The sequence below is a fragment of the Curtobacterium sp. NPDC092190 genome (assembly GCF_044755625.1).
Lineage (GTDB): Bacteria > Actinomycetota > Actinomycetes > Actinomycetales > Microbacteriaceae > Curtobacterium.
Genome location: NZ_JBIVRJ010000006.1, coordinates 171,336 through 227,555 on the forward strand (window position 1 = coordinate 171,336; position 56,220 = coordinate 227,555).

Sequence of the window (56,220 nt, forward strand, 5' to 3'; positions counted from 1 at the left end):
GGCGGATCTTGTTCTCCTCCGCCAGGACGATCGGCGGACGGGCCGGCAGCACGACGGTCGGCAGGGGTGTGGTCTCGTCGGTCGGTACGCCGCCCTCGACGCCCATGGCCCGGTTGCGGCGGGCACGGAGGCGCGCGATCGTCTGCCGCGAGAACGCGATCGGGCCGGTCGAGTTCGCCGACGGCGGGGAGACGGGCGTCTCGCCGGTGTCGACGTGCCCGAACGCACCCGGGCGGACGGCCTGCGGCACGCTGACGCCCGTCACGGCGTCCTCGACGAGGACCTGGATCTCGCGGTCGGGGTTCGACGCCATGGTGTCGAGTGCCGAGTCGCGCGCGATGGCGACGAGGTCGACCGGGCCGAGCTCGAGCGGCTTCGACTCGTCGATGCGGGCGAGCTGGAGCAGGTCCTGCACGAGCAGGCCCATCCGCTGCGCTTCCTTCTCGATGCGGTCCATCGCCTGGGCGACGTCCTCCTCCTTGCGGAGCGCCCCCATCCGGTAGAGCTCGGCGTAGCCGCGGAGCGACACCAGCGGCGTGCGGAGCTCGTGGGAGGCGTCACCGACGAAGCGGCGCATCTGGTCGATCGTCCGCTCGCGGTCCTCGAACGCCGAGTCGATCCGCTCGAGCATCGCGTTGAGCGAGCGGTTGAGGCGACCGACCTCGGTGTTCGGGGTGTCGGCCTCGAGCCGCTGGTTGAAGTCACCGGCGGCGAACCGGGCCGCGGTGTCCTCAACGTCGCGCAGCGGGTCGAACGTGGCCGTCACGAGGAGCCGTGTCAGCATCGCGCCGAGCAGGATCACCGAGATGCCGAAGCCCAGGAAGATGATCGTGAAGCGGCCGATGGTCTTGTCGGTGTCGGCGCTCGACACGGCGACGAGCACGTACCCGGTCTCCGAGGTACCGCTCGACTGGTTCTGCAGCGACGCCGGGATGATCTGCGCGCGCCACTCGTGGTCGTGCTGGCTGTCGTACAGCGAGAACCGCTGCGAGCTCTGCGCCGCGGCGGAGAAGTCGAGCGAGCGGATGTCCGGTCGGCTCGAGGCGCGGGTCTGGCAGATCTTGTCGCCGCGGGAGTCGTAGGCCGCGACGTAGGCGCTCGGCGACAGGACGATCGACAGCGTGCAGTACTGCTGGCCGTCGCTGATGTTCTGGCCCTCGAGCTGCTCGGACGTCTGCTTGACCGTGTTGTCGAGCTGCTGCATGAGGTACGTCGAGAGCACCGTCATGGTGCCGAGCCCGGCGACGAGCAGCCCGAGCGCGACGAGCAGCACCGTGATGCCGGTGATCTTGGTGCGGAGGGAGATCCCGTCCCACCAGTGGCTCATTCGCGTGTGCATGCTGCCCCAACGATAAGCGGCGACCGCCCGGTGAAACCGGACGGTCGCCGTGTGCCCGGCGTCAGGACGCCTTGGACGCCTTCAGCATGTAGCCGAACCCGCGCTTCGTCTGGATGATCGGCTCGGTCGAGTACTGGTCGAGCTTGCGGCGGAGGTACGAGATGTACGACTCGACGATGCCCGCGTCGCCGTTGAAGTCGTACTCCCACACGTGGTCGAGGATCTGCGCCTTCGACAGCACGCGGTTCGGGTTGAGCATCAGGTAGCGCAGGAGCTTGAACTCGGTCGGGGACAGCTCGATCTGCGCGTCGCCGATCGTGACCTCGTGCGTGTCCTGGTCCATCGTGAGCTCGCCGGCGCGGATGATCGCGTCCTCTTCGTCGTTCATGGTGCGACGGAGGATCGCCTTGATGCGCGCGACGATCTCGTCGAGCGAGAACGGCTTGGTGACGTAGTCGTCGCCGCCGACGGTGAGCCCGGTGATCTTGTCCTCGGTGTCGTCCTTCGCGGTGAGGAAGAGGATCGGCGACGTGTACCCGGACGAGCGGAGGCGCTTGGTGACGCCGAAGCCGTTCATGTCCGGGAGCATCACGTCGAGGATGATCAGGTCGGGCTCCTCCTCGAGCACGGCGGAGATCGCCTGGGCCCCGTTGCCGACCGCACGGACGGCGAACCCGGCGAAGCGCAACGAGGTCGTGAGGAGGTCGCGGATGTTCGGCTCGTCGTCGACGATCAGGATCTTGGGGCCATCGGTCATGGACCCATCCTCTGACCGTTCCCTAGAGGTTTCCTGGGAGCGGGTCGTGTGGTGGCTACGCGGCCGCCAGCACCTGGTCGGCGTCGAGGATCGTGTACGCGTACCCCTGCTCGGCGAGGAAGCGCTGCCGGTTCTGCGCGAAGTCCTGGTCGACCGTGTCCCGCGTCACGAGCGTGTAGAACGACGCCGGCAGGCCGTCCTTGTTCGGGCGGAGCAACCGGCCGAGACGCTGCGCTTCCTCCTGTCGGGAGCCGAACGACCCGGACACCTGGATGGCCACGGTCGCGTCGGGGAGGTCCACCGAGAAGTTCGCGACCTTCGACACCACGAGCACGTCGATCGAGCCCTCGCGGAACGCCTGGAACAGCCGCTCTCGCTCGTCGACCGGTGTCGACCCGGTGATCTCGGCGGCGTCGAGTGACGCGGCGAGGTCGTCGAGCTGGTCGATGTACTGCCCGATCACCAGGATCTGCTCGCCGTGGTGCTTCTCGATGAGCTCGCGCACCACCGGGGTCTTCGCCGGCGAGGTCGCCGCCATGCGGTAGCGCTCGTCGTCACCCGACGCCGCGTACTCCAGGCGGTCCTGGTGGGGGAGGTCGATCCGCACCTCGTAGCAGGCCGCCGGGGAGATGTAGCCCTGCGCCTCGATCTCCTTCCACGGGGCGTCGTAGCGCTTCGGCCCGATGAGCGAGAACACGTCGCTCTCGCGGCCGTCTTCGCGCACCAGGGTGGCCGTGAGCCCGAGCCGCCGCCGTGCCTGCAGGTCGGCGGTGAGCTTGAACACCGGCGCGGGGAGCAGGTGGACCTCGTCGTAGACGATCAGGCCCCAGTCGAGGGCGTCGAGGAGCGACAGGTGCGTGTACTCGCCCTTCCGCCGAGCGGTCAGGATCTGGTACGTCGCGATCGTGACGGGACGGATCTCCTTCGTGGTGCCGGAGTACTCGCCGATGTCCTCGGGGGACAGGGTCGTCCGGCGCAGGAGCTCGTCACGCCACTGCCGGGCGGACACGGTGTTCGTCACGAGGATGAGCGTCGTCGCCTTGACGGTCGCCATCGCCCCGGCGCCGACGAGCGTCTTGCCGGCACCGCACGGCAGCACGACCACGCCGGAGCCCTGCGCGAAGAAGGTGTCGACGGCCTGCTCCTGGTACGGCCGCATGTGCCAGGACGCCGTGTCGAGGTCGATCGGGTGCGGCTGCCCCGGCGTGTAGCCCGCGAGGTCCTCCGCCGGCCACCCGAGCTTGACGAGCTCCTGCTTGACCTGCCCGCGTGCCCAGGGCTGCAGCTCGATCTCCGAGGGGGAGCGCTGGTCGCCGAGCAGGGGCTTGATGCGCTTCGACCGGGTGACCTCGGCCAGGACCGACGGGTCCTCGGCGGTGAGGAGCAGGAGCGGCTGGCGCTCGAGCTCCTCGCTCGGGGAGTTCGCGATCGCCGGGGCGTCCTCGCGCTCCTCGCGCCGGATGACGAGCCGCCCGTACCGCGAGACGGTGTCGCGGATGTCGACCGTGACGCTCTGCGGGACCGGGAACTTCGCGAACCGCTCGAGCGTGCCGATCATCGACTCGGCGTCGTGCCCGGCCGCGCGGGCGTTCCAGAGCCCGAGGCGCGTGATCCGGTAGGTGTGCACGTGCTCCGGGGCGCGTTCGAGCTCGGCGAAGGCCGCGAGCTCGTGCCGGGCGTCCTCGGCCTGGGGGTGGGCGACCTCGAGGAGCACGGTGCGGTCACTCTGCACGATCAGCGGTCCGTTCATGACGGATCAGCCTAGGCGGCGCGGCTGCGAGCCGCCGCCCCCGTTGCGCAACGGTGGAGAACCGGCTCGCGGGGCACGGCTGTGCAGGGACGCGCGGCTCAGGCCTCGCTCTCGACCGCGACGACGAGCGACAGCGGCAGCGTCCGCTCCACGTCGACCGCGGTGTCACGGCCGCGGACCCGTCCGGCGGCGACCGACGTCGGCACGATCGAGATCGGTCGCTCCGACCCGTCCGGCATGCGGACGGTCAGCCGGATCGGCGTCTTCCCGCGCACCGCCAGGTCGATCTGCCGCCCGAGCCACTCCTGCTCCGGCTCCGCGTCGCCGCGCTCCGTCGTCAGGCGCAGGCGTTCCACGAGCGCATGGGCGGCCTGTTCCGGCGTCCGACCGGCGCCACCACGCCGACGGCCGGGAGGCGCGTCCGAGGCCACGGGACGGGCGGCGGCCGTCAGCACGGCCGGGTACCGCTGCTCCTCGAGCGCCGCGTGGACCACGTGCGGCGGGTGCGGGGCGGTGAGCGTCGTCAGGTCGGCGCGTTCCCAGGTGAGCTGGCGCAGCTCGGCGTCGACCCCGACCAGGTCGAGCTGGTCCGGCGTCCCGTGCACGACCGCCCCGCGACCGTCCGGCGCGACGTCGACCACGAGGCCGCCGTCCCGCGACGCCACCTGGTCGACGAGGTAGGTGAGGGGCTGCGGCACGTCGGTCGCCGAGAGTCGGTCCAGCAGCGCGAGCAGGTCCTCACGCGTGCTGCCGGCCCGGACCGCCCGCCGCACGGAGTCCTCGGAGACGCGGTACCGGGCGGCCAACCCCGGTGCCTCGAGGTCGGCGACGCTCCGGAGTGCGTCGTCGTCGGCGGGAGTGAGCGGCCCCGGGGCGATGACCGTCAGGTCGTGCTGCAGGTAGACGCCGTCGACGGTCGGCGGCAGGTCGTCGGCTGCGGCGTCGGCATCGCCGTCGAGGACCGCTCGGCCCGTCGCCGTCACCGTGCCGTCGACCGCGAGCCCGAGGACCTCGGCGGTGCCGGCGACGTCGAGCAGGACGGCGTCGAGCCACCGGGCGCCCGCCGGGAAGGCCCAGTGTCCGACGGCGACCAGGTCGTGCAGGTCGTCGTCGGCCGCCCGGAGCACGTCGTGCACGGCCGGGTCGAGCGAGCGCCACCACCGCCCGGCCAGGTCCACCCAGCGGTCCGGCCAGGCCGCGACGAGCCAGGTGCACCCCTCGGACGACACGGCCCAGCGCCCCTCGCCGGGGTGCGCGAGGCCGGTGCGGTCCAGCAGCGTGAGCCGGTCCGGCACGACGTCCGGGTCGGTGCCGACGCGCTCGCCGAGGGTCCGGGCGAGCGGCGTGCCGATGCCGCCCTTGACGAGTTCGCGGACCTCGCCGCCGTCGACCGCGCGGAGCAGCTCGGCGAGCACCGTCATCGTCGTGAACGCACGCTCCGCGCCGGTCGCGCGGGCGCGCTCCTGGTCGGCCACCTGCTCGTCGGGCGCGGCGGGGCGGACCGGTGCCGTGCCTCCCGGTCGGAGGTCGGCGACCTCGGCGTGGGCGGCCAGTCGTCCGGCGACGGCGTCGTCCACCGCGCCCGCCTCGTCGGCGAGGCCCAGCGCGACCGCCGGGGCGAGCGCGTCGGCGTCGGCCGACCCGTCGCGGAGGGCGAGGAGGGTCGCCCGGGGCAGGTGCTCGAGCGCGGCGTCGACGGCGTCGTCGGTGCGCAGCGCCTCGGCGAGGTCGAAGAAGTCGGCCGCGTGCTGCGGGCCGGACTCGGCGAGGACGGCCGCGGGCAGACGGCGGGCGACCACGAGCCGTTCCAGCTCGTCGTCGGACATCCCCCGCAGCCGAGCGGCGAGGTCGGCGGTGGTCGTCATCGTCCGCCGCTCCGGTCCGCGCGGGTCCTCAGCGGTCCGACCGGTTCTCGCGGGCGCGCTTGGTCCAGGTCAGTCCGAGCAGGACGAGGACCAGCACCATGCCGATGGGCAGACCGATGAGCGGGACCGCCATGATCACCGGCCAGGGCATCGATCCGTTGGCGCTCGGGACGGTCAGCCACATCACGACCATCGCGATGATGCAGAGGAGACCGGCGATGAAGATGCCGCCGATCATGAACCCGAGGACGCGTTCGGTACGATTGAACGTCACCGGGGTGTCCGCGGGTTCGCGCGTGTTCCCGGTGGATCGGGTCGGCTTGGCCATCGGCCCAGGATATCCGACGCACCACGGCCGTTCCACGACCACGAGGAGTCCACGCATGCCCACCGGCAAGGTCAAGTTCTACGACGACCAGAAGGGGTTCGGGTTCATCACCGGCGACGACGGTGAGCCGGTCTTCCTGCACGCGTCCTCGCTGCCGGACGGCGTCACCTCGGTCAAGGCCGGCACCCGCCTCGAGTACGGCGTCGTGCAGGGCAAGAAGGGCTCGCAGGCGCTGTCCGTGCGGCTGCTCGAGCCGGCGCCCTCGCTCGCGAAGATGTCCCGCCGCTCTGCCGACGACATGGCGGTGATCGTCGAGGACCTGGTGAAGGAGCTCGACCGGGTCAGCGGCGACCTGCGCCACGGGCGCTACCCGAAGAACGGCGAACGCCTCGCCGCGATCCTGCGCCACGTCGCAGACCAGTTGGACGCCTGATGGTCGACCACACGGAGCTCGCGCGGAAGGCGCTGCTCGAGGTCACGCCGGAGTCGACGGTCGGCCAGCCGGTCGGCACCGTGGGCGAGGGCGACGGCGTCGTCTCGGTCCTGTTCTCGAACCGGATGCCCGGCTACCCCGGGTGGCGCTGGACGGTCTCGATCGCGCAGGTCGAGGGCGACGAGCCCACCGTGCTCGAGGTCGAGCTGATGCCGGGCGACGGCTCGCTGGTCGCTCCGGACTGGGTGCCGTGGGCGGACCGGATGGCGGAGTACCGCGCCGGCCAGGCGGACGAGGACGACGACGAGGCGGACGACGAGGACGACGAGGACGACGACGAGTCGGACGAGGACGACGACCTCGACGACGCCGAGGAGTCCGACTACGACGACCCGGACGACGACGAGGCAGACGACGACGCCTCGGACGACGACGACGACGAGTTCGAGGACGACGAGGACGACCTCGCGGAGTCGGACGACGACGAGCTCGACGGCGTCGACGTCGACGCGGCGGACGACGACTCCGATGACGACGCGGCGGACGACGTCGCCGAGGACCCCGCTCCGGTGCGCTCCCGTGGCTCGCGTCGTCGGGCGTCCCGCGTCCGGCCGACCGATCCCGACCAGGACCTCGAGCTCGACCGGCTCGACCCGTCCGAGACGGACCCGGAGCGCCACGGCGCCTGACGCGCCACGGACGGACGGGAGGCGCGGGGGCCGCGGGGCCCCCCCCCCCCCCGCGGGGGGGGGGGCGCCCCCCCCCCCCCCCGCGCCCCCCCCCCCGGCCCCCCCCCCCCCCCGCCGCGCCCCCCCGGCCGGGGGGGGGGCGGGGGGGGGGCGGGGCCGGGGGGGCGGGGGGGGGGGGGGCGCCCGGGGGGGGGCGGCCCCCCCCCCCCCCCCCCGGCGGGGCGGCGGGGGGCCCGCGGCCACCGCGCCTCCCGTCCGTCCGTGCTGGCGCCTCAGTCGCGCAGCTCGCCGATGACGAAGTCGATCGCCCGCACGAGCTTCGCCACGTCGTCCGGGTCGATCGCGGTGAACGTGGCGACACGGAGCTGGTTGCGGCCGAGCTTCCGGTACGGCTCGGTGTCGACGATGCCGTTCGCGCGGAGCGTCGCGGCGACGGCCTTCGCGTCGATCGACTCGTCGAGGTCGATCGTCGCCACGACCTGCGACCGGTGGGCGGGGTCGGTGACGAACGGGGTGGCGTGGTCGGATGCCTCGGCCCAGTCGTAGATCGTCGACGACGACGTCTTCGTGCGGGTGTCGGCCCACGCCAGACCACCGGACTGGTTGATCCAGTCGACCTGGTCGTCGAGCAGCAGCAGGGTCGCGAGCGCCGGTGTGTTCAGCGTCTGGTCGAGCCGCGAGTTGTCGACGGCGTTCTGCAGGGAGAGGAACTCCGGGATGTAGCGGTCCGAGGCGGCGATGCGCTCGACGCGCTCGATCGCGGCGGGGGAGAACAGGGCGAGCCACAGCCCTCCGTCCGAGGCGAAGTTCTTCTGGGGCGCGAAGTAGTAGACGTCGGTCGCGGCGACGTCGAACGCGGCACCACCGGCGGCGCTCGTGGCGTCGACGACGGTCAGCGCGCCGTCGTCACCCGCAGCGCGGACGACGGGCGCCATGACGCCGGTCGAGGTCTCGTTGTGCGGGTAGGCGTAGACGTCGACGCCCTCGACGGGCTCGAGCGCGGCGAGCGAGCCGCCGGGTGCCTCGACGACGTGCGGGGTCTCGAGCCACGGGGTGTCCGTGGCCTTGGCGAACTTCGAGCCGAACTCGCCGAAGGACAGGTTCTCGGCACGACGTTCGACCAGCCCGAAGGCGGCGGCGTCCCAGAACGCGGTCGAGCCGCCGTTGCCGAGGACGACCTCGTAGCCATCCGGGAGCTGGAAGAGGTCGGCGAGGCCGCGGCGGACGCTGCCGACGAGGTCCTTCACGGGCTTCTGGCGGTGGGACGTCCCGAGGATCGTCGCCCCGCGGGTCACGAGTGACTCGAGCTGCGCGCCGCGGATCTTGGACGGGCCGCAGCCGAAGCGTCCGTCGGTCGGGAGGAGTTCGGCGGGGATGACGATGTCTGCCATGCGCCGATCCTAGCGAGCGGTATCCCACCGTCACCGACCCTGGACCGGCCGGACGGGGCGGACCCGACCCGCGCCTCCAGGCCGTGGAGCGCGCTCGTCGGTGCGGTCTTGTCGCACTGCTCAAGTAGGGTGGATCGGGCTGGGCCCAGACATGAGAGGCGGACCGTGACCGATCTCGTCGACACCACGGAGATGTACCTGCGGACGATCCTCGACCTCGAGGAAGAGGGGATCGTGCCGCTGCGCGCGCGCATCTCCGAGCGTCTCGGACACTCCGGTCCCACCGTCTCCCAGACGATCGCGCGGATGGAGCGCGACGGTCTGGTCGTCGTCTCCGGTGACCGCCACCTCGAGCTCACGGGTGAGGGGCGCTCGCGGGCGACGCACGTGATGCGCAAGCACCGGCTGGCCGAGCGGCTCCTCGCCGACGTGATCGGACTCGACTGGGCCTTCGTGCACGACGAGGCCTGCCGCTGGGAGCACGTGATGAGCGAGCAGGTCGAGGTCCGACTCCTCGAGATGCTCGGCAACCCCACGGAGTCGCCCTACGGCAACCCGATCCCCGGGCTCGCCGAGATCGGTGGACCGACGGCGGGACAGTTCCTCGACGGTGTGCAGAACATCGTCGCGGCGACCGACGGCACGGACGCCGTCGCGGTCGGCGTCGTGCGTCGCCTGGGTGAACCGGTGCAGTTCGAGCCCGAGCTGCTGCACCAGCTGCGCACCGCCGGCGTCATGCCCGGCCGTGTCGCCCGGGTGCAGCGCGCCGGTGCGTACGTCGCGGTCCGGGTGGACGGCGAGGACGCCGGCATCGAGCTGCCGACCGAGGTCGCGCAGCACGTCTACATCGAGCGGGACTGACCGTCGGGGCGCCGTCCGAGCCTGAGAATCGGCACAAGGTCACGAGGGTCGATCGCCGCTGATCAGGGGTTCGTGATCGTTCCGTTACCGAACCGTCGTTTCATCTCGACAAGGTAACGGCCCCCACGTACACTCGTCGAGTCCCCGGGCCGCCCACGAGGCCCAGGACCCGTGGCAGGACGTCTCGAACCCGTCTCCTGCCTCGATCGGAAACGATGACGAACGGATGGGGTCCGCCCCTCCGCCCTGACCCAGGCGGAGACGGTGACGAGACGCCGGAGACACCACCCTTGACGCAGACCGGTTCCGCCGCGGACGACCAGACGCCCGCCAACCCGACGAACACCGCGAACGACGCCCCGCTCACCCGGCGGGCCGCGCGCCAGACCGAAGCCCCCGCCCGTCGCATCACCCCCGTCCGCGACGCCCCGCTCCCCGGCGGCCGTCGCGCTGCGCAGGCCGCCCGCGCCGCCGAGACCGCCAAGGCGAGCAGCTCGGCCCGCAAGCGCCGGTTCCTCGCCCCCGTCGTGCTGACGGTCGCCGCCGGCATGTTCGGCACCGTGGCCGTCGCCCCGGCCTTCGCCGCGACGCAGCAGACCGGTTCGACCGCCGCCGACGCGCAGCGCCAGGTCCGCACGACCCAGGCACAGCAGTTCTCGGTGTCCGACGCCGTGGCCCTCGCCGGGACGTCGCGTGACGGCTACGGCGCGACCGCGCAGTCCACCCTCGACGCCGAGGCCGCGCAGAAGGCCGCCGCCGAGCAGGCCGCGGCTGCGCAGGCCCAGGCCGCAGCGACCCAGGCGGCGCGCGCGCAGACCGCGAAGCAGTACTCGTCGTACAGCGGCCCGTCCGCGAACGAGATCGCCACCACGGCGGCCGCCGCGAACACTCCGTTCTCGCTGCCGGCCGTCGTCGCCACCGCGAAGCAGTACATCGGCACCCCGTACGTCTTCGGCGGCGCGGACCCGTCCGGCTTCGACTGCTCGGGCTACATCATGTACGTCTACGCGCAGTACGGCATCAGCCTGCCGCACTCGGTCCCGCTGCAGGACGCCGCGGGCACCACGATCCCCGAGTCCCAGGCGCAGCCGGGCGACGTCGTCATCTTCAACGACGGTTCGCACGACGGCTTCTACATGGGCAACGGCATGATCATGGACGCGCCGAAGCCCGGTGGCTCCGTCTCGATCCGCCCGATCTGGACGAGCAGCTACCACATCGTGCGCTTCGGCATCTGACTCGAGCACCCGCACGACGGTGACGACCCTGGTGTCGTTCCCGTGAACACTCCCGGAAACCGGTCCGCACACCCTCGTGTCGGGCCGGTTTCCGACGTACCCTGGTGCTGCACCGGTCCGATCCGGCCCGAACACGGGAGACCTCATGTCAGCGTTCCGCACGACCCGCACCACGGGTCGGCGCGCGCTCGTGGACATACGGTCGACCGCCCCCTGCGTGCACCATCACGCCCCTGTCTGACGAGAGCACTGCCCATCCGGGTGGTGCTCTTCGTGGTTCAGGGCGTGGTCACAGGTCGCGGTCCCCTGTCGACGTCGATCGACCCGACGCACCCGCAGCGCCTGGAAGCCGTCCAGGCACCGTCGGAAGGGAACCCATGCGCACTCTCGTCCTCAACGCCGGTTACGAGCCCCTCGCGGTGATCTCGGACCGACGGGCCCTCGTGCTGGTCATGAACCAGAAGGCCGCCGTCATCGCCGCCGACCTCGACCACCCGGTCTCGGGGTCCTCCGCGAGCTTCGATCGTCCGTCCGTCATCATCCTGACCCGCTACGTGCGGATCCCGCACGCGAGACTCGTGCCGGTCTCGCGCCGCGGGGTGCTGCGGCGTGACGCCAACCGCTGTGCCTACTGCGACCGGCACGCCACCACGATCGACCACGTGCAGCCCCGGTCGCGCGGCGGCCAGGACTCGTGGGAGAACCTCGTCGCCTGCTGCCTGGCCTGCAACAACACGAAGGGCGACCGCACCCCGCAGGAGATGGGGTGGCGGCTGCGCTTCCGGCCGAAGGCGCCGCACGGTGCGTCCTGGGTGGTGCGGGGGATCGAGCGCCCGCAGTCGGAGTGGGACGAGTACCTGGTGGCCGCGTAGCGCCGGCCCGGCGTCGCGACGGACGGGAGGCGCGTGGCGGGGCCGCCCCGTGCCTCCCGTCCGTCGCGTGGTCGCGCTGGCGTGCGCACGGTTGCTTGCATGGACCGTCCCACGCGTGGGAGACCGATCCGCTCGTGGGGTGACGTTCCTCCGAGCCTCCGATGCGCGGAACGTCCTCCCATCGCGCGAGTGATGGGAAGGAACGGGCAGGCGTAGCGTGCGAGCCATGAGCGAGACGCCCGTGATCGACGACGCCACGATCGAGGACCTCCGTGCCCGACTCCGCGCGACCCGCTGGCCGGACGCACCCGCCGGCACCGGGTGGTCGCTCGGCGTCGACGTGGACGAGCTCCGGCCGCTGGTCGAGTACTGGGCCGACGGGTTCGACTTCGACGGGCACCGGGAGCAGCTCGCCGCGCTGCCGTCCGAGTGGCACGTCGTCGACGGCGTCCGGGTGCACGTGCTCCACGCGCGATCCGGCCGTCCCGACGCCCTCCCGCTGCTGCTCGCCCACGGGTGGCCGGACTCCGGGTGGCGGTTCCGCAAGGTCCTGCCGATGCTCGTCGAGGCCGGGTTCGACGTCGTCGTGCCGGACATGCCCGGGTACGGGTTCTCGGACGCACCACCGCGCGTGCTCGACGCCCGCGAGGTGGCCGGCATGTGGGCGACGTTGATGACGGAGCTCGGGTACGACCGGTTCGCGGCGTCCGGCGGGGACATCGGGACGCACGTCGTCCGGTACCTCGCACTCGACCACCCCGACCGTGTTGTCGCCGTGCACCGGATCGACGGCGGGCTGGCGTGGCCCGGGATCGACACCACGGAGCTGTCCCCGGCGGAGCGGGCCTTCGTGCAGGAGACCGAGCGGTGGCGGACCGCCGAGGGCGCCTACGCGATGATGCACCGCACGAAGCCGCAGACCGCCGCCGTCGGGCTGACCGACTCACCCGCGGGTCTCGCTGCGTGGATCGTCGAGAAGCTCCGGTCGTGGAGTGACTGCGGCGGCGACCTGTGGTCGGTGTACACGCAGGACGAGGTCCTGGCGCTGCTGACCGAGTACTGGGCGACGGCGACGATCGGGTCCTCCATGCGGATGTACCACGCGAACGCGGCGATCCCCGCTGCGCAACTGCGCCGACGGGTGGAGGTGCCGTCGGGGTTCTCGGTGTTCCCGGGCGACATCGTGCGGGCTCCGCGGGAGTGGCTCGAGCGCACGACGAACCTCGTGCACCACCACGAACTCGACCGGGGCGGGCACTTCGCGCCGTTCGAGCAGCCGGAGCTGTTCGTGGACGAGGTCTGCGTGTTCCTGGAGCCGTACCGCCGCTAGAGTGGACGGGCCAGCCTCTGTAGCTCAATGGAAGAGCAGTTCCGTCCTAAGGAAACGGTTGGGGGTTCGAGTCCCTCCAGGGGCACCACGTCGTCCGGGGGCACCGCGTCGAGCGCGGGTTCGCGTCCCTGCGGTGCTCGTCCAGGGGCACCGATCGTTGCACCAGCCGTCGTCTGGGCCGGAACGGGTTCTCCACAACCGTCGCCCTGGACGGTAGCCCGGGCCCAGCGCCCCGTACGATTGACCCGTGTCCAAGGTCCTGAGCAGTCTCCCCGTCGGCGAACGAGTCGGCATCGCGTTCTCCGGAGGTCTCGACACCTCCTGCGCGGTCGCCTGGATGCGCGAGAAGGGAGCGGTGCCCTGCACGTACACGGCCGACATCGGCCAGTACGACGAGCCGGACATCGACGCCGTCCCGGGTCGCGCGAAGGAGTACGGCGCCGAGATCGCCCGCATAGTCGACGCGAAGAGCGCCCTGGTCGAAGAAGGCCTCGTCGCCCTGCAGACCGGTGCCTTCCACATCCGCTCCGGCGGCAAGACCTACTTCAACACGACGCCGCTCGGCCGCGCGGTGACGGGCACGATGCTCGTCCGCGCCATGAAGGAGGACGGCGTCGACATCTGGGGCGACGGCTCCACCTACAAGGGCAACGACATCGAGCGGTTCTACCGCTACGGCCTGATGGCCAACCCGCGGCTGCGCGTCTACAAGCCGTGGCTCGACACCGAGTTCGTCGAGGAGCTCGGCGGTCGCAAGGAGATGAGCGAGTGGCTCGTCGCCCGTGGCTTCCCGTACCGCGACTCCACCGAGAAGGCCTACTCGACCGACGCGAACATCTGGGGAGCGACGCACGAGGCGAAGAGCCTCGAGGAGCTCTCGAGCGGTCTGGACATCGTCGAGCCGATCATGGGCGTCGCCGCCTGGCGTGACGACGTCGAGGTCGCCACCGAAGAGGTCTCGGTCCGCTTCGAGGCCGGCCGCCCGGTCGCCATCAACGGCGTCGAGTACGCCGACGCCGTCGCACTCGTGTACGAGGCGAACGCCATCGGTGGTCGCCACGGCCTCGGCGCGAGCGACCAGATCGAGAACCGCATCATCGAGGCCAAGAGTCGCGGTATCTATGAGGCGCCGGGCATGGCCCTGCTGCACATCGCCTACGAGCGTCTGCTCAACGCGATCCACAACGAGGACACCGTCGCGGCGTACCACAACGAGGGTCGTCGTCTCGGACGTCTGATGTACGAGGGCCGGTGGCTCGACCCGCAGTCCCTCATGCTGCGCGAGTCGCTGCAGCGCTGGGTCGCCTCCGCCGTCACCGGTGAGGTCACGCTGCGCCTGCGGCGCGGTGACGACTACACGATCCTGGACACCACGGGTCCGGCGCTGTCGTACCACCCGGACAAGCTCTCGATGGAGCGTGTCGGCGACGCAGCGTTCGGTCCGGACGACCGCATCGGGCAGCTCACGATGCGCAACCTCGACATCGCGGACTCGCGCTCGCGCCTCGAGCAGTACGCAGCGGCCGGGCTGATCGGCGGCGCGACGGGCGAACTCGTCGGCGAGCTGCAGTCGGGCGAGGCCGAGGAGATCCTCGGCGGAGCCGTCGTGTCCAGCGAGGACGAGGCACTCGGCCGCGCGACGGACGCCGCGTCCGAGGGCGCCGCCTTCGACTCCGGTACCGACTGACACGCACCGCACCGACACGAACGGGAGCCCCTGCCACGCGCGGGGGCTCCCGTTCGTCGTCCGTGGCGTGCGTCGGGAGAGGGCGTGTGGCTCTTCCGAGCCGCGTGCACACGCGTGCTTCGACGTTGCGCGCGTCGAACGACGTGCGCGGTGTCGTCCTGTGCGCCTGCATCGGTCGCGGGTGCATCGGCCGACATCGCGCGGGTCGATCGACGGGTGCTTCGGCGCGGGACGTCCCGTGCATCGGGAGTAGGGGTGGGGTCATGCGACATCACCGTCGTCGTGCGACAGCGGCGGTGTCGTTTCGGCCGATCCGGCACGAGCGAAGTCGGTTCGTGCGACTTGTCCGTCGTCGTGCGACAGCGGCGGTGTCGTACGACAGCGCCACGCTGCCGCGACCAGCCGCGGTCGCACCCACACGACGGACGGGAGGCGCGGTACCGACCGGCACCGCGCCTCCCGTCCGTCCCGTGGGAGCCGCTACCGCCGCTCGGCGGTCTCCGGCCGCTTCTGGCGCCACGGCTCCGCCGGCCGGTCCGGACCGCCCCACACCTGCACGGCGCCCCAGGCCGCTGCGAGGAGCGGCACCGAGATGATCGCGCCGGTGATGCCCGCGAGCACGGTGCCCGCGGTCAGGCCGATCAGGATCACCAGGCCGTGCAGCTTGAGCGTCTTGCCCATCAGCACCGGCTGCAGCAGGTTGCCCTCGAGCTGGTTGACGAGCACCACGATGCCCACGACGATCAGCGCGGCCACGGGGCCGTTCGCCACGAGGGCGACGAGCGCGGCGAGGATGCCCGCGGCGGTGGCGCCGACGATCGGGATGAACGCGGTGATGAACACGACGACGGCGAGGGGGAGCGCGAGCGGCACCCCGACGATCGCCAGCCCGACGCCGATGCCGATCGCGTCGACCGCCGCGACGCTCGCCGTGCCGCGGACGTAGCCGCCGAGGGTCTGCACGACGCGGTCACCGACGCGGCGTGCACGCGCGTACCGGGCGCCGGTGAACGGACGGAGCAGGAACTCCCAGATCGCCGGCCCGTCCTTGAGGAAGAAGAACAGCACGACGATCATCAGCACCAGGCCGGTCAGGAAGTTCGCGGTGGCCGACGCCCCGGCCAGGGCACCCGACCCGAACTGCGAGCTGGTCAGGAAGTCCTGGACGCCGTTCACCACCTGGTCGACCTGCTGGTCGGAGATCGAGAACGGCAGGTGTGCGACGGTGTCCTGCAGCTGCTGGAAACCGCTGATCGCCGACTTCTGCAGGTCGGGCCACTGCGAGATGACCGCGACGACGATCAGCCAACCGACGAGGCCGAGCACGACGAGGACGCCGAGCAGGACCGCGAGGGTCGCGAGCACCGAGGGCACCTTGTGCCGTCGGAGCCAGGACACGACCGGGTGCATGGCGGACGCGATGATCAGGGCGAGGAGCACCGGGATCGTCACGACGCTCAGGGTCGCGGCGGCGTACACGATGCCGATCGCGATCACGAGCACGACGATCACCTGCAGGCATCGGGTCGCGAGACTGCCGAACCCGTCGGTCCACTTGCGGGCGAGTGGACCCGGTGTCGCGTCGGACGTGGTGGGGTGGTTGCCGAACAGGGGCATGAGGCTCCTCGGTGGTGGTGCGGAGCCTCCACGGTACCGACGCAGCCGACCCGCGGTCCCGACGCAGCCGACCCGCGGCCGCGGACGTCCGGGGACGCCGCTAAGCGCATCGACCTGGACGCGCTCCTGTCCCGCTTCTACGCTGGGGCCACCGGGTTCACTCACAGGGTCCCGTCGTCACGATGCCCTCGCGGTCCGCGGGGTCTGGCACAGCGGGACGGCCCGGTCGGACCCGAGGTGAGCAACACCTCGATGAAGGGCTGGTCCTCATGACCGCCACGTACTCGTGCTCCACGCACCTCGACTTCCCGGCGGGGCACACCCGCACCCCCGTCTCCACCTTCGCTGCCACGACCCTGCAGGTGCTCTCGTGACGCCCCGTCCCGTCGAGGACTGGCACCGTCACGGCATGCGCTCACCCGAGGAGGTCGCCGAGCTGATCGCCGACCGCGTCGGCGGCACCTCGGACGCCTCCGTGCCCGCCGGTCCCGAGCACGACGAACCCTCGTACGCGGACTTCCTCGGCGAGCAGGTCTGACGCGGCCCCCGGACGGGGGCTCGCGCCGTCCTGCCTGCGCGCGGAAGATCCTCGGCAGGGGCCGTGTGGCCCGTCCCGTCTCACCAACGGGACCCGGATCAGGGAGGACCCGACGTGCACGACCACGACACCCATCCGTTCGACCGTCACGTCGGTCCGCCGCACGTCGAACGCTTCCGGCTCACCCGGACCGACGAGATGCTCCGCGTGGTCTGCACGTGCGCGATCGGTGCCGACCACGACAACACCATCCGGCACCCCGCCGCCCCGACGGTCGCCTGAGTCGAACGGGTGAACACCAGCCGCGTGCCTCCGGTGAATCCGGTCGTGCGCGACGGTGCGGCGGGATACTGGTGGGGTGCGTGAACTCCAAGCCACCATCGCTGCGGACCTCGACGTCCAGCCGACCATCGACCCCGAGCAGGAGGTCGCCCGCCGTGTCGCGTTCCTGCGTGACTACCTGACAACGACCGGCGCGAAGGGGTTCGTCCTCGCCGTCAGCGGCGGTCAGGACTCCACGCTCGCGGGACGGCTCACCCAGCTGGCCGTCGAGTCCCTCCGCGCCGAGGGACGTGAGGCCGAGTTCGTCACCGTCCGTATGCCGTACCGGGTGCAGGCCGACGAGGACGACGCGCAGCTCGCGCTGCAGTTCATCGGCGCCGACCCCGGCATCGTGGTGAACATCGAGCACGGCGTCGACGGCGTGGTGCAGGACACCGCGGCGTCCGGCGTCGCGCTCAGCGACTTCGTGAAGGGCAACGTCAAGGCGCGCATGCGCATGGTCGCCCAGTACGCCGTGGCCGGGCAGCGCGGACTGCTGGTCGTCGGCACGGACCACGCGGCCGAGGCCGTGACGGGCTTCTTCACGAAGTACGGCGACGGCGGCGTCGACCTCACCCCGCTGACCGGGCTGACGAAGAGCCAGGGGCGGCAGCTCCTCGAGCACCTGGGGGCGCCGGCTCGCCTGTACGAGAAGGCGCCGACAGCGGACCTGCTCGACGACCTGCCCGGGCAGACCGACGAGGCCAACCTCGGCCTGACCTACGTCGAGATCGACGCGTACCTGCAGGGGCACGACGTCCCCGACGAGGTCGCCGAGGCGATCGAGTCGCGCTACCGAGCGACAGAGCACAAGCGTCGCGTGCCCGCGACGCCCTTCGACAGCTGGTGGCAGCAGGGCGCGTAGCGCCACAGCGCTGGGCCGGACGGGAGGCGCGGTGCAGGTCCCGACCTGCACCGCGCCTCCCGTCGTGCGTGCGACCGTGTCGCGTGGCCGGTCGGTCCTGGTGGCCGTCCGGTCCTCCACAGCTCCGGTCGTCGTCCTGCCGCTGCGGTCCCCGCGCTCCTAGGATGGGCGCAACGGAACAACAGATGCGGAATCCCGGTCACGACCGACCGTGCCGGAGCCGCTGGGGGGAATCATGGAAGTCCTGCTCGCACTCGGCGCCGTCCCGCTCGTCATCGTGGGGATCATCGTCCTCGCCGTGATCGCGCTCGTGTACGCCAAGCTCGTCTACCGCAACGCCGGTGCGGACGAGGCGATCATCATCACCGGGAAGCGGTCGCGGAAGGTCAAGAACCCCGACGGCACCGAGACCGTCGAGTCCGGCATCAAGGTCGTCCTCGGTGCGGGTGTGCTCGTCCGACCGTTCTTCGAGCGGGTGGCGAAGATCTCGCTGTCCTCGCGTGCGATCGACATCAACGTGAACGCGCAGGACTCCCGCGGCGTCACGATCGACGTCGAGGCCGTGGCGCTCGTCAAGGTGGGCGAGGCCGATGCGTCGATCCGTGCTGCTGCGCAGCGCTTCCTCGGCCAGGAGAAGAAGATCGACGACTTCGCGCGCGAGGTCCTGTCCGGTTCGCTCCGCGCGTCGATCGGCGCGACCGACGTGTCGACGATCATCCGCAACCGCGACCAGCTCACGGTGGCGGTCCTCGACGTCGCCAAGGACGCCCTGCACAGCCAGGGTCTCGACGTCGACTCGTTCGAGATCAAGGGCATCTCGGACCGCAACGACTACATCAGCGACCTCGGTCGTGCCGAGCGCGCCCGCGTCCGGCTCGAGGCGGAGAACGCCGAGGCCCAGGCCGACCGCGAGGCACGCGAAGCCCGGGCCACCGCCGACCAGGCGATCGCCGAGGCCGAGAACACCCTCGCCATCCGTCGTGCGGCGCTGCAGCTCGACGCCGACCGGGCGTCGGCCGAGGCTGCAGCGGCCGGTCCGCTCGCGCAGGCTCGCGCGTCGCAGGGCGTCGTCGAACAGGAGCAGATCACGGCGCAGAAGCGCGCCGAGCTCCGTCGTGCCGAGCTCGAGTCCGAGGTGAGCGCGGTCGCCGAGGCGAACGCGCGCAAGACCCGGGTGGAGGCCGAGGCTGCTGCGGCTGCCCAGGTCGAGACGGCCCGTGCGCAGGCCGAGGCCCGACGCATCTCGGCCGAGGCGGTCGCCGCCGAGGCCCAGGCCGAGGCTGCCGCCCGCAAGCTCGCCGCCGACGCCTCACGTGCGGAGGGTGAGGCCGCGGCCGACGCCATCCGTGCGAAGGGTCAGGCCGAGGCCGACGCGACGAAGGCCCAGGCCGACGCGCTCGCACAGCACTCCGAGGCCGTGCTCCGGGTGAAGGCGCTCGAGACGCTGCCGAGCATCGCCCGCGAGCTCGCGGCGCCGATGGGCAACATCGACAAGCTGACGGTCGTGTCCTCGGACGGCGCAGGCGCCCTGTCGAAGAGCGTCGTGAGCCAGTTCAGCGAGGTCGACGCGCTGCTCGGTACCACGGCCGGCTTCACGCTGAGCGACATCGTGAAGAGCACGACGACCGGCCAGGCCGCTGCCCGGGCGGTCGCGCGTGAACAGGACGCCGCGCCGGTCGACTGACGGGCTCGGTCATGCGCACGGGCGCGGTCGGGTCAGCCCCGGTCGCGCCCGTCGTCGTCCCGGTGTCGCTGCTGGCCGCCGGCGTCCTCGCGCTGGTCCTCAACCGGGTCGCTGTCGGTGGCCGGGTCGCCGTCGGTGACCGGGTCACCGTCGGTCGACTCCTGCGGCCGTCCCTGCAGCGCATCCCGCTCGGCGGCCAGACGCTGCTGCCAGACGACGCTGCGGGCGGCGCCCTCGAGCACGTCCTCGACCTGCCCGCCGGTCTTCGCTGCGAGTGCGCCGCTCAGGCCCGCGGTGAGGGTGCCGCCAGCGGCAGCGAGGCGTTCCATGACCTCCTCCTGCCGGGGCGTGAGGGGTTCGTCGACCATGCTGTCCACGGTCTCGCGGATGTTCGCCTCGCTGGCGTCGAGCGAGGCGTCGTCCCCGGCGTGCAGTGCGGCGGCCTCGCCGACGACGACGAGTCCGAGCCGTGCGGCGTCGTCCTCGGGACGGGGGCGTTCGTTCTCGTCGGTCATGGCGGGGACGCTACGCCCCGGCCGATGTACGGCCGTCAGCACCCTGTCCCCCCTGCTCGGGGTCGACCGGTCGCACGGGACGACGAAGGACCCCGGACCGTCACGGTCCGGGGTCCTTCGTGGTGCCGCTCCGACACCCCCACGTCGGTCAGTGGCGCCTGCCGGTGGTCAGCGGCGCGCGCCGCGACCCGCGAAGCGCGTGTAGAGGAACAGCACGATGACGGCACCGATGATCGAGCCGATGATGCCGGCCGGCTGGAAGAAGCCGTCCATCGGGTCGTGCTGGAAGATGAGGAACCCGAGGAAGCCGCCGACGAACGAGCCGATGATGCCGAGCACGATCGTCATGAGGATCGACATGTGCTGCTTGCCGGGGATGATCAGCCGGGCGAGGGCGCCGGCGATGAGGCCGATGATGATGAGGCTGATGATGAGACCGAGCACGGTGTCCTCCTTGGGTCAGACCTGTCGCGGTCCGGGGGTGTCCGCGATCTGGGTCGGCCCCGATTGAACACCGCTCTTCCCCAGCGTGTTCACAGCCTGCATGGAGGCGCAGGTGGAGCGCCGGCGCTACCGGGGGTCACACCGCCCCGGACGACTCCAGCTCCGCCTGCAGCTCGGTGTCCGAGGGCTCCACGAAGTGCTTGCCGTTCGGCAGCACCACGACGGGGATGTTCTTGCGGCCGCTGATGGCCTCGGCCCGGTCGGCGGCGGACAGGTCCGCCTCGACGTCCACGTAGTCGTAGTCGACCCCGAGGCGGTCGAGGAGCGCCTTCGAGCGTCGGCAGTCGCGGCACCAGTCCGCGCCGAACATCGTCACCTTGTCGAACGTCGCATCAGTCATGTCCTCACAGTACGTCCGACGGCCGCGGGACATTCCCGCGTCGCCGCCCACGCCCCGACCACGCGTGACCGCATGACCGTCAGCCCGCGCGACTCCGCGCCGACCCGCACGCCCTACGATGGCCCCATGCCGCAACGACCCGACCCCGAGCGGGCCGCATGGGCCGCGGCAGCCGTCCGACGCTTCGCCGCGGCGACCAACCTCCTCGTCGCCGGCCGCACCGTCCGTGTGCTCGGTGGCGACCTGCGTGACGCCGCGGCGCTCGTCGCACTGCTCACCGGGCTCGGTGCACGCACCGCGGTGGGCCCCGCCCCTGCGGACCACGAGCTGGTCGACGACGAGCCGATCGACCAGCTCTGGTGCCTCGGTGACCCGGACGAGTCGACCGCTGCCGTCGAGCGCGAGACCGACCGGCCCCGCGGTGCGACCCTCGTGGTGGTGGACGCCGGCCGGTACGCCCCCGCGGTCGACGAGGACGCCTTCGGCCCGGTCGCCCCCGCCCGCCCCGGGGTGCTCGCCGTCCCGACGCTCTCCGACGACGTGTTCCTCGTCTCCACCGGTCGGGAGCCCGAGGACGACCCCGCCGCCGAGGACCGCATCCGCTGGGCGCGCAGGTCGATGCCGGTCGCCCGTGCGGTCGCCGCGGAGCTCCGTGACGGCGGGCTGCTCCGCGGTACCCGGGTCGGCGTCGCGATGGTGCTCGAGCCGAAGACCGCCGTGCTCAGCCTGCTCCTGCGCGACGCGGGCGCCGAGGTCGTCGTGTACGCGCACGCCGACGAGACGGACGACGCGGTCGCGGACGTGCTCCGCCGCGCCGAGATGCCGGTCCACGCGGACAGCACTGCCTCGCTCGCCGAGCAGCACCGTCTCGCCCTGGCGATGCTCGACACGCGTCCGCACGTGCTCCTCGACGACGGCTCGCACCTGATCCGCCTCGCGCACCAGGAGCGGCCCGAACTGCTGCCGACCATGCTCGGCGCCGCGGAGGAGACGACGAGCGGCCTCCGGCCCCTCCGCGTCATGGCCGAGCGCGGCGAGCTCGGCATCCCCGTGATCGCGGTGAACGACGCCCGCGCCAAGACCTGCTTCGACAACCGCTTCGGCACCGGCCAGTCCACGGTGTTCGCGACGCTCGACCTGGTGGACCCGCTCCCGTCTGCCGTGCACCGGGTCCGGCCGGGAGGCACGGCGGTCGTCGCCGGCTTCGGTCCCGTCGGCGAGGGGGTCGCCCAGGTCCTCGTCGCGCTCGGCTTCCGGGTCACGGTCGCCGAGGTCGACCCGGTCCGCGCCCTGCAGGCGCGCTTCGCCGGGCACGCGGTCGCACCGTTCGTCGACGCGGTGCGCGACGCCGACCTCGTGGTGAGTGCCTCCGGGGTGGCGGACACCGTGGACCACACGGTCCTGCGCGCGTGCGCGGTCGGTGCGGTCGTGTCCGTCGCGGGGGGCGTCGACGACGAGGTCGCCCTGTCCGCGGCGGCCGCCGCCGGTGCGGTCCGGACGGCCGTGGCGCAGCACGTGGAGCGCCTGACCTGGCCGGACGGCCACCAGGTGCTCGTCCTCGCCGGGGGCAACGGGGTGAACACGAGCGCCGCCGAGGGCAACCCCGTCGAGATCATGGACCTGTCCTTCGCGGTGCAGCTCGGCGCCCTGCGGATGCTGCTCGAGCGCGGCGACGAACTCCCGCGCGCCGTCGTGCCGGTCGACCCCGCGGTGGACGAGGCGACCGCCCGCGTCGCGCTCGCCGCGTGGGGGAGCCGGGTCGCTCCTCCCGTCCGGATCGCCGAGCAGCCCGCCGACCGCGAGCCGGACGTGCGGACGCACCGGTTCGGGACACCCCGGTGACCGCGTCGCCGGTCGTGGTGCACTCGGCGCGCGTCGTCGTGCCGATGACGGCACCGCCGATCGCCGACGGGGCGGTCGCGGTGCAGGACGGACGGATCCTGCACGTCGGCGACCGGTCGTGGGTGGTCGACCAGCTCGACGCCGCCGGGCGCACGTGCACGGAGCGGCGCTGGCGGGGCGCGCTCCTGCCGGGTCTCGTCAACGCGCACACGCACCTGCAGTACACCGGCATGTCCGGTGTCGGTCAACGGCAGTACGCGGGTTTCGAGGACTGGGCGGCTGCGTTCAACCTTGACTACGCGCTCCCGCACGACTGGCGGGCGGAGGCGTCCGCGGGCGCCGTCGCATCGATCGCGGCGGGCGTCACGAGCATCGCGGACGTGGTGACCGACATCGAGGCGGCGGACGTCCTGGAGCAGCACGGCCTCGGCGGGATCGCCTACTGGGAGGTCATGGACTGGGAGAACGCGGCGTGGGAGTCCCACGGGCGCGACCAGGTGCTCGACGAGCTCGCACGGATCCCGACCACGCCCGGGGCGGGGCTGTCGCCGCACGCGCCGTACTCCCTCGACGTGGCACCGCTGCTCGAACTGCCGGACATCGTGCGCCAGCGGGGGCTCCGGCTGCACCTGCACCTGGGCGAGGCGGCGTTCGAGGGGGAGCGGGTCTCGCTCGGGCCGGTCCCGGGGCTCGAGGGCGTCGACGGCGTCGGGCACACCGCGGACTGGCACCTGGCGAACGTGCCGTCCTTCCGGGCCATGCGGGCGCTCGGCTTCGGCGCCAGTGCCACCGCGTTCGTCGACCGGCTGGGCGTGCTGGGCCCCGACTGCCACATCGCGCACGGCGTGTACGTGACCGCGTCCGACCGAGCCCTCCTGCGGGCACGCGGGACCACGGTCGCGCTCTGCCCCCGGTCGAACGCCGTCATCGGCCTCGACCCGCCGCCCGTCGCGGACTACCTGCGCGAGGGCAGCCCGATCGCGATCGGCACCGACTCCCTGTCGTCGTCGCCGTCCCTCGACCCGATGGCCGACGTCACCGCACTGCACCGCATCGCCCGCGCCCAGGGGTACGCGCACCGCGATCTGCACGAGCGGCTGCTGGCGGCGGCGACGCTCGGTGGCGCGCACGCGATGGGGACGGCGGTCGGGCCGGACCGCGTCGGACACCTCGCCGTCGGGGCACGAGCCGACCTCGCCGTGTTCGACGTCGACGCCCGGACCGTGCCCGACGCGCTCGCCGAACTCGTCGAGGACGGTGCCGGCCGCGCCGTCGCGACGATCGTCCGCGGCGTCGTGCGGGCCACCGACGGCACCGTGCACCCGCTCGACCCCGAGACAGCCCCCACCCGGGGCCCCGTCCCCCACCACGTCCGTCCCCAGGAGGAACGATGACCGACACCGCACCCCGCCCCGGCATGGTCGCCCGCCGCACCGTCGGCGGCGAGCTGATCGAGTGGCTCGACGTCCCGCAGCGCGCGGCCGCCCTCGGCATGGAGCCGCACCCGGAGGGCGGTTGGTACGTGCGCACGTGGACCTCGCCCTCGACCGTCGAGACCCCGGCCGGCGAGCGTCCCGCCGCGACCCTCATCCACTTTCTGCTGCCCCCGGGCGAGGCCTCCGCCTGGCACCGTGTCACGAGCGACGAGATCTGGATGTGGCACGGGCCGGACACCGTCGTGCTCGAGCTCGGCGGCTCCGGCGACCGGCCCGAGCCCGGGGACCGGATCACCCTCGGCCCGGACGCCGGCCGGCACCGGCTGCACGACGCCCAGGCCTTCGTGCGCGGTGGGGTCTGGCAGCGCACCCTGCCCGGCGACGGCGAGGTGCTCCTCAGCTGCATGGTGTCGCCCGGGTTCTCGTTCGACGACTTCACGATGGCGGGCGACACCGACGGCGACGCCGCGACCGCGTAGTCGACGGTCATCCGCGTCGCGGTGGTATCCCACGCGCCGGTACACTGCCTCCTGCCCGCTCCACCCCGCTCTGTCCCGCTGACGAAGGCCCTCCCGTGACCCGCACCCGCCGTCTGTCCCTCGCCGTCGCCACCGCCACGGTCGCCGCCCTCGCGCTCGCCGCCTGCTCCGCCGGTGGGAGCAGCGCCGGGAGCGACGGCACCGTCACGGACGGCAAGCTCACGATCGCGACCGGCCAGCCGGCCTACTCGCCCTGGGTGGAGGACGACGACCCGCAGTCCGGCAAGGGCTTCGAGTCCGCCGTGGCCTACGCGGTCGCGAAGGAGATGGGCTACGCGAAGGGCGACGTCGTCTGGAAGCGCAGCACCTTCGACAGCGCCATCGCCCCCGGCCCGAAGGACTGGGACCTCAACGTCCAGCAGTTCTCGATCGACGCGAAGCGCAAGAAGGCCGTCGACATGTCCACGCCGTACTACACGACCACGCAGGCCGTCGTGACGACGTCGGGGTCGAAGGCTGCGAAGGACACCACCGTCGCCGCACTGAAGGGCGACACGATCGGTGTCGCCTCGGGCTCCACGAGCATCAGCTCCGTGAAGGACGTGCTCGGCGTCACCCCGCAGGTGTTCAACTCGAACGACGACGCCGTGCTGGCGCTGAAGTCGGGGCAGATCGACGCGATCGTGACCGACCTGCCGACGGCGTTCTACATGGCCGCCGCACAGCTCGACGACGGCACGGTCTCGGCGCAGTTCCCCGAGGACGGCTCCGGCGACCAGTTCGGCTTCGTGCTGCCGAAGGGCTCCGCGCTGACGAGCAAGGTCGACAAGGCTCTCGAGGCCCTGGAGAGCGACGGCACGCTCGCCGACCTGCAGACGAAGTGGCTCTCCTCGGAGACGAACACCCCCGTCCTGAAGTAGTCCGGTGACCGCCCCAGCAGGTGCCGGCACCCCGGTGACCGCTCCAGCGCCGAGCCAGGTCGAGCTCGAACGACGGCTCTACCGTCGGCAGCGCGGCCGCCGCTCGGTCGTCGTCTCGGTCGTCTCGACGCTCGTCGTGATCGCGGTCGTCTGGCTCGGCGTCGTGAACACGCCCGGCTGGGCCGCGGTGCAGCAGTCGTTCTTCGACCCGCAGACGGCGATCGACACCTTCCCGGCCGTCCTGCTCGGGCTGTGGCTGAACATCCGGATCCTGTTCTTCAGCGCGATCGGCGTCGCCGTGCTCGGCACCCTGCTCGCCGTCGTGCGGGGGCTGCGGAACCCGGTGTTCTTCCCACTGCGGATGCTCGCCACCGCGTACACCGACCTGTTCCGGGGTCTGCCGCTCATCATCGTGCTCTACCTGGTCGGCTTCGGCATCCCGGGGCTCGGCATCTTCCCGCGGCAACCCCCGGAGGTCTGGGGCACCATCGCGATCGTGCTCACGTACTCGTCCTACGTCGCCGAGGTGCTCCGCGCCGGCATGGAGGCCGTGCACCCGTCCCAGCGCCTCGCAGCCCGGTCGCTCGGCCTGTCCCACGCCGGGACGCTGCGGCTGGTCGTGCTGCCCCAGGCGATCCGCAAGGTCACCCCGGCGCTCATGAACGACTTCGTCTCGATGCAGAAGGACGTCGGCCTGGTGTCGATCCTCGGCGCCGTCGACGCGGTGCGGAGCGCCCAGATCGCACAGGCCGAGACCTACAACTTCACGCCGTACCTCGTCGCGGGGCTGCTGTTCGTCGTGATCAGCCTCCCGCTCATCCGGGTGACGGATGCCATCGCTCGACGGCAGCAGCGTCGCGAGCAGATCGGGGGGACGGTGTGAGCGAGTCGGTGGTCCTGGAACTGCGCGGACTGCGCAAGACGTTCGGCGAGCACGAGGTCCTGCGGGGGATCGACCTGACCGTGCACCGCCACGAGGTCATCTGCGTCATCGGGGCGTCCGGCTCCGGCAAGTCGACACTGCTGAAGACGGTGAACCTGCTCGAGGGCATCGACGACGGCGAGATCCTGCTCCAGGGGACGGACATCGCCGACCCCCGCACCGACGTCGACGCCACCCGCGCCCGGATCGGCGTGGTCTTCCAGCAGTTCAACCTGTTCCCGCACATGCGGGTGCTCGACAACGTCACGCTCGCGTCCCGTCGGGTGCACGGCATCGCCCGGGCCGAGGCGGAGGCGACCGCCCGCCGACTGCTCGACCGGATCGGCCTGGGCGACTTCGCCGGGGCGTACCCGGACCGGCTCTCGGGCGGGCAGCAGCAGCGTGTCGCCGTGGTGCGGGCGATCGCGACGTCGCCGGAGCTGCTCCTGCTCGACGAGGTGACGAGTGCCCTCGACCCGCAGCTCGTCGGCGAGGTGCTCGACCTCGTCCGCGAGCTCAAGGAGCAGGGCGCTACGATCCTGATGACCACGCACGAGATGTCGTTCGCCCGGAACGTCGCCGACCGCATCGTGTTCCTGCACCAGGGCGAGGTGGTCGAGCAGGGCGCACCGGCGGACGTGCTCGACCGACCGCAGCACCCGGCGCTCGTCGAGTTCCTGTCCCGCGTCCACGCCTGACCCCGCGTCCACGCCTGACCCGGGTCACACGGCGAGCAGCACCTTGCCGATGACCTCGCCGTCGCGGACCCGGCGGTGTGCCTCCGCTGCCTCGGCGAGCGGGACCACCGAGTCGACGATCGGTCGGAGGCTGCCGTCGGCGACGAGCGGCCAGACGTGCTCGCGGACGGCGGCCACGATCGCGGCCTTCTCGTCGAGCGGCCGGGCTCGGAGCGTCGTCGCGCTGATGGTCGCGCGCTTCCGCATCATCGCGCCGAAGTCGAGTTCGCCCTTCTGCCCGCTGCCGGCGGCGATCACGGCGATGTGCCCGTTCGGGGCGAGCACCTCGAGGTGCTTCGCGAGGTAGTCCGCCCCGACGACGTCCAGCACGACGTCGACCCCGCGGCCGTCGGTGAAGTCGAGGGCGCGCTCGACGAAGTCCTCGGTGCGGTGGTCCACCACGAGATCGGCGCCGAGCTCCCTCGAAGCACGCACCTTCCGCTCCCCGCCGCTCGTCGCGATCACCCGGGCACCGAGCGCCTTCGCCCAGACGACCGCGTGCGATCCCATGCCGCCCGTGCCGCCGTGCACCAGCAGGGTCTGCCCGGGCCGGAGCCCCGCGAGCATCCCCACGTTCGAGTACACCGTGCACGCGGCCTCGGGCAGTCCCGCGGCCTCGACCAGGTCCACGCCGTCGGGCACCGGCAGCACCTGGGCCGCGGGCACGGCCACGAGGGTCGCGTAGCCGCCACCCGACAGCAGCGCGCACACCCGGTCACCCACCGCGAACCCGTCCACGCCGTCGCCGAGCGCGCGGACCGTCCCGGAGACCTCGAGGCCCAGCACATCGGACGCGCCGGGCGGCGGCGGGTAGTTGCCCGCCACCTGCTGCAGGTCGGCGTTGTTCACCCCGGCCGCTGCCACCTCGACGAGGACCTCGCCCGGCCCGGCGACCGGGTCCGGGTGCTCGTCGAGTCGGAGTCCGCCGTCGTGTGCCGTGATCGCCTGCATGCCCTCGACCGTACGCCCCGCGGCAGGGCAGACCGGCACGGCTCGTGGCACGGCAGGCCCGACGGACGCCGTGTACCGTCGGTGCCGATCCGCGCCGCTCCGTCGCGCGGGCACGACCAGGGGGGACGTCCATGTCCAGGAAGACCATCGCCGTCGCGACCGCGGCACTCGCCGTCGCACTGCTCGCCGGCTGCTCGAACGGGGGCTCCGGGAACGGCGGCGCCGAGGGCTCCGGTTCGTCGGCCTCCTCGGCCCCGAGCTCTGCGGCGCCGCAGGCCGCGTCCCAGAGCAAGGCCGAGGCGTGCAACGCGTTCCAGTCGAAGGTCGAGGACGCCGCGAAGGGCCTGCAGTCGCAGGTCACCGAGCTGCAGTCGGACCCGCAGGCAGCCGTCGCGAAGCTCGAGGAGTTCGACCAGTCGCTGTCCGACGGCGTCGACGCGGTGCAGAACGCCGACGTCAAGCCGAAGGCCGAGGCGTTCCGGTCGGCGTACACCGACATGCTGACGCAGATCAAGGCGATCACGGCGGACCCGCAGTCGGCGGACCTGTCGGCGTTCTCGGACACCACGCAGAAGGTCCAGGACGCGGGGACCGAGTTCCAGCAGGCCTGCACGTCCTGACCGCCGCAGCACGACGACGCCCCGTCCACCGATCGGTGGACGGGGCGTCGTCGTGCGGGTGCTCCGGCCCGTCAGGCCGCCGGTCGAGCAGCGTCGAGCCGGGCGACGTCCTCGTCGCGGAGCTTCACCGTCGCCGCGACGACCGAGTCCAGGATCGACTGCGGCCGCGACGCACCCGGGATCGGGATCACCACGTCGCTCTTCTGCAGCTCCCACGCCAGCGCCACGACCTGCGGCGACACGTCGCGCTCGCGGGCGATGACGGCGAAGTCCTCGTACGCGGTCCCCAGGTCGGCGGCCTTCGCGATGCCACCGAGGGGGCTCCACGGCAGGAACGCGATGCCGAGCTCGTCGCACAGCTCGAGCTCCGGCTCGCTCGACCGGAACGCCGGTGAGAACTGGTTCTGCACCGAGACGAGGCGGCCGCCCAGGACCTCGTTCGCCTCACGGATCTGGTCGGGGTCGGCGTTCGAGATGCCCGCCATGCGGATGACGCCCTCGTCGAGGAGCTCCGCGAGTGCCCCGATCGAGTCCGCGTAGGGCACCGACGGGTCCGGCCGGTGGAACTGGTACAGGCCGACGGCGTCGACACCGAGGCGCTTCGCCGAGGCCTTCGCGGCCTCCTTGAGGTACTCCGGTCGGCCGTCCTGCGCCCACGCGCCCGGTTCCGGCCGCAGGTGGCCGCCCTTCGTCGCGACGAGCACCGCGTCGGTGTCGCCGTGGAACTCGCGGATCGCCTTCGCGATGAGCTCCTCGTTGTGCCCGACCTCGTCCTTGGCCGCCTGGTGGTAGGCGTCCGCGGTGTCGATGAGGGTGACGCCCGCCTCGAGGGCGGCGTGGATGGTCGCGATCGCCTGTCGCTCGTCGGGCCGCCCCTCGATCGACATGGGCATCCCGCCCAGTCCGATCGCGCTGACCGACACGTCTCCGATGACTCGTTGCTTCATGCGCCCAGCTTGCGCCGGTCGACCGGGGCGACGCCCAGCGTGCGCGGACGGGACAGGCCGACGGGACCGCCGGACGGGAGGCCCGTGGCGGCCCCGCCACGCGCCTCCCGTCCGGCGGACGCCGCGCTAGGGGAGCTGCAGTGCGGTCACCTGGCCGGCCCCCGTCGCCGGGTCGGTCGCCTGCGCGAACACGACCCCGCCCCCGGTGACGACCACGATCGCCAGGACGAACCCGAGCGCGGCGATCCACCACGACGAACGACGACGCACCCAGGCGCCGACCGCGAGCACGACCGTCGCGACCCCGATGACGAAGGACCCGCCGACCGCGATCGCGGCGCCGCCGAGGAAGCGGCCCGGCGAGCACCCCGTGGCCGCGTCGCAGCCCGCGGTGGCCGAGACGACCGCGATGATCCCGACCACCAGGGTGAGGAGCGTCAGGAGGGCACCGGCTGCGAGCAGGAGGACGGTCGACACCCGGTCGGCGACCCGGCCCGCGGGGAACAGCGTCGTGCCGCCACGCGCCCACGCGGCGCGTTCGGTGCTGCCCGGGCCGGACTGGGACGGACCCGAGGGTGAGGACTGCGGCGGACCGCCGGACGGGTGCGACCAGGTCATGCGACCGGTCTACCGTGCCTCGACGCCGAACGCCCGGGCGAGCCGCTGGATCTTCTGCGCGCGGCCGAGTCGCGGGAGGTCGGAGCCGTCGCGGATGACCTGCCCGCGGGCGTCGAAGTCGTCGAGGAAGTCCTGCGCCCAGGCGACGTCGGTCGGCGTGGGGGAGATGACCTCGTTGATGACCGGCAGCTGCTCGGTGTCCAGGCAGAGCTTGCCGGTCAGGCCGAGCGACACCGCCACCTGGGACTGCTCGCGGAGGATCGCGTGCGCCGAGCCGACCGTCGGGCCGTCGATCGGACCCGGCAGGTCGCCCACGCGCGAGGCGACGACGAGCCGGGAGCGCGGGTAGGCCATGGCGAGCGTGTCGGCCGAGGTGCCGGTGTCGCGGCGGTAGTCACCCGAGCCGAAGGCCAGACGGAAGGCGCCCTGTGCCTTCGCGATCGACGTCGCCTCCTCGATGCCGAGCGCCGACTCGACCAGGGCGATCACCGGGGTGTGGCCGCCGAGCCGGTGCCACGTGTCGGTGACCTGCGCGGGCGACTCGGTCTTCGCGAGCATCACGCCCTGCAGGCCCGGGAGGCCACGGAGCTCCTCGACGTCGTCCGCCCAGAAGTCCGTCGTGACGTCGTTGATCCGGACCCAGGCCTCACCGCCGCCCGCGAGCCACGAGGCCACGGTCGTGCGGGCACCCGGCTTCGCGGCGGGGTCGACGGCGTCCTCGACGTCGAGGATGATCTGGTCGGCGCGCGACCGCTGTGCCCGCTCGAACCGGTCGGCGGCGGTGCCGGGCACGAGGAGCCACGACCGGGAGATCTCGGCGGGGACCGACCGACGCCGGTCCGGCCGGGCCGACGAGGGTGCGGGGGCGGACGGGGCGGTGCGGTCGTCGATGGCCATGCCACGTTGCTACCACACCGGCCCGTCGGACCCCGTACCGGGCCCGCACGGAAAGCCGGAAACGTCGGGTCATTGCCAGGGAGGCCGCCCGCTTCCGCCTACAGTGTCGGATGTGTGGCGAGACAGGGTGACCGACGGCGCGGACGACGCGGATGACGACGTCCCCGTCCAGGGTGCCGACGCGCCCGAGGACGGGCGCGAGCAGCGGGAGGGCGACCGGAGCGACGAGCCGGACCGCACCCTGCGGCCGGAACTGCAGCTCACGAGCCCGCAGGCGATCAGCCTGGGCGACCCGCGCCTCCAGGCCGGCAACGCCGCCGAGCCCACGTGGGACGCCTGGCGGACGCAGCTGACCGGTGTCGGCGGGACGAGCCCCCTCACGCACTTCAGCGACCACCCGCGTGCCCGGATCGAGCTGTCCACCACGCACCCCGGCGGACTCGCGCAGTTCATCACCGGCAAGACGACGCTGCTCTCGAGCCTGATCCGCGACGAGGTTGCGCTGCGCGCCGCGCGTGTCGCGGCCGCCCAGGTCGAGGCGAAGGGAACCGAGCTCGCGACCGTGCGCGGGATCGACGCCGTGAAGCTCGGCATCGGCATGGCCGACTGGCAGCACGGCGACGAGCACTTCCGCGGCCCGGTGCTGCTCCGCCCGCTCGCGATCCGTCGGCACGGCCGTGACTTCGAGGTGCGCCTGCTCGGCGAGCCGGTGCTCAACCCCGGGCTGGCCGACGCGCTGCACGAGCAGTACGGCGTCATCCTCGACGCCCAGTCCTTCGTCGCGCTCGCGCAGCAGGACGGTTCGTTCACCCCGAACCCCGTCATCGACCGGCTCCGCGGGCTGACCGCGCACATCCCCGGCTTCTCGGTGCACGCGCGCCTGGTCGTCTCGACCTTCGCCGAGGTCGCCAGCGGCATGGTCGAGGACACCGGCGACCTGTCCCACCCGGTGCTCGACGCGCTCGCCGGCAACCCGAGCGCGAAGTGGCAGGTCGAGCAGTCCTACCACCCGGTCGAGCAGACCCCGTCGGACGAGCGCAGCCCGGAGACCGACACGCTGCTGCTCGACGCCGACGACGAGCAGGAGAACGTGATCGCGCAGATCACGGCGGGCAACTCGATCGTCGTGAAGACCCTGCCGGGCACCGGCGGGACGCAGACGATCGTCAACGCGCTCGGCGGCCTCGTCGCGGCGAACAAGCGCGTCCTCGTCGTGAGCCCGCGGCGGGCGACCCTGCGGGGCATCGCCGCACGCTTCGCCGAGGTCCAGCTGCCGGGCGTCGCCGTCACGCCGGGCACCCTGCGCCGTGACGTCGTCCGGGGCATCGCGCGCAACGAGAAGGCCGCGCGTCCGAACCTCCGCGAGGTCGACGACGCCCTGGTCCGGCTCCGCAAGGTCCTCACCGACTACCGCGGCTCGCTGACCCGCGTCGACCCGGACTTCGGCGTCTCGGTGCTCGACTGCCTGGTCGAGCTGTCCCGGCTGTCGCTCCTGCCGGTGCCGCCGTCGACGACCGCCCGACTGTCGAAGCGGTCCGTGACGAGCATGGTCGAGGGCCGTTCGCGCGTCGCCGAGACCATGGTCAGCGCGGCCAACCTCGGCGAGTTCCGCTACGGCCCGGACGACTCGCCCTGGTACGGCGCCAAGTTCGGTTCGAGCGACGGCGCGCAGCGGGCGCACAAGACCGCGAAGGACCTCGACGCCGACGGCCTGCCGACGCTGCTGCGCCGTGCGCACGACCTCGTGGCGTCGACCCACATGCGGCAGTTCACGACGATCAACGAGCTCGGCATCTACCTCCGCCTGCTCACCGAGATCCGGGACACCCTCGACCGCTTCCTGCCCGTCGTCTTCGACCGGTCGGTCTCGGAGCTCGTCGCCGCGACGGCCCCTCGTGGCGAGGGCGCCCCGATGTCGTCGACGAACCGTCGTCGGCTGAAGAAGCTCGCGCGTGAGTACGTCCGACCGGGCGTGCACGTGTCCGACCTGCACGAGGCGCTGACCCGCGTGCAGCAGCAGCGCGTGCTCTGGCAGCGCTACGTCGCGGCCGGCGTGAACCCCGAGGTGCCCACGGGCATCGGGGACGTGCAGGTGCTCTTCTCGAACGTCGTGCAGGACCTCGCCCGACTCGACGAGCCCCTCGGCCGGACCGAGCGGGACCGCCAGCTCGCGAACCTGCCGATCGACGAGCTCGTCCCGACGGTCGCCCGCCTGGCCGAGGAGTCCGACGTCCTGCACAACCTGCAGGAGCGCACCGAGCTCATGCAGACCCTGCGCGACCTGCAGCTCGAGCCGCTCATCACCGACCTGGCACACCGCCACGTGCCGGACACCCAGGTGCCGGCCGAGCTCGAGCTCGCCTGGTGGCAGTCCGCGCTCGAGACGATGCTCGAGTCCGACCGGGCGCTGCTCGGCGGCAACACCGACATGCTCGACCGGGTCGAGGCCGACTTCCGGCTCGTCGACGACGCCCACGCGGCCGGGGTCTCCCAGGGCCTGGCGTGGCAGCTCGCCGAGAACTGGAAGGTCGGACTGGTCGACTGGCCGGACGAGGCGACGTCGCTGAAGACGCAGCTCAAGGAGGGCGCTATCACCTCGCGCCTGCTGCAGGACTCCGCGCCGCACCTGTCACGGTCGATCGCGCCGGTCTGGCTCGCCTCGCCGTACGAGGTCCCCGAGATCGCCGACACGATGCCGTTCGACACGGTGATCCTCGTCGACGCCGGTGCCGTCACCATCGCCGAGACCGTCGGCGCCGTCCGTCGCGCCCGCCAGACCGTCGTGTTCGGCGACCCGGTGACGCAGACCCCGTCGCCGTTCCGGATCGCGGTCGACCCCGACCACCGGGCGCTGCAGGTGGACGAGGGCACGCTCGACGCCCTGCACGCCGACTCCGCGCTCGCGAAGCTGTCGACGCTCCTGCCGACCCTGTCGCTCACGCGGTCGTACCGTGCCGGCGGCGAGGACCTCGCCGAGCTCGTCAACCGCCGCTTCTACGGCGGCCGCATCGAGTCGCTGCCGTGGGCCGGTTCGTTCCTCGGCCACGGCTCCATCGCGATCGACTACGTCAGCGACGGCAAGGCCGTGCCGGACCCCGAGTCCGGGGCGGTCGAGAGCGTCGACGCCGAGGTGGACCGCGTGGTCCGGCTCGTCACCGAGCACGCCCGCACCCGCCCGACCGAGTCGCTCATGGTGATCACGGCGTCGGCGAAGCACGCGGTGCGCGTCGAGCAGGCCGTCCTGACCGCGGCGCAGGGCCACAAGGACCTCACCGAGTTCGTCATCGGCGACCGCGCCGAGCCGTTCATCGTCGCGACGCTCGAGCAGTCCGTGGCACAGAGCCGCGACCGCGTCGTGTTCTCGATCGGGTACGGCCGGACCCCGCACGGCCGCGTGCTGCGCGACTTCGGTCCGCTCGGCAAGCCCGGTGGGGAGCGTCTGCTCGCCGTCGCGATGACCCGCGCGCGCCGGTCGATGGTCATCGTCACGTGCTTCCAGCCGTCGGACATCGAGGCCGAGCGGATGGGCCACGGCACCGTCGCGCTGGCCGAGATCCTCGCCGAGGTCCGCGCGCGCACCGCCGCCGAGTACGTGCCCGACGACTCCGACCCGCTGCTCGTCGACCTCGCCCGACGACTCGAGATGCGCGGCATCCCCGTCGCGCTCGGCCACCGGGGCAAGCTCGGCCTGGTGGCGGCGCACGGCGGCGTCTGCGTCACGATCGAGACCGACGCGTCGCTCGTCCGGGGTTCGCTCCGCGAGTCGCTGCGGCTCCGTCCCGAGGTGCTCCGCCGACTCGGGTGGCACTACGTGCGGGTGCACGCGTTCCAGCTGTTCTCCGACCCGGACCGCGTCGCGGACACCGTGGCGTCGGTGCTCGGCGTCGACCGCGGAGCGACCCAGGAGATCTCGATCCCTCCGATCCCCGCACGCCGATGACCCGGTCGGAGACGCATCCCCGCGTGCCCGCTCCGGGCACCGCTCGCCGGTGAGCGGGTCCCGGCGCGCGTCCCGCGCGGCCGGTCCGGTGACGGCGGGGACGGACCAGCTGGTGGGCTCGTGGACGCGGGCCGACGACGTGCCGGAGGTCGAGCCTCCCGTTCGTTCCGCAGATGACGGTGGCGGAACCGGCACCGACACGACCGACCGGCCGGGAGGCACGCCCCGCCGCACCAGGCGCGTCACCACCGCGCCGGTGCCGGGCTACGACCCGGCCGCGCCGCCGGAACCGGCCCGCCACCGCGACGGGGAGAACGACGCCCAGCTGCTGCGCGACGTGCCCCCACACTGGTGACGGGTAGCCTGGGGTCGATGACTGACACCGCGCGACGGCGACCCGACTGGCAGACGTGGCCGAACCTGATCACGCTGGTGCGCTTCCTGCTCATCCCGGTGTTCATCGGCTTCGTCGTGGCCGGACACCCCGGCTGGGCGCTCGTCACGCTCGTCGTCCTCGGTGTCAGCGACTGGGCGGACGGCTTCATCGCGCGTCGGTTCGACCAGGGCTCGAAGCTCGGGAAGGCGCTCGACCCGATCGCCGACCGCCTGGCGATCATCGCCATCGTGCTGTCGCTCGTGCTCGTCGGCCTGCTGCCGTGGCCGAGCGTCGCGATCATCGTCCTCGTGGACGCGGTGCTCGCGCTGCTGTCCGGCCTGTGGTTCCGCGGCGACCCGGACCTCGACGTCACGTGGACCGGCAAGGTCCGATCCGCGCTGCTCTTCGTCGGTCTGCCACTGCTGCTGTTCTCGTCGACGTCGTGGGCATCGCAGCACGACTGGATCCGGGTGCTCGCGCTCGTCTTCGTCTGGGCGGGCACGATCGGCCACGTCGTCGCCGGTGTGCAGTACGCCCGGGCCCTCGCCGCGAAGCACCGCGCGACGGCCCGCACCGCCTGACGCGGACGCGCGCGGCGCGGGCGTCCGGCCCGCGCCGTCCGGCCCGCGCCGTCCTGCCCCGTCGAACCAGGAAACCGACGTCGAACCGACCCCGGAGGCTGGTTCGACGTCGGTTCCGTGGTTCGGGACGCCCGCGGCTAGAGCTTCGTCGAGCCGCTGATCCCCGGTCCCTCGGGAGCGGTCGACGGGGCGACGTGCGCACCGCCGCCCGACGCCACCGCGTCGCCGTTCTGCGTGCGGAGCAGGTCGCGGATCTCGAGCAGCACCTCGACGTCGGTCGGCGGGACGTCCTGCGGCGTCTGCTGCTCGTCGTTCTTCACCCGCTCGAAGGCGAGCTTCTTGAGCCGGTTGACCGGGACGACCAGGGCGAAGTACACCACCGCCGCGACGATGACGAAGTTCAGGACCGCGCCGATGATCGCGCCGAACAGGATGTCCGCCGAGTCCCCGGAGACGGTGGGGATCGACACGACGAGTGCCTTGTCCAGGCTCGACGCGTTGAAGACCGCGCCGATCAGGGGGTTGATGAGCGAGTTCACGATCGCGGTGACGATCGCGGTGAACGCCGCACCGATGACGACCGCGACGGCCAGGTCGATGACGTTCCCGCGGAGCAGGAACTCCTTGAAGCCCTTCACGTGAGCCTCCTTCCGTGTCGAGGAGACCCCACCGTACCGACGGAGACGAGCCCTCGTCAGGAGGCGCTGGGCGCGGCCGGCTTCGACTCGGTCTTCTTCGGCTCCGCCTTCGCCGGCGTGCTCGACGACGGCGAGGACGACGAGGACGACCCCGACGACCCCTCGGCCTTCGGCGTCGACCGCGAGTCGGTGCGGTAGAAGCCGCCGCCGTTGAAGGTGACGCCGACCGGCGAGAACACCTTGCGCAGCGCACCGCCGCAGACGGGGCACTCGGTCAGGGTGGCGTCGGAGAACGACTGCTTGACGTCGAAGGCGTTGTCGCACTCGGTGCAGCGGTACGAGTAGGTGGGCACCCTAGCTCCGGAAGGTGATGATGCGCGACGGCGTGATGATGCCGTCGACGGGTTCGTCGTGGGCCTCGCGCGGGACCTCGTCGAGGTACTCCGCGTCGAAGATCACAGCATAGACGGGCGGCCGGTTCGCCATCGACCCGAGGGTCTTGTCGTAGTAGCCGCGGCCCCAGCCCATCCGGCATCCGTCGTGCCCGACCGCCGCCGCCGGGGTGAGGATCGCGTCGACGTCCCCGAGCGCGAGCGGGGAGAGCACCTCGCCGACGACCTCGGGCATGCCGTGCAGGCCCTCGTGTTCGGAGACCCCGTCGTCGACTGCCCAGTCCAGCAGGCCGTCCTCGCGGGTGATCGGGAGCAGCACCCGGACGCCGTGCTCCTGCGCCCAGCGCAGGAAGGGTCGGACGTCCGGCTCGTCGGGCGCCGACAGGTAGAGCGCGAGCGAGCGCAGCTGCCGTTCCTCCACGAAGCGCTGCAGCGTCGACGTCAGGGCGGTCGTGTCGGTGTCGCGCTCCGTCGTGGTCCGGGTGCGCCGCCGCTGCCGGAGCTCGGCTCGCAGGGCGCGCTTCTCGTTCCCGAGGTCGGCGGTCATGGCGGGGAGTCTACCGAGCGCGGGTTTGCGGCTTCCCGCCGTGGGGCGCGGGATGCCGTGTCCTCCGAAGTGCCCATGCCGGGACCCAGTGGGCGTCCGGTACGTTCGCTGACATGGGCTTCCAGATTTCGAAGGCGGTGATCCCGGCCGCAGGCCTGGGCACGCGCTTCCTCCCCGCGACCAAGGCGATGCCGAAGGAGATGCTCCCGGTCGTCGACAAGCCGGCGATCCAGTACGTGGTCGAGGAGGCCGTGGGCGCCGGGCTGACCGACGTGCTCATGATCACCGGGCGCAACAAGAACGCGCTCGAGAACCACTTCGACCACGTGGCCGAGCTCGAGGAGACCCTCAAGAAGAAGGGCGACCACGAGAAGCTGCAGAAGGTCAACCAGTCGACCGACCTCGCCGACATGCACTACGTCCGTCAGGGCGACCCGCTCGGCCTCGGCCACGCCGTGCTCCGCGCGAAGATGCACGTCGGCCGCGAGCCGTTCGCCGTGCTGCTCGGCGACGACATCATCGACGCCCGCGACCCGCTGCTCAAGCGCATGATCGAGGTCCAGGGCGAGAAGAACGCCACGGTCGTCGCCCTGCTCGAGGTCCCCGAGTCGCAGACCCACATGTACGGCATCGCCACGGTCGAGGAGACCGACACCGACGACGTCGTGAAGATCACCGGCCTGGTCGAGAAGCCCCCGCAGGGCGAAGCCCCCTCGAACCTGGCCATCATCGGTCGCTACGTCATCCGCCCCGAGGTCTTCGACGTCCTCGAGAAGCAGGAGCCGGGCAAGGGTGGCGAGATCCAGCTCACCGACGCGCTCATGAAGATGGCGGGCGCCGAGGAGTGGACCGGCGGCGTGTACGGCGTCGTGTTCCGTGGACGCCGGTACGACACCGGTGACAAGCTGGACTACATCAAGGCGATCGTGCAGCTCGCCTCGGACCGCGACGACCTCGGCCCCGACCTCAAGGCCTGGCTGAAGGACTTCAACGCGGGAGAGTAGCCACCCCGTCACGAACGGGTCCGGGGTCCGCCCCGGGCCCGTTCGTGCGTCCACCCGGTCGAGCGCCGGGCACCGGAGGAACCACAGCGATGACGACGATCCCGACCCTGTCCCACGGGCGGGTCACGATCCGGCCCCTCCGGCTCCGCGACACCCGTGACCTCGACGTCGCCCTCGCCACGAATCGCTCGTGGCTGCGGACGTGGGAGGCCACCAACCCCTCCGGACACGTCTCCACCGACGTCCGCGGCAGCATCCGGGCACTGCAGGCCAACGCCCGCGCCGGGCTCGGTCTGCCGTTCGCGATGGAGCTCGACGGTCGCTTCGTCGGCCAGCTCAACGTGTCCGGCATCACCTACGGCTCGCTCGCCAGTGCGTCCATCGGCTACTGGGTCGTCGAGGGGGCGGCCGGGCACAACGTCACGCCGATCGCGGTCGCGATGGCGGTCGACCACTGCTTCCGGGTCGTCGGCATCCACCGCATCGAGATCTGCATCCGTCCGGAGAACGCGCCGAGCCTGCGGGTCGTCGAGAAGCTCGGCTTCCGGTTCGAGGGCCTGCGCCGCCGGTACATCCACATCAACGGCGACTGGCGCGACCACTTCTGCTTCGCCCTCGTCGCGGAGGAGGTGCGCGAGGGCGTCCTCGACCGCTGGGTCGCCGGTCGCGTCCCGCACGGGGCGGGCAGCGTCCCGGCCTCCGCCCGTGAGGAGGCGGCGACCCCGCTCGACACCCGACCGCGCATCTGACGGTCGTCCCGTCGTCCTGTCACGTCGGCCTGGAGGCGCGACCCGCGTCCCACGGATTCGGTCGCGACTCGCGCAACACGCGTCCGGCAATGGGCGGTCCGGGGAACGCGCACCCCTACCGTGTCCCCATGGCAGGTATCGGCTCCTGGGGCGGCGGCATCGTCCTGCTCATCGCGGCCGTGCTCTGGGTCGTCTACCTCATGCCGTCGTGGGCGGCTCGTCGGCAGTACCTCGCCACCGAGCGGAACGCGATCCGGCTGCAGCAGACGCTGCGCATCCTCGCGCAGACCGCCGAGCTCCCCGACGAGGTCCGGGTCGAGATGAACGCGAAGTCCCTGGCCGAGGCGCAGCGCGTCGCCCGGTCGGAGGAGGCGAAGCGGGCCGCGATCGTCCGAGCGCACGAGGCCGCGCGGCAGCGTGAGATCACCCGGCGCCTCGCGGAGCAGCAGCCCCAGCTCGAGCGGGTGTCGTCCGTCCCCGCACTCACGGCCATGCGGATGCGTCGCTCCCGGCTCGGTGCGACCCTCTTCGGCACGCTCGGCGTCCTCGTCGCGGCGGTCGTCTTCGTCGCGGCCCCGGGCGCCTGGCTCGTCGGTGTCGCCGGGCTCGTCGCCGCCGGTGGGTCCGCGGCGGTCCTGGCGCAGCTGCACCAGGTCGCCCAGGCGCGGAAGGCGCGTGCCGCGGCGGGCGCTGCGGCGGTGACCCGTGCCTCCCGGCCGTCGACCGCGTGGACGGACCCGGCACCGCCGCTGTCCACCGAGCAGCCCGCCGAGCCGACGCGCGACCGGAGCTGGACGCCGGCCAGCGTGCCGAAGCCCCTGTACGTCGAGCGCCCCGCGGCGCCCGCGCCGTCGCCGGAGTCGTCCGCCGAGCTCGCTGCCCGGCTGCGCGAGCGCGTGGCCGAGGCGAAGGCCGAGGCCGAGGCCGAGGCAGCTGCCATCCGGGCGGGGGAGACCGACCCGACGCTCGCGCGGGTGTCCCGGATGCGGTCCGACGTCGAGGAGGCCGCCGCGTCGCTCTCCGCCCACGACCAGGGCCGTCTGGCGGAGCGACTCGGGCTCCGTGCCCCGGCCGGGGAGGCGGCGCCGTCCCGCCCCGCCGGATCGCCTGCCGCCGGATCGCCTACCGCCGAGCCCGTCGCCGCCGAGCCCGAGCAGCCGGCGACGCCGAGCCGCTGGGCCGGCATGGGGGTCATCGACGACGAGGCGTACCGGCAGACCGACCTCGACGCCGTCATGCGTCGGCGCCGCGCGGTCTGACACCGTCCGCGCGCGGCGCGCCCGGACGTTGCGGGCCGATTTCGGTTCGCGCTCCCGGTGGTGCTAGTGTGGTCGAGCACTTGGGGCTATGGCGCAGTTGGTAGCGCGTCTCGTTCGCAATGAGAAGGTCAGGGGTTCGAATCCCCTTAGCTCCACCAAGCAGCAGCGAAGGGCCACCCGATCGGGTGGCCCTTCGTCGTTCTCCCGTCCTGCGGCCCGGACACTGTGTCGCACGGTCCACAGCCGGGTCCCGGGGCTGTTGCCGCGCGGCCGCGCCACCTAGACTGCCGACCGTCCGCACCGGGCGCGGGACCAGCGCCGGGTCTCACCAGGGGGAGTCATCATCCGTACCAGCCGCTTGTTCACGGCCGTCGCGACCGTCGTCGTCGCCGCCGCAGCGCTCGCGTTCGCGGGTCCGACCTCGACCGCCTCCGCAGCGGTGAGCCCGACCGGAGTGGACGTCTCCTGGCCGCAGTGCGGCAGCCGGGTGCCGACCGGACAGGCGTTCGCGATCGTCGGGGTCAACGGGTCGCTCGGGAACACCACGAACCCGTGCCTCGACGAGCAGCTCGCCTGGGCAGCATCGTCGGTCGGGGGTTCCACGCAGCCGAAGACGCAGCTCTACGTGCTGTTCGCCAACCCCGGGCTGCAGGCGTCCGTGTGGCCGAAGTCGAACTCGTACCAGGGCACGACGCCCACCAACCGCTTCGGGAACTGTGGCACGAAGGGCGGCAAGCCGCAGCTCACCCTCGCGTGCTCGTTCATGTACGGGTACGCGCGCGGCTACGACGACGTCACGATCCGGGGCATCGATCGCCCGGCGGCGTACCGGTGGTGGATCGACGTCGAGGAAGGCCTGTCGCACCAGTCCGCGACCTCGCAGAACCGGGCAGCGCTCGAGGGCATGATCGCCGGGCTGAAGGCGGGCGGCGTCCGGACGATCGGGATCTACTCCACGCCGTCCCAGTGGAAGACGATCGCCGGGTCGGTCGGCAAGGACAGCATCCTGTACGGCCGGTCGAACTGGATCGCGCTCGGCAGGAGCACCATCACGAAGGCCCGCCAGGCGTGCTCGAGCATGCCGCTGTCCGGCGGGAAGATCGCGATGGTGCAGATCGAGGCGGCCTACGGCTCGGGGACGATCGACCGCGACGTCTCCTGCACCTGACGCTCAGCTCGGCACGCTGTCCGTCAGGACGCCGGCCTGCGCGAGCGACGTGTGGATCGCGTTCGCGGCCTGCTCGAACGCCCGGTTGCCGCGGGCCACGCCGAGCGCGCCGCCCTTGACCGCGGACCGGCCCGAGCCGCGGAGCAGTCGTGCGACGGTCCGGCCGTCGGGCGCGACCATCAGCTGCACGTCGAGCCGGGTGTGGAACGTCCGGTCGTTCAGGAGCCCGCCGACGAGCAGGGTGAGGCCCAGGCTGCCGCGGGTGCCCAGCAGCGCGCCCTGGTCGCCGTCGGTGATCGTGTAGCCCTCGCGGACGAGGGCGTCACGGACGATCGTGCGGGTGGACTCGGGGTCGGCGGCGACGAAGAAGTCGTGGCTCTCGGGCATGTGCGGGTCGATCCTTCCGGTGGATGGTGTGCTGCCAGCGATCCTGCCGTACCGTCGCCTACCCTGGTCGGGTCATGACTGCCTCGTTCACGCGCCGTTCCCTGCTGTCGCTCGCCGGCGTCGCCGGCATCGGGGTCGCCGTCGCGGCCTGCTCCCGCGCCGACGATGCGTCGTCGGGCGCGACCACCCGCGCCGGCGACGGGCCGAGCGGCGCGTCGCCCGGGTCGTCGTCCTCCGGCTCGTCGAGCGCCCGCCCCGCGGCGACCGCGGTCGAGCCGGCGCAGGTGCCGCTCGCCGGTGGTGTCACGGTGACGGTCACGGGGACCGGCCTCGCCGCGGTGCAGGGGGTCACGGTCGGCGGGGTCGCGGCGCGGGACGTGCAGGCCTCGGCGACGACCGTGACCTTCACGGCGCCGCACCAGGCGATGTACACGGCGGGGTCGGCGGACGTCGCGCTCTTCAACTCGGCGATCGAGCCGAGCCCGTCGGCGAACCGGTCGTCGGACGGCAACGGCAGTGCCGCCAACGACGGGCAGGCCGGCGCCACCCAGGACCAGACCACCGCGACGCCGACCCCGACGGCCGCGCCGGTCCCGGACGCCTCGACCGCGGTCGCGACGACCTCGGTGGCCTACGCGGCACTGACGGACGTCGACCGGCAGCTCGAGTACGCGATGCGGTACTGGGCGGACTACAACCTCGCCGAGTACGGCACGATGAACCCGATCGGCGGGGACTGCGCGAACTACGTCAGCCAGACGCTGATCGCCCGTGGGTGGGAACAGCGCGACGATTGGTACAGCCGGTCCGGCGGCGCGCAGCACAGCGCCACGTGGACGTACTGCCCGGCGATGGACCCGTGGATGACGGCGAACGCGGCGACCTTCGGGTTGACGCGACGCTCCCTCGACGAGCGCAGCAAGGTCAAGGTCGGCGACATCGTGTTCTACGACTGGAACGACAACCGATCGCCCGACCACGTGACGATCGTGTCCGAGGTGTTCACGGAGCCCGACGGCACGATCCGCATCAAGTCGGCGAGCCACAACCAGGACGGGCCCTACCGCGACCTGGACGAGATGATCACCGTGCAGCACCCCGGCGGCACGGCCTGGTTCCACACGTTCGACGCGTAGCGGCGTCACGGCGCGGTCACCCGCCCTGCCGCCCCGTCGGTGCCTGCCGGCGCCGGTCCCGCGGGCCGATCGCGTTGCGCCGGCGCCGGTCCCACGGGCCGATCGCATTGCGCCGGCGCCGGTTGTGCGCACAACCGGGAGCACCTCGCGCCACGTGATCACGTGGCGCGAGGTGCTCGCCGTTGTGCGGCGGCACCCGACACCGCGTCCCGACGGGCCGCCGCGACGCGACGCCGCGCCCCGGCCGCCGCGCCCCGCCGCGCCCCGCCGCGCCGACGCTCAGGGGTACCCGAGGAACCAGAGCAGCACGATCGCGACGGGCTGCAGGCACACGCCGACGACCAGCCACACGGTCGTCCGTCGCCGCGTTCCCGTGCACACGTCGGCCCCGAGCAGCGGTGCCGTCGGCATCAGCAGCCGCGGCAGGCTCTGCTGCGGCAGGAACACGGCCACCAGGTACAGCGCGTACGCCGCGGTGAACGACACGACGTCGACGCCGAGCGCCCGCACGCCCGGTCGGGTCCAGGACCACACCGCCCCGGCGAGGACCACGACCACGAGCACGACGCCGAGCGGGCCGAGCCACGTGGAGGCCATCGTGAACCACGGCGTGAGCGGCGCGAAGTGCTGCCGGCCGACGAACCCGACCCACCACGACAGCTCGGTCGCGAGGTACGCGTCCGGCCGTCCGGTCGCCGCCGTCGCCACGACGGGCCACGCCAGCCCCGCCGCCGCGACCCCGAGCCCCGCGAGGACGATCGCCACGGCATCCCGCACCGGCAGCGCCCGGCGCTCCCGGACGACCCGCACGACCAGGTGCACCGCGAGGGCCACCGCGAGCGCGAGCACCCCCGGCTTCGTGAACGCCGCGACGAGCCCGAGCGGCAGCACGAGCCAGTACCGCCGGCGCACCAGGGCGAGCAGTGCGCCGAAGAGCAGCAGCAGGAACGTGCTCTCGGCGTACGCCACCTGCAGCAGGAACCCGGTCGGTGCGAACGCGAAGAGCACCGTCGCCCGGGTCGCCCGCCGGTCGTCGGTCACCGCGCGCACGAGACGCCAGAGCACGATGCACGTGCCGGCGCCCGCGAGCGTGGCGACGAGCACGCCTGCGGCCCAGAAGGACCCGCCGACGAGCGGCTGGACGAACCGTGCGAGCGCCGGGAACACCGGCAGGAAGGCCCACGGGTTCGGCAGCACGTGACCCGCCGCGTCGGTGGGCAGCGTCGTCGGGTAGCCGTGCTCGGCGATGGTCCGGTAGAACGACGCGTCCCACGACCCGAGGAACGCCGTGAACGTCCCCTCGCGTCGGACCGACGCGAACCGCCACCCGTGCGCGGTGGCGAGCAGCCAGACCGTGAGCAGCAGGACGGTGCTGACCACGCGGGAAGCCAGCCACACGACGAGCGGAGCGGTCCACCCGCCGTGCCGTCCCTCCAGGCCGACCGTGAGCAGACGACGGACGCGGGACGGCAGCCCCGGCCGGGAGGCACGGGTCGTCTCCGCCAGGTCGGTCACCGCCCGAGTCTCCCATCTCCGCAGCCGCCGCCTGCTGTCCGGTCACCGCACCTCCAGGATCCGTCCGGGCGACGGGCGTTGTATCGGGCACGTTCCCTGGAAACCACCAACAGGAGGAAGCATGCCCTTCGTCACCGTCGGCGCCGAGAACGGCCACGACATCGAGCTCCACTACGACGACCTCGGCTCGGGCGACCCGGTCGTCCTGATCCACGGCTGGCCGCTGTCCGGCCGCTCGTGGGAGGGCCAGGTCCCGGCACTCGTCGAGGCCGGTCACCGGGTCATCGCCTACGACCGCCGCGGGTTCGGGCAGTCGTCGCAGCCGTGGGGCGGCTACGACTACGACACGTTCGCCGCGGACCTCGACAAGCTCATCACCGAGCTCGACCTGACGAACGTCACCCTCATCGGGTTCTCGATGGGCGGCGGCGAGCTCGCGCGCTACGTCTCGACCTACGGCACCGCGAAGATCAAGAAGCTCGTCTTCGCCAGCGCGGTGCCGCCGTACCTGTGGAAGTCGGACGACAACGCGGACGGCGCGGTCGACCAAGACCTCGCCGACTGGTTCGCGAAGGGCATCACGGGCGACCGTCCGGCGTTCCTGCACCAGTTCGTCGACATGTTCTACACGCCGGGCGGCGAGCCGGGTCTGCTCAAGAAGCCGCTCGTCAGCGAGGACCAGCGTGCCTACGACCTGGCGATCGCCGAGCTCGCCTCGCCGAAGGGCACGCTCGACTGCACCGCGGCGTTCGCGACGACGGACTTCCGCGACGACCTGACGAAGGTGGACGTCCCGACGCTCGTCATCCACGGCGACTCGGACGGGATCGTGCCGTTCGAGGCGTCCGGTCAGCGCACCGCGGCGGCCATCCCGAACGCGCAGACGCACGTCATCGAGGGTGGCCCGCACGGTGTGCTCGCCTCGCACAAGGACGAGTGGAACGAGGCGGTCCTGCGCTTCCTGGCGTCCTGACCTCCCCGCTCCGCAAGACGCAACGTGGGCGGTTCCTCGCAGCGGTGTACCGCTGCGCGGGGTCGCCCACGTTGCGTTCCGCGGGTCGCCGGGTGCCGACCGCGGCCTCAGCGCCCGGTGACCGCGGCGCGGATGCGCTCGATCGGGACCTTCGGGGTGCGGTCGGCGTTCAGTAGGCCGTTCGTCTCCTGCATCGTGTCCGTCAGCTGCGTCCAGCACGACCCGGCCAGGAACGAACTCGCCCGGACCCCGTCGTAGAGCGCCGTGATCCGCGCCACCCAGTCGTCGCCGTCGACGGCCGAGGTGTAGCCCCACCCGTCCTCGCGCTTCGCCCCGGGCTGGAAGTCCACGCCGCCGAACTCCGTCAGCATGACCGGCTGCCCCTGGTCCGTCGCGCCGCCCACCAGGATCCGACGATCAGCGGGCCCGCGCCCACCGAGCAGTGCCGTCCGTGCGGCGTCGTCGGTGTAGGTCGCGGCGAGCCGGGGGCCGTCGCCCTCGTAGTCGTGCACGGTGACGATGTCGGAGTTCGTGTGCTCCCAGCCGTCGTTCGAGACCACCGGCCGGGTGGGGTCGAGCGCCCGGGTGACGTCGGCGAGTGATCGGGCGTAGGCCTGCTGCGCCGGGTCCGTCGCGATGTGCTGCACGCCCCAGCTCTCGTTCGCCGGCACCCAGGTGACGATCGACGGGTGCGAGGCGTCGCGTTCGACGGCGTCCATCCACTCCCGCACGAGCCGCTGCACGGCGAGCGGGGAGAACGCGTACGCGCCGGGTGCCTCACCCCAGACGAGCAGCCCCAGCCGGTCCGCCCAGTACAGGAACCGCGGGTCCTCGATCTTCTGGTGGTTCCGCGCGGCGGTGAAGCCGAGCTCCTTGATGAGCTCGACCTCGCGGCGCAGGGCCTGCCGTGACGGTGCTGCGAGGTGCGACTCCGGCCAGTAGCCCTGGTTGAGGACACTGCGGACGTCGTAGGCGCGGCCGTTCAGCAGGAAGGCGCCGCCGTCGATGCCCACGGTGCGGACGCCGAAGTACGACGACACGGCGTCCAGGGGCACGCTGCCCTCGGCCGGCAGCAGCGTGACGACCGCATCGACCAGGCGCGGGGCCTCGGGGGACCACACCAGCTCGTCCTCGGCCTGACCGTTCTGCTGCCGGGCAACGGGCACGACGACCTCGACCTCGTGCGCGGTCACGGGCACGACCGTCTCGACGGTCGCCAGGTCCTCGTCGCCCCCGGACCAGTGCGCCGCGACGCGGACCCGCGCGCCGGCGGGGCGCTCCCCGGCGAGCCGGACGGTCAGCCGCACCGTCGCGTGGTCGACGTTCGTCCAGCGCAGGGCCCCGATCGACGCGGTCGGCACGGCCTCGAGCCAGACGGTCTGCCAGATCCCGGTCGTGCGGCGGTACCAGATGGCGTGCGGGTGCTCGTGCCAGTCCTGCTTGCCGCGCGGCTGGGTGACGTCGTGGGGGTCGTCCTCGGCGCGGACGACCAGGGTGTGCGTCGCGTCCGGCTCGGTGCCGAGCGCCTCGGTCACGTCGAGCGTGAAGGGGGTGTGTCCGCCCTCGTGCTCGCCGATGAACTGCCCGTCGACCCAGACCCGCGCGCGGTGGTCGACGGCGCCGAAGTGCAGCAGGAGCCGGGGTGCCGCGTCGCCGTACCCGGCGGCGTCGAGCTCGGCGCGCGTGATCGTCCGGGCGTACCAGACGACGGGGTGGAACCCCGGCTCGTCGATGCCCGACGCCGGCGACTCGGGTGGGAACGGCACCGTGATGTCCCGGGCGTCCGGGAACCCGGAGCGCCAGGTCGGGTCGTCGCCCGTGTTCCGGAACGACCACGTCCCGTCGAGGTCGGCCCACGCGCCGCGCAGCATCTGCGGTCGGGGGTACGAGCCGTCCTGGTCGGAGGCGCGAGGGAGCGTGTGCGATGGGGCGGCGACGGTGCCGTCGAGCGAGGTCATGCACCCATGCTGGCCGCTCCGTACATCGTTGTAAAGCGGCGCGTGCCAACCGGTGCGGGCCAACCGGTGCGCCACGACTCGGGGCGCGCCCCGGGACCGGCGCGTACCGTTCGCTGCATGAGCGCCGAGGCACCCGAGCACGTCGACGACCGCACGCTGGAGGGCTGGATCGCACGCCAGCGCTGGTACGCCGCGAAGGGTGGGACCCCGGCGCTGCACACCATCGCCGAGACCGACGGCACGCGGTTGGTCCTCGACGACGCCGCGACCGGGCCCGTCCTCTACCAGGTGCCGGTCGTCGCGGGCCCCGGCGGAGGAGCCGTCGACCCGGTCGACGCCACCACCGACACCGACTGGGTGCAGCAGCTCGCGGCGCGCATCGACGCCGACCCCTCGAGCCTCCGGCCGATCGGCGAGGTCACCGCGTCCCGGGTGCTGTCCGGCGAGCAGTCGAACACCTCGGTCATCTGCGACACCGCGTCCGGTGACCGGGTCATCACCAAGGTCTTCCGGGTGCTCCACCACGGTGACAACCCCGACGTCACCACGCAGCTCGCACTCTCCGCCGCGGGCAGCTCCCGCGTGCCGACCGTGTACGGCGCCCAGCAGGCGAGCTGGCCCGACCCCGGCCGTCCCGACGGCACGGCCACCGGACACCTCGCGTTCGCCCAGGAGTTCCTGCCCGGCCTCGAGGACGCCTGGCGCGTGGCCCTCCGCGACGCCAGGACCGGCACCCCGTGGGACGAGCAGGCCGCCGCGCTCGGCGAGGCGCTCGCCGAGGTGCACCGCACGCTCGCCACCGCCCTGCCGACCGAGCCCGCCGACGATGCACGACGGGACGCTGCGGCAGCGACGATGCGCGGCCGGCTCGACGCCGCCGTGCGCGAGGCCCCGACCGTCGAGCCGCACGTCGACGCGATCCGTGCCGTGTACGACCGTGCCGCCGCGTCGCACTGGCCGGACCTGCAGCGCATCCACGGTGACCTGCACCTCGGGCAGGTGCTCGCCGCGCCCGAGCCCCGCGGGTGGGTGTTCCTCGACTTCGAGGGCGAGCCGCTCCGCCCGCTCGCCGAGCGGTCGCTGCCCGACTCGACGCTCCGCGACGTCGCCGGGATGCTCCGGTCCTTCGACTACGTCGCCGGCGCGCTCGCGCACGACGCCGAGTTCGTCGACGCGGGTGCCTGGGCGCAGGCGGCACGGCAGGCGTTCCTCGACGGGTACCGCCGGGGGACCGGTGACGACCTGACCGACCACCGCGCACTGCTCGACGCGTTCGAGCTCGACAAGGCCGTGTACGAGGTGGTCTACGAGACGCGGAACCGGCCCGACTGGGCCGGCATCCCGCTGGCTGCGGTCGCGCGGCTGGCGGCGGACGGCGCGGCCTGATCCTCCGACCCCCGGCGTGACCCGCTGACGGACGGGAGGCGCGGTGCCGGCCGACACCGCGCCTCCCGTCCGTCACGTGGTGACGACGACCGTCGTCGTCAGTTGACGGGGCCCGTGTACTTCTCGCCCGGCCCCTTGCCCGGCGCGTCCGGGATGCTCGACGCCTCGCGGAACGCGAGCTGGACCGAGCGCAGTCCGTCGCGGAGCGGACGGGCGTGGTGGTCGCCGATCTCGGTGGCCGCCGCCGTCACGAGCCCGGCGAGGGCCGTGATGAGCTTCCGCGCCTCGTCGAGGTCGGTCTGCTCCTGCGGGTCGTCGGCGAGCCCCACCTTCACGGCGGCTGCGCTGAGCAGGTGCACGGCGACGGTGTTGATGAGCTCGACCGCGGGCACCTCGGCGATGTCGCGGGCCTCGCCGCCGGCTGCGGTCTCGTCCTGCGTGACCTGCGGTGTGTCGTTCTCGGGGGTGTCGGGCACGGTGCTCCTCTGCTAGACTCATCGGCGGCAGATGCTGCCCGTGTGCCCAGATCGTCTCCACAGGAGTCGGACCGAGCCCCGGACGGCGTCGTAGAAGAGGAGTCTCTCCCACCCGCGGCCGTGCACCACAGGCTACCGGGTCCCAACCGCTCCGTCGGGTCAGCAGTGCGATCGTCAGACCGCACCGCGTCCCGGCAGGCCAGCCCCGCGGGGCCGGTGTCGGGCGGCTGCCGAACGGGTTCCGATCCGTGCGTCAGATCTCCTCTCTCGTGCCGTCGTCCAGCGCAGCAGCGCCGGACGGCCACCACTTGATTGAAGGAGCTCCGCATCACCGATCCCCGCACCAACGACCGAATCCGCGTTCCCGAGGTCCGACTCGTCGGCCCCCAGGGTGAGCAGGTCGGCGTTGTCCCGATCGCCATGGCTCTGCGTCTCGCGCAGGAAGCCGAACTGGATCTGGTCGAGGTCGCCCCGAACTCGAAGCCGCCCGTGGCCAAGATCATGGACTACGGCAAGTTCAAGTACGAGGCAGCGCAGAAGGCCAAGGAAGCGCGCCGCAACCAGGTGAACACCGACCTCAAGGAGGTCCGGTTCCGCCTGAAGATCGACGTGCACGACTACGAGACCAAGCGCAAGCGCGCCGAGGGCTTCCTCCTCGGCGGCGACAAGGTGAAGGCGATGATCCTCTTCCGTGGGCGCGAGCAGTCGCGTCCGGAGCAGGGTGTCCGTCTCCTCCAGAAGTTCGCCGAGGAGATCGCCGAGTTCGGCGTCGTCGAGTCGCGTCCGACCCAGGACGGCCGCAACATGACGATGATCATCGCCCCCCTCAAGAACAAGTCCGACGTCAAGGGCGAGCAGAACGCGAAGCGTGCTGCGCAGAAGGCCGAGCGTCGTGCGTCGGAGCACGCGGCGAAGGGCAAGGAGGCCGACGAGGCCACCGAGTCCGCGCCGGCCGAGGCTCCCGCCGAATAGGTCCTCCCCGGACCACCCCGCGACGACGCGGCTCCCCACCCACCCCACGGAAAGGCACCACGATGCCCAAGCAGAAGACCCACTCCGGGTCGAAGAAGCGCTTCAAGGTCACCGGCAGCGGCAAGATCATGAAGCAGCAGGCCGGTATGCGTCACAACCTCGAGGTCAAGAGCGCCAAGCGCAAGGCCCGCCTCAACGAGGACCAGGTCCTCGCGAAGGCCGACGCCAAGAACGTCAAGAAGCTTCTCGGCCACTGAGCCGGCGGAACGTAAAGGAACAGATCAATGGCACGTGTCAAGAGAGCGGTCAACGCCGCCAAGAAGCGTCGCGTCATCCTCGAGCGCGCCGAGGGCTACCGCGGCCAGCGTTCGCGCCTGTACCGCAAGGCGAAGGAGCAGGTCACCCACTCCCTCGTCTACGCGTACCGTGACCGTCACGCGAAGAAGGGCGAGTTCCGTCGCCTGTGGATCCAGCGCATCAACGCCGCGTCGCGTGCGAACGGCCTGACCTACAACCGCCTCATCCAGGGCCTCTCCCTGGCCGGCGTCGAGGTCGACCGTCGCATCCTCGCGGACCTCGCGGTGAACAACCCCGAGACGTTCGCGGCGCTCGTCGAGACCGCCAAGAAGGCCCTGCCGGCCGACACCTCGGCCCCCAAGGCCGCGTAGTCACGCCAGCTCCCGAAGCCCCCGTTCCGTCCACGGAGCGGGGGCTTCGTGCATGCTGCGACACTTGACGCGTGAGCGATCTCCTCGAGAACCCGAAGTCCGGACGCGTCAAGGCCGTCGCGGCACTCGCCAAGAAGGACGTCCGTGCCGACACCGGACTCTTCCTGCTCGAGGGCCCGCAGGCCGTGCGCGAGGCGATCGAGTACCGCCCGGAGCTGCTCCGCGAGCTCTACGTGACGCCGACCGCCGCCGCACGGTACGGGCTCGACGACGCACCGGTCGACACGTGGTTCGTCACCGAGCAGGTGCTCGACACGATGGCGGACACCGTCACGCCGCAGGGGGTCGTCGCGGTGTGCCAGCAGTTCCCGACGTCGGTGAAGGACGTCTTCCCGGACGCCGGACCCGGCCTGGAGGCGCAGGGCGCGTCCGCCACGGACGGCACGCTGCCCGGGCTGGTCGCGATCCTCGAGCAGGTCCGGGACCCGGGGAACGCCGGCACGATCATCCGCGCCGCCGACGCGGCGGGCGCTGACGCGGTCGTGCTGACCGGTCGTTCGGTCGACCCCTACAACCCGAAGGTGGTGCGGTCCACCACGGGCTCGCTGTTCCACGTGCCGGTCTCGGTGGGCGTGACGCTCGCCGACGCCGTCACACGCGCGAAGGCCCTCGGGTACACGGTCCTCGCGGCCGACGTCTCCGGCGACGACCTGCCGGACGTCCGCGCCGACGGCATGCTCGACGGGCCGACCGCGTGGGTCTTCGGCAACGAGGCCCGGGGGCTCACGGCGGAGGACCTGGCGCTCGTCGACCGGGCCGTGAAGGTCCCGATCTACGGTCGGGCCGAGTCGATGAACCTGGCGACGGCCGCGTCGGTCTGCCTGTACGAGTCGGCGTTCGCGCAGCGGGTGGCGTCCTCCTCCACAGCGCGCTGACCCGTCCTGCTCCTCCACCGTCCGTCCAGTGCAGGACGGCGGTATCCCGGGGGCCGGTAGGCTTGGGCCTCGTGTCAGAACACCTCGAGATCAGCGAAGCGGCCGTCGCCGACGCGGTCGACCGGGCCCTCGCCGCGGTCCGCGCGACGACGACCGTGGCCGAGCTGAAGCAGGCCAGGGCGGAGCACACCGGCGAGCAGTCGACGCTCGCGCGGATGAACGCGTCGATGCGCAGCGTGCCGAAGGAGCAGAAGGCCGAGGCCGGCAAGCTCGTCGGCCAGGCACGCGGCCGGGTCAACGCGGCGGTCGCCGAGCAGGAGTCCGTCCTCGCCGAGGCCGAGGAACGCGCACGGCTCGAGGCCGAGCGCGTCGACGTCACCGCACTGCCGGTCCGTCGCACGCCGGGCTCCCGCCACCCGCTCTCGGTCCTCAACGAGACCGTCGCCGACATCTTCGTCGGCATGGGGTGGGAGGTGGCGGAGGGCCCCGAGCTCGAGCACGAGTGGTTCAACTTCGACGCGCTGAACTTCGACCCGGACCACCCCGCACGGGCGATGGCCGACACGATCTTCGTCGAGCCGGTCGACCGGCACCTGGTCATGCGCACGCACACCTCCCCGGTGCAGGTGCGCTCCCTGCTGTCCCGGGAGCTGCCGCTCTACGTGATCGCCCCGGGGCGCGTGTACCGCGCGGACGAGCTCGACGCCACGCACCTGCCGGTGTTCACCCAGGTCGAGGGCATCGCGATCGACAAGGGCCTGACGATGGCGCACCTCCGCGGCACGCTCGAGCACTTCGCGCGCCAGGTCTTCGGCGCCGGGGCGCAGATCCGCCTGCGTCCGAACTACTTCCCGTTCACCGAGCCCAGCGCCGAGATGGACGTCTGGCAGCCGAACGCCAAGGGCGGCGCGCGGTGGGTCGAGTGGGGCGGCTGCGGCATGGTGAACCCCAACGTCCTGCGTGCGGCCGGCATCGACCCGGACGAGTACCAGGGCTTCGCGTTCGGGATGGGCATCGAGCGGACCCTGCAGTTCCGCAACGGCCTGAACGACATGCGTGACTTCCTCGAGGGCGACATCCGCTTCTCGCAGCAGTTCGGAACGGTGGTCTGATGCGCGTCCCACTCCGTTGGCTCGGCGAGTCCGTCGACCTGCCCGACGACGTCTCCCTCGAGCACGTCCACGCGGCCCTCGTGTCGGTGGGCTTCGAGGAAGAGGACGTCCACACGTACGACCTCACCGGCCCGATCGTCGTCGGCCGCGTGCTCGAGCGCGAGCCCGAGCCGCAGAAGAACGGCAAGACGATCAACTGGTGCCAGGTCGACGTGGGCGAGTCCGAGCCCCGCGGCATCGTCTGCGGTGCGCACAACTTCGACGTGGGCGACCTCGTCGTCGTGACGCTGCCCGGCGCCGTGCTGCCCGGGCCGTTCCCGATCGCCGCGCGCAAGACGTACGGCCACGTGTCCGACGGCATGATCGCCTCGGCCCGTGAGCTCGGCCTCGGCGACGAGCACGACGGCATCCTGCGCTTCGCCGACCTCGGCATGGACCCCGAGGTCGGGGCCGACGCGATCGCGCTGCTCGGCCTCGACGACGCCGCGGTCGAGATCAACGTGACGCCGGACCGCGGGTACGTGATGAGCATGCGCGGCGTCGCCCGCGAGTACGCGCACGCCACCGGTGCCGGCTTCCGCGACCCGGCGGCGCGTGTGACGCCCCGCTCGGGCGAGGGGTTCCGCGTCACGATCGACGACCAGGCCCCGGTCCGCGGCCGTGTCGGCGCGCACACCTTCGTCACCCGCGTCGTCCGTGGCATCGACCCGACCCGGGCGACCCCGGCGTGGATGGTCTCCCGCCTGGCGCTGGCCGGCGTCCGCTCGATCTCGCTGCCCGTCGACATCACGAACTACGTCATGTTCGAGCTCGGCCAGCCCCTGCACGGCTACGACCTGGCGAAGGTCCGCGGTGGCCTCGGCGTGCGTCGCGCGGCGGTGGGGGAGACCCTCGTCACCCTCGACGACACGACCCGCACGCTCGACGCCGAGGACCTCGTCATCACCGACGACGACGGCCCCGTCGGTCTCGCCGGCGTGATGGGCGGTGCACGCACCGAGATCTCGGACACGACGACCGACGTGCTGATCGAGGCCGCCGGCTTCGACCAGGTCTCGATCGCCCGGACGGCCCGCCGGCACAAGCTGCCGAGCGAGGCCTCGAAGCGCTTCGAACGCGGGGTCGACCCGCTCGTGGCCGAGGCCGCTGCGAACCGTGCCGTCGAGCTCCTCGTCGAGCTCGCGGGCGGCACGGCGGACACCCTCGGCTCCACGCTCGTCGACGCCGAGCCCCGCCCGACGATCACGATGCGGGCGTCGCGGCCGGCCGACCTCGTCGGTGTCGAGTACACCGACGCCGAGGTCATCGACACGCTGCGCGCCATCGGTGCGACGGTGGACGTCGACGGCGAGGTGCTCGTCGTCACGCCGCCGTCCTGGCGACCGGACCTGACCGACGACACCACCCTGGTCGAGGAAGTGGCCCGCATCGTCGGCTACGACCGCATCCCGAGCGTGCTGCCGATCGCCCCGCCCGGACGCGGTCTGACCCGGCACCAGCAGGCCCGTCGGCGCGTGTCCGCCGCCCTCGCAGCGGACGGCCTCGTCGAGGTCGTCACCGCTCCGTTCGTCTCGCAGACCACGCAGGACGCCTACCCGGGCATCGACGGCGACGGTGGTCCGAGCGTCGTGCTCGCGAACGCGCTGGACAGCGAGCAGTCGCTGCTCCGTCGCAGCGGGCTCCCCGCGCTCGTCGACGCCGCCCGCCGCAACGTGTCCCGCGGCCTCGTCGACGTCGCCCTGTACGAGACCTCGCGCGTGTTCCTGCCGACGACGGACGTGCAGCTCGGCACCGACGCCGTGCCCGCCGGCGCCGAGCGGCCCGACCCCGACACCCTCGGTGTGCTCGACGCGTCGCTCCCGCCGCAGCCGTTCCACGTCTCGGCGTTGCTGACCGGCAACCGCGTCGTGAAGCAGCCCGGCGTGCAGCCGGAGCCCTACGGCATCGCGGACGCGCTCGACGTCGCCCGGGCCGTCGCCTGGGCGGTCGGTGTGGAGCTCCGGGTCGCACAGACGAGCCACCCGTCCCTGCACCCGGGGCGTGCGGCCGCGCTGCTCGTCGGTGACACCGTCGTCGGTGTCGCCGGTGAGCTGCTGCCCGTCCTCACCGAGGCCGCGGTGCTGCCGCGCGTCGTCGCCGTCGTCGAGCTCGACCTCGACGCCCTGGTCGCCGCGGCACCGGAGCTCGTGTCGGTGGCGCCGATCGTGTCCTACCCGGCGGCGACGCAGGACCTCTCCCTCGTGGTCGCGGTCGACGTCCCGGCGGGTGACGTGCTGGACGTCGTCCGCTCTGGCGCCGGAGAGCTGCTGGAGTATGCTCGGCTCGTGGACGACTACCGGGGCACGGGCGTGGACGAGGGACAGAAGTCCCTGACGTTCGCGCTGCGCTTCCGCGCCACGGACCGCACGCTGACCGCTGCCGAGGCCTCCGAGGCCCGTGACGGCGCCGTCCGACGTGCCGGCGAGCGATTCGGGGCGACCCTGCGCGACTGATCCACCGGATCAGCACCGCCCGGGGCCGCCGCCTCCGACTCTCTCGACGACCAGTCCGACCAAAGGTGGAACCCATGTCCGTATCCGTCGCCGTGGCGGGAGCCTCCGGCTACGCGGGCGGAGAGCTCCTGCGCGTGCTCGCCGCCCACCCAGAGTTCGACGTCAGGACGGTGACGGCCTTCTCGAACGCGGGGCAGCCGCTCATCGCGACGCAGCCGCACCTGCGGTCGCTGGCACACCTGACGCTGGTCGAGACGACGGCG

Annotated in this window: 55 protein-coding genes and 2 tRNA genes (2 of these 57 running past the window's edge); 36 read left to right on the top strand and 21 right to left on the bottom strand. The window is 72.4% G+C overall.

Annotated features, from left to right (window positions below; all coding sequences use genetic code 11):
• The 5 genes from ACIQFY_RS14860 to ACIQFY_RS14880 form a co-directional block, all read right to left on the bottom strand.
• Positions 1-1,339: the 5' portion of a sensor histidine kinase gene (locus tag ACIQFY_RS14860; RefSeq protein ID WP_400340739.1), read on the bottom strand. Its footprint begins 362 nt before the window's first position; 1,339 of the gene's 1,701 nt are visible here — the first part of the coding sequence; it begins with the start codon at positions 1,337-1,339; its stop codon lies beyond the left edge, outside the window.
• A 61-nt stretch (positions 1,340-1,400) separates the two neighbouring features.
• A complete protein-coding gene (locus ACIQFY_RS14865) occupies positions 1,401-2,096 on the bottom strand; it encodes a response regulator transcription factor (RefSeq protein ID WP_056120555.1) in 696 nt (231 codons plus the stop codon).
• 55 nt (positions 2,097-2,151) lie between these two features.
• Complete coding sequence (locus ACIQFY_RS14870; RefSeq protein WP_066656535.1) at positions 2,152-3,846, bottom strand: DNA repair helicase XPB; 1,695 nt, start codon at positions 3,844-3,846, stop codon at positions 2,152-2,154.
• A gap of 98 nt (positions 3,847-3,944) precedes the next feature.
• Entirely contained in the window at positions 3,945-5,711 is a 1,767-nt protein-coding gene (locus ACIQFY_RS14875) for a helicase-associated domain-containing protein (RefSeq protein WP_400340742.1), read from the bottom strand.
• A 28-nt stretch (positions 5,712-5,739) separates the two neighbouring features.
• Positions 5,740-6,039, bottom strand: coding sequence for a hypothetical protein (locus ACIQFY_RS14880; protein ID WP_066656531.1), 300 nt, complete (start codon positions 6,037-6,039; stop codon positions 5,740-5,742).
• Between the two features lie 55 nt (positions 6,040-6,094).
• Between ACIQFY_RS14880 and ACIQFY_RS14885 the strand changes: the two genes are divergently transcribed.
• The gene (locus ACIQFY_RS14885) at positions 6,095-6,472 is read left to right on the top strand and encodes a cold-shock protein (RefSeq protein WP_066656529.1); all 378 of its coding nucleotides are present in this window, start codon (positions 6,095-6,097) and stop codon (positions 6,470-6,472) included.
• Complete coding sequence (locus ACIQFY_RS14890) at positions 6,472-7,161, top strand: DUF3027 domain-containing protein (protein WP_400340744.1); 690 nt, start codon at positions 6,472-6,474, stop codon at positions 7,159-7,161. The genes ACIQFY_RS14885 and ACIQFY_RS14890 overlap by 1 nt, the downstream gene beginning before the upstream one ends.
• Positions 7,162-7,433: 272 nt before the next feature.
• Here the strand turns inward: ACIQFY_RS14890 and serC are convergent, their stop codons facing one another.
• Positions 7,434-8,552, bottom strand: a complete 1,119-nt coding sequence (serC, locus tag ACIQFY_RS14895; RefSeq protein WP_400340746.1) for a phosphoserine transaminase — start codon at positions 8,550-8,552, stop codon at positions 7,434-7,436.
• Between the two features lie 165 nt (positions 8,553-8,717).
• On the opposite strand from serC, the gene ACIQFY_RS14900 reads away from it, so the two are divergent.
• The 6 genes from ACIQFY_RS14900 (at position 8,718) to argG (ending at position 14,540) form a co-directional block, all read left to right on the top strand.
• The gene (locus ACIQFY_RS14900) at positions 8,718-9,413 is read left to right on the top strand and encodes a metal-dependent transcriptional regulator (protein ID WP_066656523.1); all 696 of its coding nucleotides are present in this window, start codon (positions 8,718-8,720) and stop codon (positions 9,411-9,413) included.
• Positions 9,414-9,703: 290 nt separating this feature from the next.
• Complete coding sequence (locus ACIQFY_RS14905) at positions 9,704-10,651, top strand: C40 family peptidase (RefSeq protein ID WP_066656519.1); 948 nt, start codon at positions 9,704-9,706, stop codon at positions 10,649-10,651.
• 377 nt (positions 10,652-11,028) lie between these two features.
• Positions 11,029-11,523: an HNH endonuclease gene (locus ACIQFY_RS14910; RefSeq protein ID WP_066656516.1), complete on the top strand. Its 495-nt coding sequence runs from the start codon at positions 11,029-11,031 to the stop codon at positions 11,521-11,523.
• A gap of 226 nt (positions 11,524-11,749) precedes the next feature.
• Positions 11,750-12,853 carry an epoxide hydrolase family protein gene (locus tag ACIQFY_RS14915; protein WP_400340748.1) on the top strand — a complete coding sequence of 368 codons (1,104 nt, stop codon included), beginning with the start codon at positions 11,750-11,752 and terminating at the stop codon, positions 12,851-12,853.
• Positions 12,854-12,866: 13 nt separating this feature from the next.
• A tRNA-Arg gene (locus tag ACIQFY_RS14920) sits at positions 12,867-12,941 on the top strand.
• Positions 12,942-13,100: 159 nt separating this feature from the next.
• The gene (gene argG / locus ACIQFY_RS14925; RefSeq protein ID WP_209685453.1) at positions 13,101-14,540 is read left to right on the top strand and encodes an argininosuccinate synthase; all 1,440 of its coding nucleotides are present in this window, start codon (positions 13,101-13,103) and stop codon (positions 14,538-14,540) included.
• Between the two features lie 480 nt (positions 14,541-15,020).
• Here the strand turns inward: argG and ACIQFY_RS14930 are convergent, their stop codons facing one another.
• Positions 15,021-16,157 (bottom strand): AI-2E family transporter, encoded by a 1,137-nt coding sequence (locus ACIQFY_RS14930; RefSeq protein ID WP_326497298.1) that lies wholly within the window; start codon positions 16,155-16,157, stop codon positions 15,021-15,023.
• 409 nt (positions 16,158-16,566) lie between these two features.
• On the opposite strand from ACIQFY_RS14930, the gene ACIQFY_RS14935 reads away from it, so the two are divergent.
• The 4 genes from ACIQFY_RS14935 (at position 16,567) to ACIQFY_RS14950 (ending at position 19,565) form a co-directional block, all read left to right on the top strand.
• Complete coding sequence (locus tag ACIQFY_RS14935; RefSeq protein ID WP_268746754.1) at positions 16,567-16,695, top strand: hypothetical protein; 129 nt, start codon at positions 16,567-16,569, stop codon at positions 16,693-16,695.
• 114 nt (positions 16,696-16,809) lie between these two features.
• Positions 16,810-16,977 carry a hypothetical protein gene (locus tag ACIQFY_RS14940; RefSeq protein ID WP_158407773.1) on the top strand — a complete coding sequence of 56 codons (168 nt, stop codon included), beginning with the start codon at positions 16,810-16,812 and terminating at the stop codon, positions 16,975-16,977.
• Between the two features lie 76 nt (positions 16,978-17,053).
• Entirely contained in the window at positions 17,054-17,881 is an 828-nt protein-coding gene (gene nadE / locus ACIQFY_RS14945; RefSeq protein ID WP_326497297.1) for an ammonia-dependent NAD(+) synthetase, read from the top strand.
• Between the two features lie 235 nt (positions 17,882-18,116).
• Positions 18,117-19,565 (top strand): flotillin family protein, encoded by a 1,449-nt coding sequence (locus ACIQFY_RS14950; protein WP_066656505.1) that lies wholly within the window; start codon positions 18,117-18,119, stop codon positions 19,563-19,565.
• Positions 19,566-19,597: 32 nt separating this feature from the next.
• Here the strand turns inward: ACIQFY_RS14950 and ACIQFY_RS14955 are convergent, their stop codons facing one another.
• The 3 genes from ACIQFY_RS14955 to ACIQFY_RS14965 form a co-directional block, all read right to left on the bottom strand.
• The gene (locus ACIQFY_RS14955) at positions 19,598-20,080 is read right to left on the bottom strand and encodes a hypothetical protein (protein ID WP_251160898.1); all 483 of its coding nucleotides are present in this window, start codon (positions 20,078-20,080) and stop codon (positions 19,598-19,600) included.
• Positions 20,081-20,248: 168 nt separating this feature from the next.
• Entirely contained in the window at positions 20,249-20,524 is a 276-nt protein-coding gene (locus ACIQFY_RS14960) for a GlsB/YeaQ/YmgE family stress response membrane protein (RefSeq protein WP_066656492.1), read from the bottom strand.
• 136 nt (positions 20,525-20,660) lie between these two features.
• On the bottom strand, positions 20,661-20,924 hold the full coding sequence (locus ACIQFY_RS14965) for a glutaredoxin family protein (protein WP_066656489.1): 264 nt from the start codon (positions 20,922-20,924) through the stop codon (positions 20,661-20,663).
• A gap of 126 nt (positions 20,925-21,050) precedes the next feature.
• Between ACIQFY_RS14965 and ACIQFY_RS14970 the strand changes: the two genes are divergently transcribed.
• The 6 genes from ACIQFY_RS14970 to ACIQFY_RS14995 all read left to right on the top strand — a co-directional run bounded on the left by ACIQFY_RS14970 (position 21,051) and on the right by ACIQFY_RS14995 (position 27,221).
• Positions 21,051-22,766, top strand: a complete 1,716-nt coding sequence (locus ACIQFY_RS14970; protein WP_400340752.1) for an adenosylhomocysteinase — start codon at positions 21,051-21,053, stop codon at positions 22,764-22,766.
• Positions 22,763-24,160, top strand: coding sequence for an amidohydrolase family protein (locus ACIQFY_RS14975; protein WP_400340754.1), 1,398 nt, complete (start codon positions 22,763-22,765; stop codon positions 24,158-24,160). The genes ACIQFY_RS14970 and ACIQFY_RS14975 overlap by 4 nt, the downstream gene beginning before the upstream one ends.
• A complete protein-coding gene (locus ACIQFY_RS14980) occupies positions 24,157-24,681 on the top strand; it encodes a cupin domain-containing protein (protein ID WP_235426380.1) in 525 nt (174 codons plus the stop codon). The genes ACIQFY_RS14975 and ACIQFY_RS14980 overlap by 4 nt, the downstream gene beginning before the upstream one ends.
• A gap of 95 nt (positions 24,682-24,776) precedes the next feature.
• Positions 24,777-25,601, top strand: a complete 825-nt coding sequence (locus ACIQFY_RS14985; protein ID WP_066656483.1) for an ABC transporter substrate-binding protein — start codon at positions 24,777-24,779, stop codon at positions 25,599-25,601.
• A gap of 4 nt (positions 25,602-25,605) precedes the next feature.
• A complete protein-coding gene (locus tag ACIQFY_RS14990) occupies positions 25,606-26,484 on the top strand; it encodes an amino acid ABC transporter permease (protein ID WP_066656480.1) in 879 nt (292 codons plus the stop codon).
• Positions 26,481-27,221 (top strand): amino acid ABC transporter ATP-binding protein, encoded by a 741-nt coding sequence (locus tag ACIQFY_RS14995; RefSeq protein WP_066656477.1) that lies wholly within the window; start codon positions 26,481-26,483, stop codon positions 27,219-27,221. Before ACIQFY_RS14990 ends, ACIQFY_RS14995 begins: the two co-directional genes overlap by 4 nt.
• Positions 27,222-27,245: 24 nt before the next feature.
• On the opposite strand, the gene ACIQFY_RS15000 is transcribed toward ACIQFY_RS14995, so the two are convergent.
• Entirely contained in the window at positions 27,246-28,211 is a 966-nt protein-coding gene (locus ACIQFY_RS15000; RefSeq protein ID WP_400340756.1) for an NAD(P)H-quinone oxidoreductase, read from the bottom strand.
• Between the two features lie 131 nt (positions 28,212-28,342).
• Between ACIQFY_RS15000 and ACIQFY_RS15005 the strand changes: the two genes are divergently transcribed.
• Complete coding sequence (locus ACIQFY_RS15005) at positions 28,343-28,831, top strand: hypothetical protein (RefSeq protein WP_271826082.1); 489 nt, start codon at positions 28,343-28,345, stop codon at positions 28,829-28,831.
• A gap of 71 nt (positions 28,832-28,902) precedes the next feature.
• Here the strand turns inward: ACIQFY_RS15005 and ACIQFY_RS15010 are convergent, their stop codons facing one another.
• The 3 genes from ACIQFY_RS15010 to ACIQFY_RS15020 all read right to left on the bottom strand — a co-directional run bounded on the left by ACIQFY_RS15010 (position 28,903) and on the right by ACIQFY_RS15020 (position 31,293).
• Entirely contained in the window at positions 28,903-29,778 is an 876-nt protein-coding gene (locus tag ACIQFY_RS15010) for an aldo/keto reductase (protein WP_066656468.1), read from the bottom strand.
• A gap of 126 nt (positions 29,779-29,904) precedes the next feature.
• Positions 29,905-30,396, bottom strand: a complete 492-nt coding sequence (locus ACIQFY_RS15015) for a DUF6264 family protein (RefSeq protein ID WP_066656466.1) — start codon at positions 30,394-30,396, stop codon at positions 29,905-29,907.
• Positions 30,397-30,405: 9 nt separating this feature from the next.
• Complete coding sequence (locus ACIQFY_RS15020; RefSeq protein ID WP_200884115.1) at positions 30,406-31,293, bottom strand: CoA ester lyase; 888 nt, start codon at positions 31,291-31,293, stop codon at positions 30,406-30,408.
• Between the two features lie 112 nt (positions 31,294-31,405).
• On the opposite strand from ACIQFY_RS15020, the gene ACIQFY_RS15025 reads away from it, so the two are divergent.
• Positions 31,406-35,233, top strand: a complete 3,828-nt coding sequence (locus ACIQFY_RS15025; RefSeq protein WP_081985099.1) for an ATP-binding protein — start codon at positions 31,406-31,408, stop codon at positions 35,231-35,233.
• A 372-nt stretch (positions 35,234-35,605) separates the two neighbouring features.
• The gene (locus tag ACIQFY_RS15030; RefSeq protein WP_251155752.1) at positions 35,606-36,190 is read left to right on the top strand and encodes a CDP-alcohol phosphatidyltransferase family protein; all 585 of its coding nucleotides are present in this window, start codon (positions 35,606-35,608) and stop codon (positions 36,188-36,190) included.
• Between the two features lie 137 nt (positions 36,191-36,327).
• On the opposite strand, the gene mscL is transcribed toward ACIQFY_RS15030, so the two are convergent.
• From mscL to ACIQFY_RS15045, 3 genes are read right to left on the bottom strand one after another with little or no spacing between them, the layout of a single operon-like run.
• Positions 36,328-36,828, bottom strand: a complete 501-nt coding sequence (gene mscL, locus ACIQFY_RS15035; RefSeq protein ID WP_066656454.1) for a large conductance mechanosensitive channel protein MscL — start codon at positions 36,826-36,828, stop codon at positions 36,328-36,330.
• 56 nt (positions 36,829-36,884) lie between these two features.
• Entirely contained in the window at positions 36,885-37,181 is a 297-nt protein-coding gene (locus tag ACIQFY_RS15040) for an FmdB family zinc ribbon protein (RefSeq protein WP_251155753.1), read from the bottom strand.
• A gap of 1 nt (position 37,182) precedes the next feature.
• Positions 37,183-37,767 carry a 5-formyltetrahydrofolate cyclo-ligase gene (locus ACIQFY_RS15045; protein ID WP_066656450.1) on the bottom strand — a complete coding sequence of 195 codons (585 nt, stop codon included), beginning with the start codon at positions 37,765-37,767 and terminating at the stop codon, positions 37,183-37,185.
• A gap of 113 nt (positions 37,768-37,880) precedes the next feature.
• Between ACIQFY_RS15045 and galU the strand changes: the two genes are divergently transcribed.
• The 5 genes from galU (at position 37,881) to ACIQFY_RS15070 (ending at position 41,947) form a co-directional block, all read left to right on the top strand.
• On the top strand, positions 37,881-38,771 hold the full coding sequence (gene galU / locus ACIQFY_RS15050; protein ID WP_066656448.1) for a UTP--glucose-1-phosphate uridylyltransferase GalU: 891 nt from the start codon (positions 37,881-37,883) through the stop codon (positions 38,769-38,771).
• A gap of 89 nt (positions 38,772-38,860) precedes the next feature.
• Positions 38,861-39,520, top strand: a complete 660-nt coding sequence (locus ACIQFY_RS15055) for a GNAT family N-acetyltransferase (protein WP_066656446.1) — start codon at positions 38,861-38,863, stop codon at positions 39,518-39,520.
• Between the two features lie 128 nt (positions 39,521-39,648).
• A complete protein-coding gene (locus tag ACIQFY_RS15060) occupies positions 39,649-40,779 on the top strand; it encodes a hypothetical protein (protein WP_400340759.1) in 1,131 nt (376 codons plus the stop codon).
• A gap of 82 nt (positions 40,780-40,861) precedes the next feature.
• Positions 40,862-40,937: transfer RNA gene (locus ACIQFY_RS15065), tRNA-Ala, on the top strand.
• A 200-nt stretch (positions 40,938-41,137) separates the two neighbouring features.
• Positions 41,138-41,947, top strand: coding sequence for a hypothetical protein (locus ACIQFY_RS15070; protein ID WP_400340761.1), 810 nt, complete (start codon positions 41,138-41,140; stop codon positions 41,945-41,947).
• Positions 41,948-41,950: 3 nt separating this feature from the next.
• On the opposite strand, the gene ACIQFY_RS15075 is transcribed toward ACIQFY_RS15070, so the two are convergent.
• On the bottom strand, positions 41,951-42,334 hold the full coding sequence (locus ACIQFY_RS15075; protein WP_326497148.1) for a hypothetical protein: 384 nt from the start codon (positions 42,332-42,334) through the stop codon (positions 41,951-41,953).
• Between the two features lie 74 nt (positions 42,335-42,408).
• Between ACIQFY_RS15075 and ACIQFY_RS15080 the strand changes: the two genes are divergently transcribed.
• Positions 42,409-43,470: an amidase domain-containing protein gene (locus ACIQFY_RS15080; protein ID WP_326497149.1), complete on the top strand. Its 1,062-nt coding sequence runs from the start codon at positions 42,409-42,411 to the stop codon at positions 43,468-43,470.
• A gap of 279 nt (positions 43,471-43,749) precedes the next feature.
• Here ACIQFY_RS15080 and ACIQFY_RS15085 read toward each other — a convergent pair whose 3' ends face one another.
• Complete coding sequence (locus ACIQFY_RS15085; RefSeq protein ID WP_400340763.1) at positions 43,750-44,985, bottom strand: hypothetical protein; 1,236 nt, start codon at positions 44,983-44,985, stop codon at positions 43,750-43,752.
• Positions 44,986-45,106: 121 nt separating this feature from the next.
• Between ACIQFY_RS15085 and ACIQFY_RS15090 the strand changes: the two genes are divergently transcribed.
• On the top strand, positions 45,107-45,958 hold the full coding sequence (locus tag ACIQFY_RS15090; RefSeq protein ID WP_400340764.1) for an alpha/beta fold hydrolase: 852 nt from the start codon (positions 45,107-45,109) through the stop codon (positions 45,956-45,958).
• A 107-nt stretch (positions 45,959-46,065) separates the two neighbouring features.
• Here ACIQFY_RS15090 and ACIQFY_RS15095 read toward each other — a convergent pair whose 3' ends face one another.
• Complete coding sequence (locus ACIQFY_RS15095; protein ID WP_400340766.1) at positions 46,066-47,916, bottom strand: glycoside hydrolase family 2 protein; 1,851 nt, start codon at positions 47,914-47,916, stop codon at positions 46,066-46,068.
• Between the two features lie 117 nt (positions 47,917-48,033).
• On the opposite strand from ACIQFY_RS15095, the gene ACIQFY_RS15100 reads away from it, so the two are divergent.
• Positions 48,034-49,302 (top strand): phosphotransferase, encoded by a 1,269-nt coding sequence (locus ACIQFY_RS15100; RefSeq protein WP_400340768.1) that lies wholly within the window; start codon positions 48,034-48,036, stop codon positions 49,300-49,302.
• 98 nt (positions 49,303-49,400) lie between these two features.
• Here ACIQFY_RS15100 and ACIQFY_RS15105 read toward each other — a convergent pair whose 3' ends face one another.
• Complete coding sequence (locus ACIQFY_RS15105) at positions 49,401-49,703, bottom strand: DUF1844 domain-containing protein (protein WP_066658711.1); 303 nt, start codon at positions 49,701-49,703, stop codon at positions 49,401-49,403.
• A 387-nt stretch (positions 49,704-50,090) separates the two neighbouring features.
• Between ACIQFY_RS15105 and infC the strand changes: the two genes are divergently transcribed.
• From infC to ACIQFY_RS15140, 7 genes are all read left to right on the top strand, one after another.
• Positions 50,091-50,750, top strand: coding sequence for a translation initiation factor IF-3 (gene infC, locus ACIQFY_RS15110; RefSeq protein WP_081985092.1), 660 nt, complete (start codon positions 50,091-50,093; stop codon positions 50,748-50,750).
• 62 nt (positions 50,751-50,812) lie between these two features.
• Positions 50,813-51,007 (top strand): 50S ribosomal protein L35, encoded by a 195-nt coding sequence (gene rpmI / locus ACIQFY_RS15115; protein WP_022903519.1) that lies wholly within the window; start codon positions 50,813-50,815, stop codon positions 51,005-51,007.
• Between the two features lie 27 nt (positions 51,008-51,034).
• Positions 51,035-51,418: a 50S ribosomal protein L20 gene (rplT, locus tag ACIQFY_RS15120; RefSeq protein ID WP_066656427.1), complete on the top strand. Its 384-nt coding sequence runs from the start codon at positions 51,035-51,037 to the stop codon at positions 51,416-51,418.
• Positions 51,419-51,489: 71 nt separating this feature from the next.
• Positions 51,490-52,353 (top strand): RNA methyltransferase, encoded by an 864-nt coding sequence (locus ACIQFY_RS15125; RefSeq protein ID WP_251155760.1) that lies wholly within the window; start codon positions 51,490-51,492, stop codon positions 52,351-52,353.
• Between the two features lie 71 nt (positions 52,354-52,424).
• Complete coding sequence (gene pheS / locus ACIQFY_RS15130; protein ID WP_251155761.1) at positions 52,425-53,465, top strand: phenylalanine--tRNA ligase subunit alpha; 1,041 nt, start codon at positions 52,425-52,427, stop codon at positions 53,463-53,465.
• On the top strand, positions 53,465-55,957 hold the full coding sequence (gene pheT, locus ACIQFY_RS15135; protein WP_251155762.1) for a phenylalanine--tRNA ligase subunit beta: 2,493 nt from the start codon (positions 53,465-53,467) through the stop codon (positions 55,955-55,957). The genes pheS and pheT overlap by 1 nt, the downstream gene beginning before the upstream one ends.
• Positions 55,958-56,031: 74 nt before the next feature.
• Positions 56,032-56,220, top strand: the 5' portion of a protein-coding gene (locus ACIQFY_RS15140; RefSeq protein ID WP_251155763.1) for an N-acetyl-gamma-glutamyl-phosphate reductase. It continues 909 nt past the right edge of the window; the window shows 189 of its 1,098 coding nt (coding positions 1-189); it begins with the start codon at positions 56,032-56,034; its stop codon lies off the right edge, out of view.

Bases quoted from the DNA above. Each gene is read 5' to 3' on its own strand.
- ACIQFY_RS14885 (WP_066656529.1), top strand. From the start codon at position 6,095: ATGCCCACCGGCAAGGTCAAGTTCTACGACGACCAGAAGGGGTTCGGG.
- ACIQFY_RS14935 (WP_268746754.1), top strand. From the start codon at position 16,567: ATGCGCTCACCCGAGGAGGTCGCCGAGCTGATCGCCGACCGCGTCGGC.
- ACIQFY_RS14915 (WP_400340748.1), top strand. From the start codon at position 11,750: ATGAGCGAGACGCCCGTGATCGACGACGCCACGATCGAGGACCTCCGT.
- ACIQFY_RS15030 (WP_251155752.1), top strand. From the start codon at position 35,606: ATGACTGACACCGCGCGACGGCGACCCGACTGGCAGACGTGGCCGAAC.
- ACIQFY_RS15055 (WP_066656446.1), top strand. From the start codon at position 38,861: ATGACGACGATCCCGACCCTGTCCCACGGGCGGGTCACGATCCGGCCC.
- ACIQFY_RS14910 (WP_066656516.1), top strand. From the start codon at position 11,029: ATGCGCACTCTCGTCCTCAACGCCGGTTACGAGCCCCTCGCGGTGATC.
- ACIQFY_RS15015 (WP_066656466.1), bottom strand. From the start codon at position 30,396: ATGACCTGGTCGCACCCGTCCGGCGGTCCGCCGCAGTCCTCACCCTCG.
- ACIQFY_RS14965 (WP_066656489.1), bottom strand. From the start codon at position 20,924: ATGACTGATGCGACGTTCGACAAGGTGACGATGTTCGGCGCGGACTGG.
- ACIQFY_RS15005 (WP_271826082.1), top strand. From the start codon at position 28,343: ATGTCCAGGAAGACCATCGCCGTCGCGACCGCGGCACTCGCCGTCGCA.
- ACIQFY_RS15095 (WP_400340766.1), bottom strand. From the start codon at position 47,916: ATGACCTCGCTCGACGGCACCGTCGCCGCCCCATCGCACACGCTCCCT.
- ACIQFY_RS14865 (WP_056120555.1), bottom strand. From the start codon at position 2,096: ATGACCGATGGCCCCAAGATCCTGATCGTCGACGACGAGCCGAACATC.
- ACIQFY_RS14950 (WP_066656505.1), top strand. From the start codon at position 18,117: ATGGAAGTCCTGCTCGCACTCGGCGCCGTCCCGCTCGTCATCGTGGGG.
- ACIQFY_RS15045 (WP_066656450.1), bottom strand. From the start codon at position 37,767: ATGACCGCCGACCTCGGGAACGAGAAGCGCGCCCTGCGAGCCGAGCTC.
- ACIQFY_RS15000 (WP_400340756.1), bottom strand. From the start codon at position 28,211: ATGCAGGCGATCACGGCACACGACGGCGGACTCCGACTCGACGAGCAC.
- ACIQFY_RS15060 (WP_400340759.1), top strand. From the start codon at position 39,649: ATGGCAGGTATCGGCTCCTGGGGCGGCGGCATCGTCCTGCTCATCGCG.
- ACIQFY_RS14875 (WP_400340742.1), bottom strand. From the start codon at position 5,711: ATGACGACCACCGCCGACCTCGCCGCTCGGCTGCGGGGGATGTCCGAC.
- ACIQFY_RS15080 (WP_326497149.1), top strand. From the start codon at position 42,409: ATGACTGCCTCGTTCACGCGCCGTTCCCTGCTGTCGCTCGCCGGCGTC.
- rplT (WP_066656427.1), top strand. From the start codon at position 51,035: ATGGCACGTGTCAAGAGAGCGGTCAACGCCGCCAAGAAGCGTCGCGTC.
- rpmI (WP_022903519.1), top strand. From the start codon at position 50,813: ATGCCCAAGCAGAAGACCCACTCCGGGTCGAAGAAGCGCTTCAAGGTC.
- serC (WP_400340746.1), bottom strand. From the start codon at position 8,552: ATGGCAGACATCGTCATCCCCGCCGAACTCCTCCCGACCGACGGACGC.
- pheT (WP_251155762.1), top strand. From the start codon at position 53,465: ATGCGCGTCCCACTCCGTTGGCTCGGCGAGTCCGTCGACCTGCCCGAC.
- ACIQFY_RS15010 (WP_066656468.1), bottom strand. From the start codon at position 29,778: ATGAAGCAACGAGTCATCGGAGACGTGTCGGTCAGCGCGATCGGACTG.
- ACIQFY_RS14890 (WP_400340744.1), top strand. From the start codon at position 6,472: ATGGTCGACCACACGGAGCTCGCGCGGAAGGCGCTGCTCGAGGTCACG.
- ACIQFY_RS15020 (WP_200884115.1), bottom strand. From the start codon at position 31,293: ATGGCCATCGACGACCGCACCGCCCCGTCCGCCCCCGCACCCTCGTCG.
- ACIQFY_RS14930 (WP_326497298.1), bottom strand. From the start codon at position 16,157: ATGCCCCTGTTCGGCAACCACCCCACCACGTCCGACGCGACACCGGGT.
- ACIQFY_RS14980 (WP_235426380.1), top strand. From the start codon at position 24,157: ATGACCGACACCGCACCCCGCCCCGGCATGGTCGCCCGCCGCACCGTC.
- ACIQFY_RS14970 (WP_400340752.1), top strand. From the start codon at position 21,051: ATGCCGCAACGACCCGACCCCGAGCGGGCCGCATGGGCCGCGGCAGCC.
- ACIQFY_RS14870 (WP_066656535.1), bottom strand. From the start codon at position 3,846: ATGAACGGACCGCTGATCGTGCAGAGTGACCGCACCGTGCTCCTCGAG.
- ACIQFY_RS15075 (WP_326497148.1), bottom strand. From the start codon at position 42,334: ATGCCCGAGAGCCACGACTTCTTCGTCGCCGCCGACCCCGAGTCCACC.
- ACIQFY_RS15100 (WP_400340768.1), top strand. From the start codon at position 48,034: ATGAGCGCCGAGGCACCCGAGCACGTCGACGACCGCACGCTGGAGGGC.
- ACIQFY_RS15090 (WP_400340764.1), top strand. From the start codon at position 45,107: ATGCCCTTCGTCACCGTCGGCGCCGAGAACGGCCACGACATCGAGCTC.
- galU (WP_066656448.1), top strand. From the start codon at position 37,881: ATGGGCTTCCAGATTTCGAAGGCGGTGATCCCGGCCGCAGGCCTGGGC.
- ACIQFY_RS14880 (WP_066656531.1), bottom strand. From the start codon at position 6,039: ATGGCCAAGCCGACCCGATCCACCGGGAACACGCGCGAACCCGCGGAC.
- ACIQFY_RS14955 (WP_251160898.1), bottom strand. From the start codon at position 20,080: ATGACCGACGAGAACGAACGCCCCCGTCCCGAGGACGACGCCGCACGG.